The sequence below is a fragment of the Robertmurraya siralis genome, from assembly GCF_005502275.1.
Lineage (GTDB): Bacteria > Bacillota > Bacilli > Bacillales > Cytobacillaceae > Robertmurraya > Robertmurraya siralis.
Map to the genome: position 1 here is coordinate 57,672 of NZ_SWLZ01000004.1, position 57,319 is coordinate 114,990.

The window sequence follows — 57,319 nt, forward strand, 5'->3', positions numbered from 1 at the left end:
CTGCTTTATGACTCCCTCTGTTTCACCACTTCCCAGTACAATGCTTGGATGAACTTTTTGATGTTTATTCGGGGAACTTGATTTTCTACTTGGTAGCCTAGCTTTAATTCATACATTTTGAGCCTTACTTGTGAAAAATCGAAAAACTTCGATGCATATTGCTCGAAAATAGGGTTGGTGTAGTCATCCAATCCGAGAGCTGCTATATGATTTAAAGAATGATGAATGGCTCTTCTTACTCTTTGTTCAGAGGCTTTGACCTCTTTTTGTAAATCTTCGCAGCCATTTCCATTCTTCTGTACGACCTTTTCAAACAATAATTTTAAAGAAGGAATGGTTGAGTACACATCGTCTTCGTTTTCAAATAATATTTCCATTATATCAATAATATCTTTATGTCCCCCGTCGGAAAGAATTCCTAACTCGGCTAGGATGCTTTGACATTCTGTTTGGAAACGAATGGACCTTTCTTTGACAACAGGCCGTTCTTCACCTTTTATCGATTGGAGAGAATCAATTTGACTTAAAGATGCCTGAAATCTGTGAATGGAATTTTCGAGAATAATTCTTTCGCTAACTTTTTTTAAAACATTAATGACTTCAAGCTTGTTAATCGGTTTCAAAATATAATAATCAATCCCGAGAGCGTAGGCTTCGCCGATTAATTCTTTAATTTCAACTTGTGAAAGCATCACAATTTTTCCTGTAAAATCAGGTGTAATAGCCCGGATGGTTTCTAGACCATCACGATGGGGCATTAGCAGGTCTATGAGAAGAATGTCCACTTTTTTTCTTGATAATAGCACTGTATCAATCTCTGAACCGTCTCTTGCTTCGCCGACAATCTCGCCAAAATGTTCATTTTCGATAATGTCAGATAAAATCATCCTTATCGAATCGTCATCATCAACAAGGAAAAATCTCATCGAAAATCACTTCCTTTCATTTTGTTGATTGGCAGAGAAATGACGAAGGTTGTGCCACTGTCTTTCTCTTGATCGACCAATTCTATCGTCCCCTCTATTTCTTCGATTACATTTTTTATATAGGTTAAACCAATTCCGTTTGATGGTTTTCCATTGCCTTCGAATTTTGTAGTAAATCCAGGTTGAAAGATTAATTTTCTATGTTTTTTCGCAATTCCCGGACCATTATCGGATACTGAAATGATTAAAAAGTCTTCATTCAGATTAACAGAAATGACAACTTCTCCTGAACCTTCAATTGCTTCAACAGCATTTGCGACAAGGTTGTTGATGATTGATAAAATCACATAGGTTCGATAGGGTGGATGACTTCCGTTAATAGATAGTCGAAAACGGATCTTTTTTTCTAAGAACAGGCTGTAATTATGATTAGAGGCTACAATGACATTGAGAATTTCTTCAATGTTCATATAATCAAGATTTGGCCCTTTATCTATTAATTTTGCCAGCCCAGAGAAAATCCGTTGATCATCTTTTTTTATTTCGTGCGTTTTTCCCGAAATAGAGAGAAGGTTTGTCGCAAATCGATGATTCTCCTTTTTTAATTCGATATATAACTCATATGATTCTCTTGTAAGATTTTCTGCATTTTGAATCGTTTTTGTCAGTTGGATCATTTCAACGTATAAATTAGAAACAAGAATCAGCATTTGTTCATTTTTTGCTCTTAGCTCAGCTTCTCCTTGCTTTGTCTTGCGCAATATAATGATATTAAAAAAGCCGAGAACAAAAAAGCTGCGAAGGATGGCAATGCTTTTAATCCACATAAAGGTACTGAATGACATTTCTTGTTGAAATATTAAATTTCGAGCCCCGATTTCGAGCATGCTGGCAGAAACCTCTGTAACGACCCCAAGTAATCCCATGATAAACGGAGCATGAAGAAACTTTTTTAGTCTTAATAAATAAAAGAAAAGTCCATATGTAAAGTAATAGAAAAAAACCGGTCCATGGAACCCCCATAGCGAAGCAATTGAACTGTCAACCATAATAGTGGTTCCGAGTTGTACCCGAAAAATAACGACTGACAGCCCCGTAAGAAACCCGGCGACTATTGGGTTAATCCTGTTCGACCATAGCAGAATAAAGAAAAAGACAGGAGTTCCCAAGCTAATCCTAATTTCCGTTTTTAAAGGATAAAAGTTGAATTCCCCTGCTATCGGAACAAGGATAATTAGCAATAAATAAGTTAAGAGTTTTCTATTCACTTCATTGATCCTTCCTTCGAGTAAAAACTCATATCGCTGTTTCTTTTCCTCTTTCATTGTAAAGGATCGTAAAAATGAATGTTCTATTAAAAATGACAAAATTATGTATATCTCGACCGGCGCTGTAACATATTGTAGATTTCTGTAGGTCGTCAATATGATGAAGATGAAGGTTATTAATAGCCTATATGAATAAATGTCATTCGAGACGGATACTTATGTGAAAATATTCACAAAAAGGTGGTGATGAAATATTTAAAGTAAAGCCATTCTTTAAATTGAATCATGATAGGAGGTAATCAATGATGCTTTGGCTCCAGTTAGTTATACTGCTCGCTTGTATTTTTATTGGGGCAAGACTGGGAGGTCTTGGACTTGGAGTTATGGGTGGTGTCGGCTTAGCTATCTTTGTATTTATTTTTGGTCTCCAACCAACTTCTGCTCCAATTGATGTCATGCTGATGATTTTAGCCGTTATAACAGCAGCCGGTACTTTGCAAGCTGCAGGCGGCATGGAGTATCTTGTCTATTTAGCTGAAAAGGCACTGCGGAAAAATCCGAAATATATCACCTATGTAGCACCAATGGTGACATATTTATTTACATTTTGTGCGGGAACTGGACATGTTGCTTACTCAGTATTACCAGTGATTGCTGAGGTTTCACGTGAAGCGGGGATACGACCAGAAAGACCTATGTCCATTGCTGTCATAGCATCCCAGCAAGCGATAACCGCTAGTCCGATTTCCGCGGCAACGGTTGCTTTGTTGGCGTTGTTAGCTGACTTTAATATTACGCTCACGGATATTTTAATGATCTGTATTCCATCAACTTTTATTGCTTGTATGATTGGAGCATTTATTGCTAGTAAAACGGGTAAAGAGCTGTCTGACGATCCGGAATATTTAAAACGATTAGAAGCGGGATTAGCGCCGATTAAAAAGGAAAAGAAAGCGTTTGTGGCAGATAAAAGCTCTAAGCTTTCTGTTGCATTATTCTTACTTGCCGCTGTTTTAGTTGTCTTCTTCGGTTCATTTGAGAATTTGCGTCCAGCTTGGGAGATTGAAGGTGAGCTGGAAAGAATGGGAATGCCTGCAACGATTGAAATCATCATGCTTACTGCAGCAGCTCTCATGATTATTTTTTGCAAAGTCAATGTTGAAAAAATTGTTTCTGGCAGTGTTTTTAAGGCAGGCGCTGCAGCAGTAGTGGCTATTTTTGGGATTGCCTGGATGGGAGATACCTTTTTCAGTGGAAATAGCGAGATGATCACAGGCTCCATTTCCGATTTAGTTACGTCTGCACCATGGTTATTTGCCGTCGCGCTATTTATCTTATCGATTCTTCTTTATAGTCAAGCTGCAACCGTTCGAACACTTATGCCTTTAGGAATTACGTTAGGGATTAATCCGGCACTGTTAATTGCTATGTTCCCAGCAGTCAATGGCTATTTCTTCATCCCGAATTATCCAACAGTTGTTGCAGCAATCAACTTTGATCGCACTGGCACAACTCGAATTGGAAAATATATTTTAAACCATAGCTTTATGATTCCTGGTTTAGTTTCAACAATTGGAGCAGTTACGATCGGTATTTTGCTAAGTTCCATATTGCTCTAGAGTTTCATGATAAGACTTCGCATTACATTGAATAGGAGTGGTATATATGTCTGATAATCTTGAAAAATTTCGCATTGAAAGGGATTTTTTAGGTGAAAAAAAAATTCCTGCTGACGCCTATTACGGTGTTCAAACGCTGCGTGCCGTTGAGAATTTTCCGATTACCGGATATCGCATTGATGAAGCGTTAATAAAAGCGATGGCAATCGTGAAAAAATCAGCAGCATTAGCCAATAATGCGATTGGGCAGTTGGATGAATCGATTACAAATGCAATTTTAACCGCTGTTGATGAAATATTGGAAGGGAAACTTCATGAGCAATTTATCGTTGACCCGATTCAAGGGGGAGCAGGAACTTCTATTAATATGAATACAAATGAGGTTATTGCCAATCGTGCCTTAGAACTGTTAGGCGAGGAAAAAGGAAATTACAGCGTCATCAGTCCGAATACTCATGTTAATATGGCTCAATCAACAAACGATGCGTTTCCTACAGCCGTTCATTTAGCAATTTTAATGACTTTAGAGAATTTGCTTAATGCCATGGATGGTTTGTATAAGGAGTTTTTGCAAAAGGCAGAAGAGTTCGATGGCATGATTAAAATGGGAAGGACTCATTTGCAAGATGCGGTTCCGATTCAACTAGGCCAAGAATTTAATGCTTACGCTCAAGTGTTAAAAAGAGATATTAAGCGCATTAGCAATACTAGAGAAAGTTTATATGAGGTCAATATGGGAGCAACTGCGGTTGGCACTGGTTTAAATGCTGACCCTGAATACATTGCCACTGTAAATAGTTACCTTGCCTTTTTTAGTGGCTATCCAATTAAAGGAACGCAAAATCTTGTTGACGGTACTCAAAATACGGACTGTTATTTGGAAGTCTCATCTGCCATTAAGAACTGTATGCTCAGTATGTCAAAGATTGCGAATGATCTGAGGTTAATGGCATCAGGTCCTAGATGTGGCTTTGGCGAGATAAATCTTCCTCCACGTCAGCCAGGTTCATCAATCATGCCAGGGAAGGTAAACCCTGTTATGGCGGAGGTGCTTAATCAAAGTGCTTTCCAAATAGCCGGAAATGATCTGTCCATCAGCATGGCTTGTGAAGCGGGCCAATTTGAATTAAATGTGATGGAGCCTGTCTTAGTATTTAATTTATTGCAATCCATTAAAATTATGACCAATGTATTTACCGTTTTTCGCAAGTACTGTATTAACGGTATTACAGCCAATACATCGGTTATGGAAGAGTATGTAAATAATAGCGTGGGGATTATTACGGCAATTAATCCTCATGTCGGCTATGAGGTGGCTGCATCGATAGCAAAAGAAGCGATTAATAGTAAACGTTCGGTGCGTGAAATCGTGTTAGAAAGAGGAATATTAACTCCTGATGAATTGGACATCATCCTTGCTCCAAAGGAAATGACTCATCCAGGCATTGCTGGAAAGGAGCTTCTAGTAAAAAACAATAAAAAGAGAGATTTCGCGCATAATTAATAGAATTGCATAAGTAGAATAGGTGCTTAAATTTGGCACCTACTCTATTTCTGTAGATTGATTGAAGGAGGCATTGGAAATGGGACAAGGTCTTACTGAGAATTTTTGGAGAAAACTTCATTCGTTATCTGGAGTCATTCCAGTCGGAGTATTTTTGACCTTTCATTTATTTTTAAATTACTCGGCAACATGGGGAGAAGCATCCTATAATGCAGCTTCTAGTTTTATGATGAATCTTCCTTTCAAAATTGTTTTAGAGCTTTTTGTAATCTTCATTCCTCTGGCATTTCACGCTTTTTATGGCGTTTATCTTGCTTTAAAATCCAAAAATAATGTAAATCGCTATCATTTTTTTCGAAATTGGAGTTTCTTTTTTCAACGCTTAACAGGGTTTATTGCTTTCTTTTTTGTGATTTGGCATGTTTGGGAAACAAGGGTGCAAGTTACTTTTGGATCTGAAGCCGGTTTTAGCATGATGCATGACATCGTCTCAAATCCGATATCGTTAATTTTGTACTTAATCGGTATTGTTTCTGCGGTCTATCATTTCACGAATGGGCTTTGGACGTTCCTGATTACATGGGGAATTACTGTTTCGCCACAATCGCAGAAAACCTTTCAATATATATCTATAGGCGCTTTTATCCTTTTATCATTCATTGGGATTCGAGCCATTTTCGCTTTTGTTTAATTTAAGGCTTTGTTAAACAAGATTGTTGATTGGGCTTATTTCTTGTGAAACCTTGGTTTCACAGACCTTTAAGGATAACTGAAAGGTTCTCTGAGCAAATGAGCCCAAAATCAATAACAACATATAGCAAGGCTTAACTTCAAAGCAGGAGGTTTCTGATATGCAAAATGGAAAAGTAGCGATCGTTGGAGGCGGGTTAGCCGGTTTAATGGCAACAATAAAAATCGTGGAAGCCGGAATGAAAGTAGATTTATTTTCACTTGTTCCTGTGAAGCGTTCCCACTCTGTTTGTGCTCAAGGTGGCATTAATGGTGCTGTCAATACGAAAGGGGAAAATGATTCACCATGGGAACATTTTGATGACACTGTCTATGGTGGAGATTTTCTTGCAAACCAGCCACCTGTTAAGGCGATGTGTGAGGCTGCCCCGAAAATCATTCATATGTTTGATCGAATGGGAGTGATGTTTAATCGCACCCCGGAAGGATTGTTGGATTTTCGCAGATTTGGAGGAACACAGCATCATCGTACGGCCTATGCAGGTGCGACAACTGGTCAACAATTATTATATGCGTTGGATGAGCAAGTAAGGCGTTATGAAGTAAAAGGTCTTGTGACAAAATTTGAAGGCTGGGAATTTGTTTCAGCGATTCTTGATGAGAATGGTGTATGTCGAGGCATAACCTCACAAAATTTAAGAACGATGGAAATAAAAGCATTTTCTGCTGATGCAGTTATTGTGGCGACTGGTGGGCCAGGAATGATTTTTGGAAAATCAACCAATTCAACTATTAATACAGGTTATGCAGCAGCTCGACTCTACCTGCAGGGTGCCACTTATGCAAATGGAGAGTTTATTCAAATTCATCCTACTGCTATTCCAGGCGATGACAAAAATCGTTTAATGAGTGAATCTGCTCGTGGAGAAGGTGGTCGAGTTTGGACGTATAAAGACGGAAAGCCTTGGTACTTTTTAGAGGAAAAGTATCCTGCCTACGGGAATTTGGTTCCTAGGGATATTGCGACAAGGGAAATTTTTGACGTGTGTGTAAATCAAAAACTAGGAATTAATGGCGAAAATAAAGTCTATTTGGATCTTTCTCATATTCCTGCGCAAGAGCTTGATGTAAAACTTGGCGGGATTATGGAAATTTACGAGAAATTTATGGGAGATGATCCACGCAAAATACCGATGAAAATATTCCCTGGCGTGCATTATTCTATGGGGGGATTATGGGTCGACTTTCACCAAAAAACAAGTATTCCCGGATTGTTTGCTGCAGGTGAATGCGATTATTCTCAACATGGAGCCAACCGCCTAGGGGCTAACTCTTTATTATCGGCTGTCTATGGGGGAATGGTAGCTGGGCCTGAAGCGGTCAACTATATTCTTGCTCAAAATCGGTCGGCTCAAGAGATTCCATCATCGATATTTGAACGGCAAGTGAGGGCAGATGAAGAAAACTATCAAGCTATTTTAAAAATGGATGGATCAGAGAATGCCTATACTCTTCATAAAGAACTTGGTGAAATGATGACGGACAATGTGACCGTTGTCCGAGAGAATAAAAAACTAAAAAAAACCTATGAGAAATTACAGGAGTTCTCTGAGCGTTACCACAGAATTAATATTGAAGATACGGCAAAATGGAGCAATACAAGCGCTTCATTTGTTAGACAGCTAGAAGGAATGATTCAGTTGGCAAAAGTGATCACTCTTGGTGCATACGCTCGTAATGAAAGTCGAGGCGCCCATTACAAGCCGGAGTTTCCAGATCGAAATGATGCAGAGTGGCTCAAAACAACAATGGCGAATTATAACGAGAGCAAAAACGAACCAGAGCTGTCTTATGATGAAGTAGATATATCCTTAATTGAGCCAAGAAAAAGAGATTATACAAAAGCGAAGGGAGCGAAGTGAGATGGAAGCTAAAAAAAGCATTCGCCTCCTGATTACAAGACAAATTGATCTTCATTCACCTTCTTATGAAGAAGAATTTATTATTCCGTACCGTCCGAATATGAATATTATTTCTGCATTAATGGAAATTAGAAAAAACCCTGTCAATGCAAAGGGGGAAAAGACAACTGCTGTTGTTTGGGAAAGCGTGTGTTTGGAAGAGGTTTGTGGAAGTTGTTCAATGATCATTAATGGGAAACCGAGACAAGCATGCTCAACTTTGATCGATAAATTAGAACAGCCGATCCGGCTTGAGCCTTTAAAAACCTTTCCTGTCATACGAGATTTAATGGTCGATCGAGAAAGAATGTTTGAGGCACTGAAGAAAGTGCGGGCCTGGATTCCAATAGATGGTACATATGATCTAGGCGCCGGCCCAAGAATGCCAGAGAAAACGCGGCAGTGGGCATATGAATTATCTAAATGTATGACATGCGGCTGTTGCCTTGAAGCATGTCCAAACGTTAATCAAAAATCCTCTTTCATCGGTCCTGCCCCGTTATCCCAAGTTCGTCTTTTTAATACCCATCCTACTGGAGCGATGAACAAAGAAGAAAGATTAGCAGCTATTATGGGGACCGGCGGAATTACAGCTTGTGGAAATTCACAAAACTGTGTGGAGGTTTGTCCAAAAGGGATTCCATTGACCACGTCAATCGCTGCCCTGAATCGAGAAACAACATTGCAATCCTTTCGGAATTTTTTTGGCAGCTGAGTCGATTTTACAATGTACTAAGGCAAATTAAAAAACGAATAATTTTATATTACTTATCGTCAGAATTTAAGTTAGAAGTAACTATTTAGATAACTGAATGTTCGTTTTTAACTTGAAGCAAGCCATTATGAAATTGATTAAGCCGGGTTGACGTCACTATTTTATAAAACTATTTAACAAAAGGAAGACACCGAGTAAGGGCGGTGTCTTTTCGCCTGAAAACGATCGAGTTTGCAGTTTGTCACCTTGAAAAAGTCGGTCATTCTCAATTCAGGCTTGGCAACATACAGTAAAACCTGTAATTATTGCTGAATTCTCCACAATGTCCATCTAAGCAAAACTTTTCAGAAAAATCCGCGGGCCTAGACTGGAGAGGGAGTTTAGCTAATTTCAACTTGTAAAATTTTAGTAAAGGAAAGACTCAAAGTATCATCGTCATTCACTATTTTTAACGAACCTTCTATTGGATCAATTTTTTGAATCCAGCCCCAGAACTGTGCTGGTTCGTATTTTTCTGCATAGGTAATCGTAACTGCCCGCATCTGTTCGATTGATTTCAGAATCTCACGATTGATCTCTTCGAGTTGATCATGATCTAGTAGAGGCGGGATAAACTCTTGCTGTTTTCTCTTTTCTTCTAATAACTGTTCTTTATGCTCAGGCAGCATCATCCGACTTGATTCCCAGCGCAAATTATGTCCTTTGCTTAGTTTATTTATTTTCATATTTGTTCACTCCTATTTGTAATGTCCACCTATTTTTCTGGCACGCTCAAAAGCCTGCCCTGCTTGAGTTAAAGAAGAGGCCCGAAAAATAGCTGTCCGTCCATATTTGTTCCATATGGCATCTAATGCATGATTTAAGCGCTCTCTCTCCAAATAGTTATCGAATAAATCGATTTGATAGCAGTCAGATGCTTGTAGGTTGGTTAATGAAACACCAAGGCTTCTGACTGGTTGCCGATCCCAGTGTCTTAAAAATAATTCATAGGCTGCAGTAAAAATATCCATATCAAAATTAGTAGGAACCGGCAATGTCATCTGTCTATGGAAACCAGTTGGAGCATCAAAATCAGTCCCTCTAACTCCGCATGAAACGGTAGTTCCCATATAGCCTTTATTCCTACATCTTCTAGCTACTTCAGTACAAAGCTCCAATAAAACGGTTTTGATTTCCCCTATTTCAGAATAATCTCTTGGCAATGTCATATGATGTCCGATTGCTTTTTGCTGCTCATGTGTTTTGACCGAAACAGGAGAATGGTCAATGCCATTGGCGGTTTGCCAGAGAACTTCTCCATTAATACCCCAGCGTTTTTTTAGTATTTCGACGGGAAATGTAGCTAATTCCCCAATTGTAAAGATGCCCATCCCCTGCAAATTTTTCTCCATTCTTCTTCCAACCCCAAACATCTTGCCAACCGGTAGTTTCCAAAGCTGTCCCATATTCGTTTCATCTAGCTTAAATATTCCATCTTCATTTTGTTTTGCAAAGTTATCACAAGCCATTTTGGCAAGAGCTTTGTTTTTGCCAATACCGATCCTCGCATATACTCCGACGTTATTGAAAATTTGTTGCTGCAATGCAGCTGCAATTTCGTACTCATTTCCCAATATGTTCAAGCTTCCAGAGACATCCAAAAATTGCTCATCAACTGAAAATGGCTCAATTAAATCGGTAAATTGCTCCATGATCCGGCTAATCGCCACTGAGACATTTATATAGGTTTGCATATGCGGTTTAACGACAACTAGTTGAGGGCATTTTATTTGAGCTTGCCACAAAAGTTCAGCAGTCTTAATTCCAAAGCTCTTGGCAATTGGACATGCTGCGAGAATAATTCCCGACCTTCTTTCAGGATCTCCGGCTACTACTAGAGGTTTATGCTGATAATCTATATTTCTAACCTTTTCCACAGAAGCATAAAACGATTGAATATCTACAAGGAAAATCACTTTATCCTTCATGCTGATATCTTCCTTTCTCCAAAAGGGAACATATATTCGTATTCATTATATGCGAATATATGTTTGTGTAATACTGGTAAATATTTCTGGGTGGTAAAAAGAATTCTTTTGAGTATTAACAAGAAAAGTAAACATTTGTGAAGAGAAAAAGAGTGACAGTTTTAGATTGGTATCATGAAAATGGTTAGGCAATAGGATTCGGGAAGAAATAATGGAGCAGATGCCATATTCTTGAGTCGGCAGTAGATATAGTAAAAACAGTGATAAATCGATATTTGAAATTCATTAATAATGTAAAATGATTTAAAGGTAGTTCAAGGAGGTTTTATACTCATGTTTGTAGAAATTTTTAACTACGAATTAGAAGGGTTGAAAAAGAATGCAGAAGTGAGTGAGATAAAAGAAAAGGGGGATGGGGTTTGAAGCCTATAAAAGTTTATCATTATGATGCATTTAGCAAAGAGCCTAATAAGGGGAATCCTGCAGGAGTTGTTTTGAACGGAGATGAGTTAACTGAAGAGGAAATGCAGGAGATTGCTTTAAAAGTAGGTTTTAATGAGACGGCTTTTCCAGTTGAATCGGAAGTAGCTGATTTGAGAATACGTTTTTTTACTCCTGGTCATGAAATGAATCTTTGCGGTCATGCCACGATGGCAACGGTTTATGCGTTAAAAACGAAAGGATTGTTAGGGGATAAAACGGATCTAACAATTGAAACAAGAGCTGGAATATTGCCTGTAACGATAACCGGAAGTGACCAATTTATAACGATGAAACAAGCTCAACCAAAATTTGAAAGCTTTAATGGTTCAAAAAAAGAACTAGCAGACTCAATCGGATTGGAAGAATCTGATATCGAAGACAATTTACCAATAGTATATGGAAGTACAGGTACGTGGACATTATTAATACCAATAAAAAAATTAGAGGCATTTAAAAAAATGCGCCCTAATAATCATATGTTCCCTTCTATTTTAAAGGAAATACCCACAGCATCTGTGCACCCATTCTGTATGGAAACCTTTGATTCCAATGCCAATATGCATGCTCGACATTTTTCTTCACCGTATTCAGGTACTGTCGAGGATGCAGTAACGGGTACAGCTTCAGGAGTGATGGGAGCTTTTTATGCGACATACATTAATCATCATTTTAAAAAATCTTTGCACCTTATTGTTGAGCAAGGTCATGAAATTGAAAAAGATGGTCGAGTTATGGTCCGCATTTTAAAAAATAATGAATCTTTAGATGTTGAAATTACTGGAAATGCCGTGTATGTAAAGGATTTTGACATTTTGTTAGAAGAAGCAAAGCCCATTTAGTAAAGTGATTCTTTTCAATCGCAAACAGGCGTATCTGATAATGTTACTGTCCAATGAGAAATAGATTGATTAAAAAGCTTATACAATATAGCAAGTGGAGAACCATTTTCTTCACTTGCTTTTTTGAACAAATCCGCAATAAATCGTAAAAACGCGCACATATCTTCAAAATCTGCGCAATAAACGTAAAGCTAATCAGAATATCTTCAGTGGGGCTCAACATGGACATGTACTTCATAGACTCCATAACCATCCATCAAAACGTCTTCAATTGCGGTTGCAATATCATGAGCTTGCTTGATATCTAAGGTTGAATTGACGAGAATGACCACATCGATCACTTCGTTATTACCGTAATTCCTTCCTTTAATTTCTTTTATTCCTTTAACACCAAAAATGCTTGAAATTACCTTTTGATACATGACGAGCTTAGTTTCATCAAATCCATCAGAAAGTTCATGGGCAGCCTGCTTAAAAATATCCCAAGCTGTTTTACAAATTAACAGCCCTACGATCACAGCGGTTAATACGTCCAACCAGGGCATATTTAATTGAGAAGCAAATATCCCGATTGCTGTTCCGATACTTACCCATGCATCAGAGATGTTATCCTTTGCAGCGGCCATCACGGCTTTACTGTTGATTTTTAGCGCTAAATTTTTATTGTAACGATAAACAAAATACATGGCTATTGCACTAACAACACCAGTGTAAGCAGCGATAATGTCGGGCGCTTCCTTGCTGCCCTCAAATAAAGATGATCCGGCATCAATCAGCACTTGTATCCCAACGGCTAACATAATAAAGGAGGCTGTCATCGAGGCGATCGTTTCGCTTTTCCAATGGCCGTAACGATGGTTTTTATCAGGTGGCTTGCGCGCCAGTTTTAGCCCAATAAGGACAGCAAGTGATGCAATAATATCGGTTGTATTATTGAGGCCGTCTGCTTTTAAAGCAGCAGAATCGCTCATATGGCCGACAAGTAATTTTATGATAGACAGAACAATATAAGCAAAAATACTAAGAATTGCTCCCCGTTCGCCTAGTTTGAGGTTGTGATATTTTTCAGTATTCATTCTTCGAACTCTCCTATATTTAACATATTACTAGGATAACAACAACTAAATGGGTGGGTCTATAGCAATCTTATTGTGCCATTCTATATAAATAGGGAAAGCGAAAAAATGTTTCGTTAAGGAAATTTGGGTTCTGCTAAAAGTATATTTCATAGTATTTCCCAATTTAAATGATGCGAGAACGTGAGGTGTGGAAGAAGAGAGTAGTTATGCTACAATATCAGCAGATGGAGGGGATGATAGAATGGAAATTACCATTACAGACATTGCAGCGAAGAAGATTGAGGAAAAGACTGGAGAGCAAAAGGGTTTTCTTAAGCTGAAATATGATACAGAAGGGTGCGGTTGTGTCGTAAGTGGGGTCACAGCCCTCTGGCTAGTTAACGAAATTGATGAAGATGACCGGGCGATTGAAACGACTATTGGTTCGATCTATGTAGAAAAATCAAAAGAGGTATTTTTAAACGAAAATCTTAAAATTGACTTTTCTTCAAGTTCCAATAGCTTTCAGCTAAAAAGTCCGAATGAATTTTTGAACCCGAGAATGAGTTTTGTCAATAAAATAAATTAACGATATAGTAAATGGCTGGCATTGATACATCATCAGTCTATGCCAGCCATTTGTTTATTTCTATTGTCTTTTACAACTACATAATCCGCTAAAAACTCATCTACTACTTTTGCATAGTCCTCTTTATTTTCATTCAATGATTGGGCATGGACTCCGTTTTCAGCAATAAATAACTTTTTTGGTCCTTGTTTCTGTTCATAGAGAGCCTCAGTCATCGTCGGCAGGATAAAATCATCTTCCTTACTATGGATAAAAAGGATGGGTTTCTTAATATGATCAATAACAGAAATAGGGGAAACATCCTTTAAAGAGTATTTTTGGCGCATTTTAATAAAGAGGTCGGCTACGGGTAACAGCATCTTAGCTGGCAGCTTCAATTCTGTTTTTAGGCGATAAGCGAGTTGTTCTTGAAAATCAGAAAAGGGGCAATCAGCAATATAAAAGTCAGCCGCGTCTTCAATCATACCTGCGTAAAGAAGCATGGTGGCAGCCCCCATAGATTCGCCATGAATTCCCAAGAGAAAATCCGGTCCTCGATCTAGCCGCAACCAATCGACAATCGCCTTTAAATCAAATTTCTCGTAATAGCCATAACTCGTTGTTTTGCCGCCAGATTCTCCATGGCGCCTATGATCATAGATCACGGCATTAAAGCCTCTTTCTAAAAAAAGATTCATATACTTAATGGAGTTAAATTTATTTTCTGTTACACCGTGACAAAAGATCATGTATTTATTTGTTTGATGGGGTTCAACAACAATCGCCTTTAAGTGATAGCCAAAGTTGGAAGCGATCAAAATTTCTCGCTTTGGCAATTGCTCAAAAGAAGTGGTATTCAATCTTCCAGCAGATTTTTCACGGTCAATGATAAAATCATCATCCTTCTTTTTCATGTACATAATCCGGTTGGAAAAATACAGGCCAACAGTCAAAAAGGCAAAAAGAAATGACAAAATGAGACGAAGCGCTTTCCTCATGACGATTCCTCCAAAAAAATCATTGAGTTAAATTTATCATTACACATTTTAAGTTAAAAAACGAGTTTTGGCTTGCGGTTTACAGAATTTTAACTTAGGTTGGCAGCAGATTCATGCTAAAAATTAATATAGCCGAAATTAAAGTTAAAATTCTCCGATTAGAATTCGTTTTCTCTTTCGTTCGATTAAGCAAAGTATGGCACCGATTACGGTCTTAAAGACCAGGGAGAAACAGTGCCAATTATTTTTCGTTCAGATGAAGAGGCAAGAAGAGCATTAATCACACCTTCGCAAATTTCCCGATTGGTCAGCCATCTAGAAAAGCTGGCTTCAATCATAAAACCCAAAATAATTTCCTGATAGTGAATGTGTGGGCATTCTTTTATGTATGTATTCCTGTCGTCATCCTTTCTTTCCGGATTGGCAAAGGCACTTCCATACAATTGCACATAGCGGCTGCCTGGTGAGGTATGCGCCTGTAATTGCAATAACGCTGCAGGGGTATGTGGGGCAGTGCTATGTATCCAATTAACTGACACGAAAAATGGTCCAAAATGGGAAATAGATTGGGAAATTCTACGAATGAAATCATCGGTTTGAGTATAATCAATAGCTATGGGATGAACGGTTCCAGGAAGGTTTCTAAATGCAAAGCTTAAGCTTTGCAACTTCTCTTTATTCCTAGCTACGACGGAAACCGTATTGCCTTGCTCGACAAAGTAGCGAACAACACCTTTAAGCATACCCGTTCCACCAGTAACTAAAACATGTTTTTCTTCACTCATGTGCACTCATCCTTCCTTTTGTAATATTCGTAGTATTTTCATTTTAGGATAATGATGAAATCGAATCAAAGGAAAAAGGAATTTAGTCAGAATGAGCGAAGTTGGTTATGAATGCCCATTTGGCATGGGAGCACGTAGGCTAGGGGTTAAAACAACTGAACATGATACAGAGATAATTAGTGGAAAAACAAAGTTAAACGATTGTCCACGAAGGATAGGGATGACTACATGACGGGGAGAGACTGGCAGAAAACCAAGTCTCTCCACTACATTATTGTTTAGAATTCTGCCTTTTTGTTGGATGAATAGCTTGTTCTAACTCTTCGGCAGCTATGTTTTGTTTCACATTCTCAGCATGAGGCTGTCCTTTTTGAATGTTTCCTTTTTCACGCTTTTGGCTCATATTCGTTTCCTCCTTTTCGATAAACCCTCATCCATAGAATGAGTTAAATAAGAGGAGCTTATACGTTCAGTGATAGTGAACAAAAGCTTACAACGGAAATAGAATGGGATAGGTGCTATAATGGATTTTACCACTTCATAAAAGATTAGACCGCAAGAAATAATCTTTTATGAAGTGGCCATCAAATGAAAACATTTTAGGTGTTTTTTTAAAAGTAAAATTAGACACTTTCTTAACAAACACCGAAGGGTTCATGAACCGAAAAAATTCTCCATTTTTTTAATTCACTACTTTATAAATTGTGTTAGATATATATAAAGATACACCGTATGAATCTGCAACATCTCTAAATTTTGTAATATAACCTCCTTGAACGACTCCATTTATTTTATAGTTACCAGAAACATTACCTAAATAGGTTGCTGTTGAACCACTACTATTATAAACACCTGCACCGCTATCACCAGGCAAAGACCAGTCAGTACCTGCTACTTTGGCAATATTAAAAGTGTAAGTCTGCTCTGGATATTTAACAGTCGTATTGGCGTTTGTCACAGCACCACATGTATAATCTGATGTAATTCCAGACTTACACGCATATTGACCAGTGTAAACATTTGACAATGAAGTAATACTTGCGTCATAAGTATTGACAGAATTATAACGTTTTAGTTTATTTGTAGCATATCGCCCACCAGTTAATGTACTATCAGTGGTAATTCGAACTAATCCAATATCTAATCCTCTACCACGACCATCGGCGTGTTGTCTTCCAATATTAGTAGAATATTGTCTTACTAAAGCACCTCTCGTTGCAGATGTTTCAGCAATTCCAAAACAATGCCCAGCTGTCGAGATAAAGTAATTCCCATCTTTATAGAAAATTGCACCAGTTGAGCATGAAGAACCACTGGACATTCTAATGCCAAGCCCTGAAACTTGTTGATTCCAATCTTCTTTTCTTCCTTTATTTGGGCTTGATTAAAAATTTACTTCTTCAACCAGTAAAATATCTTGATATTTTATTTTTAATTGGTTTACTAAATCTTCTGGTAATCCTTCATAATTAAAAGTAAGGACTAGGTTTTGTGTTTTAAATAAAGCATTTATTGTAAAAGTAGATCTTTTAAAATCTTCATATGATAAGAAGGATACTATATCATTTAAGATAGATTCTTTTAAGTTATCAAGTTCTGTAATAGAGTAGTTCACTTCTTCAAGTTTAATGTAACTATCCCCTACAATTTCGATGATATGATTGGTCAATTCAGTACTCTTTAAAGTTCGATTTTTTAAGCCGATGTGTGCTACACCCATCTCATCAAAATATAGTCCGCCAACATCTTCAAATCTTTTGAGTGATCCATAGTTTTTTTCAAGTGTCTTTTCAATACTTTCTATATTTTAAAGCACCTTGATTCGGGTTAAATTTAGTATTCTCATAGGTTGCTGAAGAAGCGCTAGTTACATTAACAATACTAAAAATGAATACGGAAACTAATAACGATTTGAGAATTTTTCCCATTCTGTAGTCCTCCCCAAAATATAATTTAACTTTTCGTAGTCTATTTGATTTCGAAGGTAATTCCCAATAGATACTTGATTTGTTTATTCTCGATTTCCTTTATAATCCTATACTTCCCAACAATTAATTCATCTTCTAAATAAGATTGTAAATTAATAGTTTCAATACTAGAAGAATGCGGTTCTACTGCGAATAATTGAACTGTAAAGCTTTTTTCATCAATTGGGAATACTCTTTTCCATTCTTCATTGACGTATCTTTCGATTGTCCATTCATTACCATACGTCACTTCATAATTATTGGAGTTTTCTATATTAATTTCTAAAACAGGTTTATTTAAATGAGTTTGATTATTATTTAAGGAAAGTGTAATACCATTAATACTTGAAGGTATACTTTGAGTATTTTTGGTTTTTGGGAAATATTTCGTTGTTAATCCCCATAAAGCTAAAATAATTATTAAGATAATGAAAAAAATAAAAATTGACTCTTTCATAGAAGACCTCCATATTATTGAATAATAGTTTAATCTTTAAATACAAACGCTAATAAGTTTTTCAAGATAGAAGTGTATATTTAGTAATGTAATTCTTTAAACCAAATTAGGACCATTTACGAAGGAGATACAGTTTAGCATGTAAAAACGTAAGATTCCTAGAAAAAACACTAACTGCAAACATAATCAAAGTGCTGCAATTGTTAGTTTTTCATTTAACATAGCTCCTTTACATTGGAATACAGTTAAATTATACCAATTTATAATGTTCAATCATTGATTAAAATTAAATTATTTGTGAATTGCCGGTGAATAGTTGGCCGAAACAAATGTTATAATCGATATAAGTTCTTATAGTGAGGGACAAGTCTGAAATAACTATTACGGCCAACCACTAGAAAAGAAGGCATAGTGAAACAAGCCATCACATAATGATTGAACAGGAGATGTTTGGTTAAAAAATGAGTCTCAGGTCGTTACTGGTATGACACGAAACCCTTGTGATTTAACTAATAAAAGAGCTTGTTCTACCGTGATTTCACAGTTTACTGGAATAACATCAGCCTTTTTATACAATAGGGTTCTTTCTTTTTGAGAATATTGTAGATAGCGGTTAAAAGCATTCGTGCAATGGCAATAATTGCCCGTTTATGACCTCTACGCTTTTTTTAGTTTCAAATAGCGGTTCGAATTTCGGGGTGCATGCCACTTTTGACACAGCGGTAGCACACTGTACCAAAAGGTGCTTTATATAACAGCCTTCTCCGGTGTAATCAATCCGTCAATGGCAAGTTCCAGTTCAGGAAGTTTAGTCTTGATGGAGCCGTGGATAAAAGGTTCAATATCAAAAGTAGTGTTTAAAGGATTTTTAAGGAGCTTTTCAATGATGTTCATAGAGCTTTTGCCGAAGGTATCTGAAACAACATGTCCAAGCTGGATGTTAGACACGGTTAAACGGTTTTGAAGATGGTTCTTCTCACTTGACATAATGTTAGTCCGTTCAAAACGATAACGCATAAGATCACGAAGTTGTCTGATCGCATGTGGAGGCATAAAGCTTCCAGCTACGAGGTCATGCTTAAACAAATCAGCAATCCATTTGGCATCCTTTTTGTCTGTCTTTTTTCCGCGAATAGCTTTGACATATTTAGATGTGAATTCCATACAGACATCCTTACAGTTATTCTCACAAAGCCATTCTGGCAGCTCATTCAATCCTTTTGTATAGGTTGAAAAGCGATGGCGTTTGTAAATAGTGACTCCTTTTTCAGATAAAGCAATACAGTCCACAACAAAGGTTTTGTGGACATCGATTCCACAACAGATGGGATACACAATTTTTAAATTTGTAGTGACTGTTATCCCTATGACCTTAGGATATTAAAAAAAACGCTCGAGGCGCAATTGCTTCATTGCGTTTTGTGCCTTGAGTGCAGCGAAAGGAATGGATATAAATATGAAGAAAAAGAAACAGAATATACAAGCAAAAAAGGAAGATAAACCAGTAACACTTGGGGATATGCTGAATGCTGATTTACTGAAGCAGTTAAAGGACCAGAAGCAGCAATTAAAGGAAGCAGAAGAAAAAAAGCAGCTTGAAGAAGAGGAGAGAAAAAGAGAAGAGCGCCGGTTGCGAGAAAAAAATAAGTCGTTTGAAGAATTGCTAAACGAAAGTCCGATGGATTGGAAAAAGTTCAAATAGGATAGAACAGCTCTTGATATATTTAAAGGGAACAAGAGAATCCGACTAAGATAAGCCTGAACAATGATGCGAAATGCTAATGACAATTTCGCAGTCATGTTCGGGTTTTTTATTGCTTGTTTCTTGTAGGAATAAATATGCCGTATACCATTGTTAAATCCACTTTTGTGAGAAGTAGAGGAAAAGGCTGTTCCCCAGCAGGCATGCAAGGAAGGGCAGAATTAGCGCTATGATGAAGATTAAAGCTTTTCACATAAAAACGATAGACAGCTGTAATGTTTCAGCCTCTTTTGGAGACTATGGCCAGCCTTGAGGCAGCTGGTTTTAAAATCCACTTACTTTAACATATAATGAATGATAAAATGATTTGTTGACTTTACAATGCATAGATTTTGATATTGGTGGTGTGGAGAATTGAAGGGAATTAAAGTGTGGGTTATAGCAGCTGTTCTTATCATCGCCTGTTTCCTTCTGTATATATTTATTTCAGGAACAGCTCAAACTGCACCTGAGGGAAAAAATGTGAGTGTTGTATCAAGTATGAATGATGAGGATGTAGAGAATCATTCTGATGATATTGATGGTGAAGAAGAACAAGAAGAGGATACTGGGCAGGAACAATCAGTGACAGTGGTGATTAAAGAGAAAGTTAAGGAAATAATCGAAGGAGCAATTCGTTTCTTTAATGATGATAAAAAAATCGTTGCAATCGGTGATTCTCTCACAGAAGGTGTAGGAGATGAAACGGATAATGGCGGTTATGTCGGAATTCTCAATCATACGTTTGAAGAGCAGAATATTCATATTTCGATTGAGAACTTGGGAAAAAGGGGCAATCGAACGGATCAATTATTACTTAGGCTGGAAAATGACGAGATTGCATCAACAATTAAGAAGGCAGACATTGTACTCGTCACAATTGGTGCAAATGATATTATGAAAGTGGTTCGAAGTAATTACACGAATCTTAACATGGAGCCTTTTGAAAAAGAAAGAGTAAACTATGTTGAGAGATTAAGAGCTATTTTTACGAAAATGAATGAACTAAATCCAGAGTTGGAAATCTATTTGGTTGGCTTTTACAATCCATTTGAGCGTGTCTTCGGAGATATTGAACAATTAGATATCATTCTTGATAATTGGAATCATGCAAGCGAATTGGTGACAGAGGAATTTGAAAATGTAATCTACATTCCGACTAAAGATTTGTTTTCTAACTCAACGATCAACCTCTTATCTGATGATCATTTTCACCCTAATACAAGCGGGTATAAATTGATGGCTGAGCGTGTGCTCGAGTATTTGGATGATTTTAATGAACAGTCGGGATTGCCAAGTGATGAGACCGAATAGAAGGTGGGGAAAAATGAGAATACAGATAAAAAGAAAACCGTCATGGAAGCAATTATTTATAGGATTGGCTGGAGTAAATGCTATTCTATTCATTCTTTTTTTCACGCTATTGCTATGGCCAGTATCTGGAGCAGAAATGCCCGAGAAAACTTATATTGAGGAGGAGCCGGGCGCTGAATTTACGGTCAACTCAAGCAAGCAAAATTTAAGTGAGTTAGTCAATGAATATGTCGATAAATTTATGAAGGATCAAAGCGATAAATACACCGTTGATTTTGGTGAAAATGTTAGATTACTAGGGTCAATTGAAGCCTTTCAAACTGAAATTCCCCTCTCCATTACGTTGGAGCCCTCGGTACAAGAGAATGGCGACCTTGTTTTATATGCTTCAGACATGTCGTTAGGCTTACTGCAATTACCAGAAAAGAAGATTCTTGAATACGTGAAAAAAGAATTAGAAACACCTAATTGGGTCAATATTGCCCCGAGTAGTCAATCCATTTATATTGGTATTACCCAAATGGAAATCAAAAGTAACTTTAAGGTAAAGGTTCAGAGCTTTGATTTGAAGAATGATCAGATCACCTTCAGAATAAAAGTGCCAAATAAAACCTTAGGTCTATAGCGGGGTACGGTTCTTGTGCTACCAATTGGGAATTGGTGGTGAGAGAACCGTACTTTATTTACCTTGGATAATTACATTCGGAATGGTTTCCGATTACCGATGAGCTGGATATGTATGTGCACGCGCAATCTTCTGAATCAATGCTACCTCTTCTTTCGTCAGTGGAGCAGAGTTTACGGCTTTTACGTTTTCTTGCAGTTGCCCAATGGAGCTTGCTCCAACAATGACAGATGCAACGGCAGGATTTGCTAGATTGTAGCGTAAAGCAACTTCCGTTAACGGGCGAGAATCGGCGACCTTTTCCTGTAGTTCTGTGATGATTTGTTGAAGCTCATCATAGCTATGCTCCAAGTATCCGGACGGAGAAGCCTTTTCCAGAGCTTTTTCACTTAAGAGTCCCTTGGCGACAGAGCCACGTGTTACGACACTGATCTGCTGTTCATGAAGGAAGGGAAGTACTTTCTCTTCAGGCTTTCGGTCAAGAATACTATATTGCATCATGACGGAAACAATGTTCGATTTTTTCGCATATTCACGAATCACATTTGGACGGATCGAGGAAATGCCGTAATAACGAATAAACCCTTCTGCTTGTAATTCTTCGAAAGCTTCAATTGTTTCATCAATATTGTCTTCAATCGTTCCTCCGTGAAGTTGATAGAGATCGATATAATCTGTTTCGAGGCGCTTTAAATTTTGTTTGACCGCTTCTTTAATATAATGTTTTGAAGGATCCCAGCGCCATCCGTCTTTCTGTTCATTCCAGCGATTGCCCACTTTAGTGGCAATAATGACTTGGTCGCGAACCTGCTTTAATGATTTACCAACGATTTCTTCGTTCACGCCGAAGTCGTATAAATCAGCAGTATCAAAATAGTTAATTCCTTCATCTAAGGCAGCTTCAATGATTTTTTGGGCATGAGCTTTGTCTGTTCCTAGGGACATGCAACCCAGACCTAATTCTGTCACTTGCAAATCAGATTTTCCTAGCCTGTTTTTTTTCATTTTCTTCACCTCTTCTTTTATTTTATTGTATAAAAAATGAAGAACAAAGAACAAACTAATTGCTAGACTTTATTGTTTTTTATATGTTGAATCCAATCATTGACATAATGATGATATTGATTATATTGTGTTAGTTTCTTTTGTACTTCTTGAGCTTTGCCAATCAGAATTATCTTTCTTTTATGCACATATACCTTCATTCATACTCCTCCAAATTAAGTATGCTACACTATATGTACAGATCATTTAGGAATAGAACTGGAGGACTTATGATGAAAAGTCTTGAGGAAAAGACCATTAAGACAGAACCAATTTTTTCAGGGAGAATAATTCGCCTTCAAGTGGATGAGGTAGAATTACCGAATGGAAATACATCAACACGGGAAATTGTAAAGCACCCTGGAGCGGTTGCGGTCATCCCCATTACAAGCGACAATAAAATCGTTATGGTTGAGCAGTATCGTAAACCGATGGAGAAGGTATTGGTCGAAATACCAGCGGGCAAGCTAGAAAAAGGGGAGGAGCCTGCATATACAGCGGTAAGAGAACTCGAAGAGGAAACGGGCTATGAGAGTCAATCGTTAGAATGGCTTATTTCTTTTTACACATCACCAGGATTTGCAGATGAAATTGTCCATTTATATGTGGCAAAGGGGTTAGTAAAGAAAGAAAATGCAGCAAGCCTTGATGAGGATGAGTTTGTGAACGTGCTGGAGGTTACATTGGAAGAGGCGATTGAGTTCGTGAGGGAACAACGGGTTTATGATGCAAAAACAGCTTATGCGATTCAATATTTACAACTTCAAGAGGCGTTGAAAAAGTGAACGATTATTTTGTAGATTTACATATCCATATTGGCAGAACGGAAACAGGTCGAGCGGTTAAAATTACAGGAGCAAAAACATTGACTTTTTCAAATATCATTGCCCATGCAAGGGATTTGAAAGGGCTACATATGGTTGGGATTATAGATTGTCATTCACCTGAAGTGATCATGGAAATGGAGCGGCTTCTAGAGGAAGGAAAATTGCTTGAGCTTGAGGAAGGTGGTCTTTATTATGAAGGGTTGACAGTCATTCCGGGCTCGGAACTTGAAATCTATGATGAGGGAACGAATGGTCCAATTCATGTCCTCTGTTACTTTGCAAATCTTAAGGCAATGAAAAGTTTTTCCGACTGGCTAACAAATCATCTGAAAAATATTCATTTAAGCTCACAGCGTGTTTATGTAACTGGAAGGGAACTGCAAGAAAAAGTAAAGGAGCTTGCTGGTTTATTTATGCCAGCCCATGTATTTACGCCATTTAAAAGCCTTTATGGAAAAGGGGTAAAGAAATCATTAACAGAAGTTTTTGATCCTTCACTAATCGCTGGCATTGAACTTGGGTTAAGCGCGGATACACAAATGGCGGATCAAATAATAGAGCTTCATTCTTATCCTTTTTTAACTAATTCTGATGCCCATTCGCTTGCAAAAATTGCAAGGGAATATCAAAAAATCCGTATGGAAAAAGCGACCTTTATCCATTTAGAAGAAGCGCTAAGAGAGACAAACGGCCAGCAAATTGTCGAAAACTATGGACTTGATCCACTTTTAGGAAAATACCATCAAACAGTTTGTGCAAAATGTTTCGCGAGAGCAGATCAGTATCAAAAAATATGTCAACAGTGCGGTCATGGAAAAGTGATAAAAGGGGTTGCGGAGCGTATAAGTGAGTTAAAAACGTCTGATCATGGACGGTTGCAGCGACCTCCATATATTGCTCAAGTTCCGCTGCAATTTATTCCTGGGCTTGGTCCGAAATGGTTTGATAAGCTGTTGAATCACTTTGGGACCGAAATGGCAATTTTGCATACAGTGCCGGAGTCTGCTTTATATGAGGTTGTACCAGAAAAAATCGCACAATATATTGTTCAAGCGAGAAGGGGAACCTTGTCTTTAGCTGCTGGTGGCGGCGGTAAATATGGAAAAATTTCTGCTAAATTGGATTAGTTGTTAGATAAGACAAGATTCATTCTCGTTGCTGGTAAAGTACATTTGTTAAAAAATGGACGATTAATAGATTCTTCTTTTTTAATAGATTCTCATGTCATATAAGAGTTCAATAAGGCATACATTTTATTGTAAGTCTATTTAGAACTTTAGGAGGCCATGGCATGAAGAAAAAGAAGTACCAGGATATTGTCATTAATCATTTTCGCGAACATTCGTCCATATATTTGTTTGTGGTCGTCCTCTTTCTTATGGGAGTGATTTTTGGAGCGGTCGTAGTAAATAGCTTGAGCTTAACGCAAAAAGAAGATTTATTTTATTATTTATCTCAGTTTTTTGGACAAGTATCAGATGGAAAAGTCGCCGCTTCTAATGATTTATTCATGCAGAGCTTTTTCCACAATAGTAAATTTGTTGGTTTAATGTGGATATTAGGGATTTCAATTATCGGACTTCCTGTTATACTTGTGCTATTATTTATTAAAGGCATGGTTGTTGGTTTTACAGTCGGCTTTTTAGTTAATCAAATGGGATGGAATGGATTTTTACTTTCTTTTGTGTCGATCTTGCCACAAAATTTAATCATCATTCCTATCTTTATTTTTGGCGCAACTCTATCAGTGGCGTTTTCTATTAAAATGATTAGAAGACAATTTATGAAGAAGTTAGGTCAGCCTATTTTTCCGTTGCTTGGTAGATATGTACTGGCTTATATCGCTGTACTCGCCATATTAATGGCTGCGGCAGGCATTGAAGCTTACGTATCACCGACTTTAATGAAGCTGGTAGTAAGTGCAGTACAGTAAACAGAAGCCTTGAATAGTTAATAAATTAAAATGATTGTTATTTAAAAATCATTTTCTTTCCTTGATTGTAATGATTTTATTTTGAAATTGCTCAGCTCTCTGTTATAATAAAAGCGTGACAGTGGCGAGGAGGACAAATCATAATGGAAACAAGAATTGAAAGAATTAAGAAGCATTTACATTCATCTAGCTATAAGTTAACACCTCAGCGTGAGGCGACCGTGAGAGTTTTGTTAGAGCACGAAGAGGATCATTTAAGCGCTGAAGATGTCTACCTCCTTGTTAAAGAGAAGTCACCTGAAATTGGTTTAGCAACTGTTTATAGAACACTAGAGTTATTAACGGAGTTAAAAATAGTAGACAAAATAAATTTTGGAGATGGCGTTTCCCGCTATGATTTAAGACAAGAGGGGGCTGCGCATTTCCATCATCATTTAGTTTGTATTGAATGTGGCGCTGTTGATGAAATCCAAGAGGATCTATTAGAGGACGTAGAAGCTGTTGTGGAACAAAGATGGAACTTTAAAATTAAAGATCATCGCCTAACCTTTCATGGAATTTGCTATCGTTGTCAAGATAAAGATGAAGAATAAGATAAAAGCCTTTTTCTACCTGGAAAAAGGCTTTTTTGTTGTTTGGGAAAAGGCATACGTTTACGTCTAGCACAAGCGTTTAATGTTAATCCGTTTTCGCTAAGTCAGCCTCTGGCACAAGATCTGGACTTTTACAGTTTGTATAGTCATGAGCGCGAAGGAAGGTTCTTAAGTTCATCTTTGCAGGAACAACTCGATATATTGTTTTTATTCTCGTTTTTCCGATATTATACCGATAAGAGCTTAAAGAGATATGTATGGGAGGTATATTTCTTGTCCTATTTGGCATATCTTTTACTATAAGGATGTTCTTTTAGTTGTTATGTAAGTGGCTAGGCATTTTTTTAAATTGAACAACTATATGAGCTGTTTTGGAGGAACGAATAAAATGAAATCATGGCTTAAGCTTGTATTAAATACATTTAAAGTATTTTTGCTATTCACAGCATGCACAATTCTTTTTTACTATGGTATTATATGGGTAAATGAAGAGTATCAGGATTATCACCGCTATGATGAGCCAAGTGGATCAGCGATTAAAGTATCGGCAAATGTCAATGAGGAAACGCCATCATGGTTCAATCGGTTAATTTTGTTTTACTTAAACGGGGAGTAATGTTCATGGAGCTTCAACTGAAAGATTTTATCCATTTCTTACTAGTCGAAAAAGGACTAGCAGAAAATACGCTTATTTCATATGAACGAGATTTGAAAAGCTATATTAAATTTTTGCAAGAAAACGAAGGAATCTCGCATTTTCAGAATGTTCAACGAGCGCAAATTGTTCATTTTCTAGGGTTCTTAAAAGAACAGGGTAAATCAGCAAAAACAATGGCTCGTCATACTGCTTCTATACGTGCTTTTCATCAATTTATGTTAAGGGAGCGAATTGTTGAACAAGATCCTTCCGTTCACATCGATACACCAAGGCTTGAGAGAAGTCTTCCTAAAGTTTTAAGCATGAATGAAGTAGAGCGGTTGCTAGATTCGCCAAAGGCTGAGAACCATTATGGAAAAAGAGATAAAGCGATGCTTGAGCTTCTTTATGCGACTGGGATTCGAGTTAGTGAACTTATTAGTTTGAATATAGATGATGCCCATTTAACGATGGGATTTGTCCGTTGTATTGGAAAAGGGAATAAAGAAAGAATTATCCCATTAGGAAAGTCTGCAACAAACGCCATTCAGGAATATTTAGATAACGGGCGACCGAATTTTGTCTCGAAAAAACATAGGGATGATGCCTTATTTTTAAATCATCACGGAAAAAGATTAACAAGGCAAGGTTTTTGGAAGATTTTAAAACGGCTTACGAGTGAAGCTGGTATTCAAAAAGATCTTACTCCTCATACGTTACGCCATTCCTTTGCCACTCATTTATTGGAAAATGGTGCAGACTTAAGAGCAGTTCAAGAAATGCTTGGACATGCTGATATTTCAACAACACAAATTTATACCCATGTAACGAAGACACGCTTGAAGGATGTATATAGTAAGTTTCACCCGCGTGCCTAATAGAGTAATAGATTTTTTCGGCTACTTAGGATTTATAGGTAGCTTTTTCTTGCCACTTTTTAGTAAAATATAGATGTCAGACTTCCGACGAATTAAAGTCAATTGTATTCTATGTTTAAAGCAGGGAAAAGTAAGCAATATAAATGATCAACGGTGATTAATAGTCAATAATCAATGATGTTGCCAAGGAGGAGATTGAATGACATTTCAATATAAACGAATCTTTTTAATTGTCATGGATTCTGTAGGAATCGGTGAAGCACCAGATGCAGAACAGTTTGGCGATAAGGGAGCAGATACATTAGGGCATATTGCCGAAAGGATGAATGGTCTTCATATGCCGAATATGGGAAAACTGGGTCTCAGCAATATCCGTGAAATTAAAGGAATCGAAAAAGCAGAGAAACCGTTAGCTGTTCATACAAAAATGCAGGAGGCTTCGAGCGGAAAGGATACGATGACAGGGCACTGGGAAATTATGGGGTTGAATATTGATACTCCCTTCCGCGTATTTCCGAATGGATTTCCTGAAGAATTAATTTCCGAGCTTGAAGCAAGAACAGGAAGAAAGATTATCGGTAATAAGCCTGCAAGTGGAACCGAGATTCTCGTGGAGCTTGGTGAGGAGCATATGAAAACCGGTGATTTAATCGTTTATACGTCGGCTGATTCTGTTCTGCAAATTGCTGCTCACGAAGACATTATCCCTATTGAAGAACAATATAAAATTTGCAAAATAGCTCGCGAACTGACACTTGATGAGAAGTATATGGTCGGACGCGTGATTGCTCGACCATTTGTCGGAGAGCCCGGTGCTTTTAAAAGAACCGCTAACAGACATGATTATGCATTAAAACCATTTGCTCGAACGGTCATGAATGAATTAAAAGATGCAGGCCTCGATGTTATTGCGATTGGAAAAATCTCTGATATTTATGATGGAGAAGGGGTAACGGAATCGTTGCGAACGGTTTCTAATATGGATGGCATGGATAAGCTTGTGCAAACATTGGATATGGATTTTACTGGATTAAGCTTTTTAAACTTAGTCGATTTTGATGCTTTATTCGGACATAGAAGAGATCCGGAAGGATATGGAAAGGCTCTTGAAGAATATGATGCAAGATTGCCAGAGGTATTGGCAAAATTACAGGAAGATGATTTGCTTATTATAACAGCAGACCATGGAAACGACCCTGTACATCATGGAACAGACCATACCCGTGAATATGTTCCGTTGCTTGTTTATGCAAAAAATATAGAAGGGAAGTCATTGCCAATACGGGAGACGTTTGCTGATATTGGGGCAACAGTAGCTGAAAACTTTAAAGTAAAGCTCCCTAATTACGGACAAAGCTTTCTTGGTGATTTAAAGTAGTGGAGGGATCATGAATGAATTATGAAAACATTGTAGCAGCAACTGAGTATTTACAAAAAAAGCTCGATTTGAAACCTGAAATTGGCCTCATCCTCGGTTCTGGGCTAGGAGTACTGGCTGATGAAATTGAAAATGCAGTAAGCATTCCTTATCAGGAAATTCCTGATTTTCCAGTATCGACTGTGGAAGGCCATGCCGGTCAGTTAGTTTTCGGCCAATTAAACGGGGCACCTGTTGTAGCCATGCAAGGAAGATTTCATTATTATGAGGGCTACAGCTTTGAGCAAGTGACTTTCCCGGTTCGAGTAATGAAAGAACTCGGGGTGAAGTCGCTTATTGTGACAAATGCTGCTGGAGGCATCAACGAGTCTTTTTCAGCTGGTGACCTTATGCTAATTACTGATCATATTAATAATATGGGCTCTAATCCTTTAATTGGAAAGAATGATTCGCGATTAGGTGCAAGATTTCCGGATATGTCAGAGGCGTATTCAAAAGAACTTATTCATAAAGCCAAAGCGATTGCTTCACAGTTAAACATTAAGCTTCAAGAAGGTGTATACGTTGGCAATACGGGTCCTACATATGAAACGCCTGCTGAAGTAAGGATGCTACGGGTAATGGGTGGCGATGCAGTGGGAATGTCGACAGTTCCAGAGGTAATCGTAGCTCGCCATAGCGGTCTTGAAGTGTTAGGAATATCTTGTATTTCGAACATGGCTTCCGGCATTCTTGATCAACCGTTAAACCATGAAGAAGTAATTGAAACAACAGAAAAAGTGAAAGAAAATTTTCTTCGTTTTGTCAAAGCAATGATCAAGGAATTAAAGTAAAACCGATAATCATCTATTTCTGAAAAAGTGGTGAATACACGTGAGAATGGTCGATTTAATTGAAAAGAAGCGAGACGGAAAAGAACTAACCACAGAAGAGATTCAGTTCATTATTGAAGGATACACTAAAGGTGAAATCCCAGATTATCAAGTAAGTGCACTGACAATGGCGATTTATTTTCAAGGGATGACTGAAAAAGAACGGGCAGATCTTACGTTGGCGATGGTTCGCTCAGGGGAGCAGATAGATCTTTCAGCGATAGAAGGGATTAAGGTTGATAAGCATTCAACTGGGGGAGTGGGAGACACCACGACCCTTGTACTAGGTCCCTTGGTCGCTTCGGTTGGAGTGCCAGTTGCAAAAATGTCAGGACGCGGTCTTGGCCATACTGGTGGAACCATTGATAAATTGGAATCGATTTCTGGATTTCATGTTGAAATAACAAAGGAAGAATTTATTCGTTTAGTAAATAAGAATAAGCTAGCTGTCATCGGCCAAAGTGGAAATTTAACGCCAGCAGATAAGAAGCTTTATGCCCTGCGAGATGTGACGGCGACAGTGGACAGCATTCCGCTCATTGCTAGCTCGATTATGAGTAAAAAAATTGCTGCTGGCGCCGATGCCATCGTTTTGGATGTAAAAACCGGTGCCGGAGCCTTTATGAAAACGATTGAAGATTCCCGGGCGCTTGCGAAAGCAATGGTTCGAATCGGTAATAATGTGGGCAGAAAGACAATGGCGGTTATATCTGATATGAATCAGCCACTTGGCTTTGCGATTGGCAATGCTTTAGAGGTCAAAGAAGCAATTGATACATTAAAAGGGGAGGGACCGGAAGATTTAACAGAGCTGTGCCTTGCCCTTGGAAGTCAGATGGTGCTTTTGGCCAATAAGGCGAGTAATCTCCAAGAAGCACGAGAGAAGCTACAAGTTGTCATTGAAAATGGAACTGCTTTGGAAGTATTTAAAACCTTTTTACAGTCACAAGGTGGAGACAGTTCAGTTGTGGATGACCCGTCCAAGCTTCCACAAGCAAAATACATTTTTGAATTAGAAGCAAAAGAAGATGGCTATGTAACAGAAATGGTCGCTGATGAAATAGGAACGGCAGCGATGCTTCTTGGAGCAGGTAGAGCGACAAAAGAGTCAAACATCGATTTAGCAGTCGGCTTTATCCTCAATAAAAAAATTGGTGATAAAGTGACAAAAGGTCAATCACTTGTGACGATTTACAGCAATTTTGAAGACGTCAGCGAAGTGAAAGAAAAACTCTATCGAAATATTAAAGTCTCACCATCAAAAGTGGATGCACCAACCCTTATATATGAAATAATTACGGAATAAAACAGCAGTGAACTTCAAACTGGACCATCAACAAATAATATGTTGATGGTCTTTCTTTTTGTTGCGAAATCTCAGTCACAGAGCAAACTGAAAGGCTGGAAGAAAATGAGCCAAAAAATCAACATCGTTATATAACAAAGTCACGCTTAAAAAGATTTTTGCTGCCATTCAAGAGACATTTTGCTATTATTTAGTTGCCCGCTGCATCAAAAAGTTATTGTTGAGAAACCGAACGAATCAAGTATGTCTCTAATTAGTATTTTTTTAGGAGGTATTATGAAATATATGGATATTTTTCAAGCCGCTGCTCATAATGATTTAGTAAAAGTGAAAAATATACTTAATGCAGGTTGGAGCATTAATAGAGGAGATGAAGATGGATATACAGCACTTCATTGGGCCGTACAAGAGGGGAATTTAGAAATCGTAAAATATTTGTTAGAGCATGGAGCAAACATTGACAGTTTGGATCATGAAAATTACACACCTATTGAAATTGCTTGCCTAAAAGGGCATAAAGAAATGGTCGATTTATTAATAGCTTACAACTGTAATTTAGAATTAAACCGCAATGGTTTTACCCCTCTGCATGCTGCTGCAGCAAGAGGCAGAGTTGAAATTATAAAGCGATTGCTCAAAAAAGGGTTGAATGTAAATGAACAAGACCAAAACGGAACAGGGTATTCCCCATTACACTGGGCTACGCAAGAAGGCTCTACAGAGTGTGTAAAGTTATTGGTTCACTCTGGTGCAAATATTAATTTGAAAGACCAATATGGTTTTTCCCCGTTGTATATAGCAGCGAGTGAAGGATATACGGAAATAGTTCGTCTTTTATTACGTAACAATGCAAAAGTAGATATTATTTGTGAGGAATCTGGAAATTCAACGCCTTTAATGATCGCCAGTATATACGATCATCCTGATGTAGTAACACTATTGATTAATCATAATGCCGACATTGAAGCGAAAGATAATGAAGGCAGAACAGCACTTTTTCAAGCTGCTTTAAATAAAAATAAAGAAATGATAAGTATTTTATTAAAAAAAGGAGCTAATAAAAATATCACCGATATACATGGTAAGCGTCTAGTTGATATTTTAAATGAAGATTAAGAGATTTGTTCAATAATAAAGAAACGGAAGGAATCCCTTTCCTTTTATAATCAGGAAAAGCAAGTGGAGCGTACTGAATTCGACTGTCTTCACTTGTTTTAAACCACAGTTTTTAAGAGAAGATCCGCAATTAAATAAAAAAATCCCCGAAAACAACTGAGATTCGGCATTAGCAACTTGCTGTGCCATAACTTTTTCAACTCTATCTTTTTCCTTAAAACCCAATTTTTACTCTGTGCATGATTTTCCTTGTATAATTTTAGATTTATTGGTGAAAAATGGATCTATAAAGAATGGAGGGTTATGTCATGAGAAGGTTTGTATCTATGTTTCTAATATCGTTATTGGTTACATCATTCATTACCCCTGCTGTGTTTGCAGAAGAAAAAACAAGTGTAGAATTAGCGGATAATGCAAAATCCGCCATCCTTATTGAAAGAGATACTGGCACAGTACTTTATGATAAAAATAGCAATGAAAAATTACCTCCTGCAAGCATGACGAAAATTATGACGATGCTTTTAATTATGGAGGCAATTGAAAGTGGAAAATTAAAAATGGAAGAAAAAGTTCGCACAAGTGAGTATGCAGCCTCAATGGGAGGATCACAGGTTTTTCTTGAACCAGGTGAAGAAATGACAACAGAGGAAATGCTAAGAGCAATTGCCATCGGTTCAGCTAACGATGCATCTGTGGCAGTGGCAGAAAGGATAGCTGGCTCGGAGGAAGCATTTGTAGAAGCGATGAATAAAAAAGTAAAAGAGCTGGGGCTTAAAAATACCCAGTTCCAAAATACAACTGGCTTGCCTGCAGATAACCATTATAGTACTGCACATGATATGGCCATTATTGCGAAGGAATTATTGAAGTATGAGGATATTACCAAATTTACTGGGACATATGAATCCTATTTGCGAGAAAAATCGGATAAAAAATTTTGGTTAGTGAACACAAATCGGCTTGTTAAATTCTATCCAGGAGTTGATGGACTGAAGACAGGATATACGAGTGAAGCGCAATATTGTTTAACCGCAACCGCTGAAAAAAACGACATGCGTGTTATTGCCGTTGTATTTGGGGCTCCGACATCAAAAGCGCGAAATGCCCAAGTGACGAAAATGCTCGACTATGCCTTCAGTCAATATGAAACACATCCATTATATGAACGCAATGTCTCCATTGAGAAAGCGAAAGTGAGTAAAGGAGATTTGAAAAAAGTGGATGCTGTAACAAGTGAGCCAATTTCTATCTTAACGAAAAAGGGAGAAAATGTTAAAGATGTTCAACAGGAAATCATGATTAAGGAGAATATTAAAGCTCCTCTTAAAAAAGGTGACGAAGTTGGACAATTAAAGCTTATGAAGGATGGAAAAACGCTTGTTCAGAGTCCATTAGTTGCAAGTAAAGATGTCAAAAAAGCGAGCTGGTGGATTTTATATAAACGCTCCTTTGGCATGTTTACGAAGGCTGGAGATTAAAACACAGTTGTGCAGTTTCCTTTCATGAAAACGCATGATCAAAGCCTTTGTCGAAATGTCTTTTATTCCAACTTTTTTTAGCGAATTGTTACTAGTTTTGTCTGTAAGAAGGAAATTGAGCGCTAAGTAACGAATTGACTCACTATGAAAGACTAAGGAGGTTGGAGTAGTGAGTCTAGACATTGAATTGGAAGTCAAGCAAGATGTTTTATGCATTCGTCTTAGTGGTGAGTTGGATCATCATTTTGCAGATGAATTGCGTGAACGGGCAACAAAGGCAATTGAAGAACATCAAATTCGTCATATTGTCTTGAATTTAGAATCTTTAACCTTTATGGATAGCTCAGGCTTAGGTGTGATTCTTGGTCGATATAAGCAAATTAAGCAAAAACATGGTGAAATGGTCGTCTGCGCAATTTCCCCAAGTGTCCAAAGATTATTTGATATGTCAGGCTTATTTAAAATAATACGTCTAGAGCCGACAGAACAATTTGCTTTGGAAAGATTGGGGGTAGCATAGTCAATGAAAAATGAGATGCATTTGCAATTTAATGCGCTGAGTCAAAACGAATCGTTTGCCCGGGTTACAGTTGCTGCGTTCATTGCACAATTAGATCCGACGATGGACGAATTAACAGAAATTAAAACCGTTGTTTCTGAAGCGGTGACGAACGCGATTATTCATGGATATGAACATAATTCTGAGGGAATCGTCTACATTTCCGTCAAATTAGAAGATGATTTTGTCGAGATAACGATCAAAGATCACGGTTTGGGTATTAACAATATTGATGAAGCCCGCCAACCGCTATTTACTACAAAGCCTGAATTAGAAAGATCCGGTATGGGCTTTACCATTATGGAAAACTTCATGGATGAAATCGAGATTCACTCCAGTTTAGGAGAAGGTACAGAGGTTCGATTAAGAAAGCATTTAACAAAGAGTAAAATGTTATGCAATTAAGGGAGTCTTGCCTATGGATGTGGAGGTAAAATCAGACAAAAATCAAACATATTTAAAGGACCATGAAGTCAAGGAATTGATCAAAAAGAGCCAAGATGGTGATGGCGACGCAAGGGATATGATTGTGCAGAAGAATATGCGCCTTGTGTGGTCGGTCGTTCAACGATTTCTTAATCGAGGGTATGAACCGGATGATCTCTTTCAAATTGGCTGCATTGGTTTATTAAAATCAGTGGACAAATTTGACCTCTCCTATGATGTGAAGTTTTCCACCTATGCGGTTCCGATGATCATTGGTGAAATTCAGCGATTTATTCGCGATGATGGGACGGTCAAAGTCAGTCGCTCCCTAAAAGAATTGAGTAATAAAATTCGTAAAGCAAAGGATGAACTTTCGAAAAACCTCGGGAGAATTCCGACGATTAATGAGCTGTCTGAGTTTTTAAATATTCCTTCTGAGGATATTATTCTCGCTCAAGATGCGAACCGTTCCCCTTCTTCGATTCATGAGACCGTCTATGAAAATGATGGTGATCCGATCACTTTACTTGATCAGATCGATGATGGAAATGAAGGCAAATGGTTTGACAAAATTGCTCTAAAGGAAGCGATTCGTGAGCTTGATGAACGGGAAAGATTAATTGTCTATTTAAGATACTATAAAGATCAAACCCAATCTGAAGTAGCAGAGCGATTGGGAATCTCTCAAGTGCAAGTTTCGCGCTTAGAAAAGAAAATACTGCAGCAAATGAAAGACCATATGGACGTGTAGTCCGTGTGGTCTTTTTTACGTTTGCCCGAGTTCCCACTTTTTGGTGTTCATGAAGGAAATAGCTGTTACTCATACTATTTATACAAGGAAATCAATGTGTGGGATGTGATTGTAATGGAAGAAACCATTTATATTCGAATGCGACATCGGGTTCAAATTCGACCGCACGATACGGTTTACTTAAGAGATGTGGCGCAGATTATTGCCGAGGAAAAATTGATGAAAAAGCTGCAGGATCTTGCGATTTATCGTGTAAATGAACAAGATTACAACATTATTATAATTGATGTGATCAAGGTGATCGAAAAAATTACAGCGGTTGTTGACAAATGTCAAGTTCAGACAGTTGGTCCTTCCCAAGCGATAGTGGAAGTCATTCGGAAGAAAAAAGGTGTCTCGCTCCCTTTTTTTATTTTAATATGGTGCTTGCTTTTTTTTGGGTCCGCTCTTGCCATTATGTATTTTCATGAAGATGTGGCGATGCAGGCAACACAGCAGCGAATTTATACGATTATTACAGGAAAAATAGTCGATAAACCGTTATTGTTTCAAATTCCATATTCGTTCGGTCTTGGTCTTGGAATGGTTCTTTTTTTTAATCATGTATTCCGCAAGCGTTTGAATGAAGAGCCTAGTCCCCTTGAAGTAGAAATGTTTAATTATCAACAAGATTTAGATCGCTATGTAAGCTTAACCGAAAATAAAGAAAGTATGAAGAGAATTGATGACGATTAAACTTGCGTTTATAATCTTCATCGGACTTGCAGGGGGACTCGCTGTTGGCTCTGGTTTTGTTGCCTTTTTAACAGTGCTTGGGATTATCCCGAGACTTACGCAATTATCAAAAACAATGAAGATGATCATCGGCTACCAATGGGCCGTTGTTTTTGGTGCAGTAGTAGGAGGCTTTGTTAGTTTAAGGGATTGGTCGTTTCATTTTTCTCCTTACACCTTAATTCCCTTAGGTGCAGCAGGAGGCATTTTTGTCGGCATGATGGCTGCAGCGCTTACAGAAGTTTTAAATGTCTTTCCCATTTTGGCAAAACGAATTGGGTTAGAGGAAAAGATCGTTCTTTTAATGATGGCCTTTGTATTTGGTAAAATATTTGGCTCATTGTATCAATGGCTTTACTTTGTTGGAGATTGATTTTGCGAGGCCATTAACAAGTGTCATTATTTATCTTCACATGAAAGGATAGGGTTTATGGGTGAACGAAAGCGCATCATAATCATTACAGACGGGGATGAATATGCCAGAAAAGCAGTTGAACATGTGGCAACAGAAATAGGGGGCCGCTGTATTTCAATGTCACATGGGAATCCAACAGCTTTAACCGGTTCTGAAATGGTTGCTTTGATTAAGAAAGCCCCTTATGAACCAGTTCTTGTGATGTTTGATGATAGCGGCTTAGTTGGTGAAGGCTATGGAGAAAGTGCCCTGAAGTTTGTGGCAAAGCATCCAGATATTGAAGTACTGGGTGTGTTGGCAGTAGCAGCAAAAACACGGCAAGCTGAGTGGACCAAGATTGATGTTAGTGTCGATCGTTATGGAGAGTTGACCCCATATGGAGTCGATAAGTATGGAGAAGCAGAATTGGAAATAGGAAGATTAAATGGTGATACGGTTTATAGCCTAGACGCGCTCGATTTGCCCGTTGTTGTGGGGATAGGCGATATAGGGAAAATGGCAGGAAAAGATTCATATGAAATCGGTGCACCGATTACGAAGAAAGCGATTGAAATAATCTTAGAAAGGAGCGGATTTCATGAAAAGTAAAGGTCCTGAAGATGTGAAACCGATCCCTACTAGTCCTGAAGATGTAGAAAACTATATGAAAGAGCGGATTGGCCTAGGTGAGAGCTTTGACTTAGGCCTTAGAAAAGTGAAGGTTCTCGGGAAAGAGGTTCAGTTTTATTATGTAAATGGTTTATGCGATACAGAATTTATCATTTATATTTTAAAAGAGCTTGTCGATTTAAACGACAGAGAAAGGAAAACGGGAGATGTTTTTAACATTATTGAAAACCGTCTTCTTCATCAGTCGGTAGCTCTTGTGAAATCAATGGATGAATTAGTTGATCAGGTGCTTTCCGGTTTAATTGTAATAGTAGTAGAAGAGGAACAGGAAGCTTTTGTGGTGGATGTTCGAAGCTACCCGGGAAGACAACCGGAAGAACCTGCAACAGAGAAAGTTGTCAGAGGTTCGAGGGACGGATTTGTGGAGAATATTATTATGAATACAGGACTTACTCGCTTAAGAATAAGGGATGAGCGATTAAGATTTGAAATTTTTAAAGTGGGAGAGCGTTCAAAAACAGATATCGCGATTGCCTATGTAAAGGATGTCGCAAATAAAGATCTAATTGACATCATCAGAAAAGAATTGAACGCCATTGATGTCGATGGATTAACCATGGCGGATAAAGCGATTGAAGAATATGTGGTGAAACAAGGGTATAATCCGTATCCTGTTGTACGATATACGGAAAGAGCAGACATTGCTGCAACACATCTGTTAGAAGGTCATGTGCTAATTTACGTTGATACATCACCAAGTGTGATTATTACACCAACAACGTTTTTCCAGCACTTACATCATGCTGAGGAATATAGGCAGTCTCCAACAGTTGGAACCTTTATTAGATGGTGTCGTTTTCTTGGGGTATTTGCTTCATTATTCTTAGTACCTCTTTGGTTAATCTTTGTTTTGGAGCCATCCTTATTACCGAAGCGGCTGGAATTTATTGGTCCCAATGAAGAATCGAATATCCCCATTATTCTGCAAATTTTCTTTTCGGAGCTAGGGTTGATGTTTTTGCGCCTAGCAGCTATTCATACACCAACTCCCTTGGCAACAGCCATGGGATTAATTGCGGCAGTATTGATCGGGCAAATTGCAATCGATGTCGGCATGTTTGTGCCCGAAGTAATTTTATATGTGGCAGTATCAGCGATGGGTACCTTTTCTACTCCAAGTTATGAATTGAGTATGGCAAATAATATCGTAAAACTAATTTTATTAATATTGGTTTCAGCATTTAAAATTCCAGGATTTGTGATTGGGATGACAGCTTTCATCGTCGTCTTGGCTAGCATTCGCTCTTTAAGAAGTCCATATTTGTGGCCGTTTATTCCATTTAGTCCGAAAGCTTTCCTGCAAATCCTTATCCGGAGTTCGACTCCGGGATCGAAAATTAGGCCGAGCATTGTTCAGCCTCGGAATCGCCAGAAACAGGCATCAAACCAGTAAAAACAGTATGGGATAATCCCTAGTATAGAGATTGAAATTGATGTTTCTTCTTTTATATGGTAAAGTAATTTTTATTCATATTGAATCGAGTTCACAATATTAAAAAAAGACAAAATTTCTAGCTCTAGAATGAGGGGATACAAATGTTTTTACATGGAACTTCTAAAGTAAACGATAAAGGTCATTTAGAAATAGGCGGGGTTGATACAGTTGAAATGATCAGTGAGTTTGGTACCCCTGTTTATGTATATGATGTAGCTCTTATAAGAGAAAGAGCTCGTGGATTCAGAAAAACCTTTGAAAAATTAGGCGTTAATTCACAGGTCGCTTATGCAAGTAAAGCTTTTTCTACGATTGCCATGATTCAATTAGCTGAGCAAGAGGGACTCTCTCTTGATGTTGTTTCCGGTGGGGAACTCTATACAGCTCTATGTGCAAAATTTCCGGTTAAGAGAATTCACTTTCATGGAAATAATAAGAGCCGTGAAGAATTATTAATGGCACTCGAGTACGAAATTGGATGTATTGTCGTTGACAATTTTTATGAATTGAATTTGTTGGACGAGCTGTGCAAGGAGAAACAGGCAAAGATGGATATACTTCTTCGTGTTACTCCGGGCATTGAGGCTCATACACATGACTATATTTTAACAGGTCAAGAAGACTCAAAGTTTGGTTTTGATTTACAAAATGGGCAAGCAGACACCGCTGTTAAAAAAGCACTTGATTCAGAAAATCTCAATTTATTGGGAATACACTGTCACATTGGGTCGCAAATTTTCGAAACAACTGGTTTTATTTTAGCAGCACGAAAAATCTTTGCAAAATTGCATGAATGGTCCAACACCTATCGTTTTGCATCTGAAGTATTAAATTTGGGCGGAGGTTTTGGCATTCGCTATACGGAGGAAGATGCTCCCATTCCGGCAGCACAGTATGTGGAAGAAATCATTTTAGAAGTGAAGGAGCAAGCTCAGGCTTTTAATATGAAAGTCCCTGAAATTTGGATAGAACCGGGCCGTTCATTAGTTGGGGATGCAGGGACAACCCTTTATCAAATTGGTTCACGAAAAGAAGTACCTAATGTCCGTAATTATTTGGCCGTAGACGGGGGCATGAGTGATAATATTCGCCCAGCATTATATGAAGCAAAGTACGAGGCGATTTTAGCGAATCGTCCGCTAGATCAAGTAGAAGAAACAGTGTCAATTGCTGGAAAATGCTGTGAATCAGGAGATATGTTAATTTGGGATTTACCTTTGCCAAAGGCTGGGCAAAATGATATTTTAGCTGTATTTTGTACAGGAGCTTATGGTTATTCGATGGCGAATAATTATAATCGAATTCCAAGACCGCCAGTTGTATTTGTCGAAGATGGTCAAGCCCAGTTAGTTGTGAGAAGAGAGACTTTTGATGATATTGTCCATTTAGATGTACCGTTAATGGAACAAATAAAAAAATAAACTCTTGAAAAGGCTGTAAGCAAACTTGATTTTATCGAGTTTGCTTACAGTCTTTTCCCTTTTAACTTAAATCCGATTTGAAAAATATGATCAGCTATTCATAATGCAGCTTCGTTTGAGCAAGCAATAAAATTTTATCGCGACCGTGGTCTTCAATAAATTTAAATGTGGATGGGCTAAAGAAGAGATGACATAGGGATATAATAACGGACGAGGCTTAATGGTGAAGCATACGAAGAACGATGCAGGGCAATAAATGAGTAAATTGACGTAGAGAGTAAACGGCCTAGAGCCCTATGGAGCTTAGAGCAAAGGCCGTTTAAAGTTTTTGGATGATTTCTACTTGACTGGGAGGCAGATCATTTTAATTTCCACCGCCAAATAAGCTTTTAATGGCATCAATAATGCCTACAAAAAAGCGCTTTAAACTGTCAAGAAAGCCTTGACCTTCCTCACTTTCCAGAAACTTTGAGATTTTGTCCTTTGCTTGATTAAGCTGCTCTCCAACTTGATTCCAGTCAATGTCTAAGTTTTTGAGTTTATTAAAAAGCGCCATTAAGCTGGAAATTTCCTCTTCTGTTAATGTAATCCCAAGCTCATTGGCAGCTTGTTCAATGATGGCGCGTAAATCTGCATCTGTTTCGGGTGCGTTTTTGGCAATTTCTTCTTTTATTTTCGCGATTAGCGCAGCAGCGTTCTCTTGACCAACAGACTCGCCAAGCTCAGCAGTTTCCACCATTTCTTCATTGGCAGCTTGCTTTACTTCTTCGGGGATTGTCGTATCCGCTGAAATTTCATAAGCTTTTATAATTCCCGTTAAAGCAGCAGTTCCGGAAACAGATGTAGGTGCCGTAATGTAAATGTTGGCATCTTTTACCCCAGCAGTAATAAGTGCGTTAATATACATTTCATCTGTAACCCAGTTAATATTTTTGGTTTTTACTTCAAGGCCAGAGCCTTCTTTTCCAACTGTTATTGCCGATGAAGAGATTGCTTTTGTACCAATTAACGATTTAGCAATGTAATTTCCAAGGTATTGATGTTCTTCAGCGTTGGACACATAAATAATTTGTACATCATCAGGGGCTTCCATCTCGGCCAGTAAAAGATTTTTCTGTTGCTCGGTAAGGTTTTCTCCGAGCGTAACAATCATATCTCCTTCCACCATATCGGCAAAGCCCTGGATTGGTAGAAGCAAGAAAGCGCAGAGAAGGGCTATCGTAATTTTTAGTTTCTTTAACATGAAGTTTCCTCCTATTTAAAAAATCCTTTTATTTTTCACAGATCTTCTTCGAACTGATAGACGAATGAAAGTTCAAGAAAGTTTCAATTTCATCGGTAAACGAAGAAGCTTCTACTACTATCAATATGTGCAAATATAAGCTGTTTGATAAGATGTTGTAAGGTAAAGATTAGATTTACTTGATGTAACAAAAAAATGGTTCTATATGGAATAAATCTATTATAGACTACCTATAAATAGATGCAAACTTTTCTTTCATGATAATTGAAGGATTGAAGAAATTCTATAAATCTTGTATGATAGTAACGATTAATGTAATGCTTCGCGATGTTTCTGTTGTCTTTTCCCATAAGAACCAAAATCTCTAAAACATCATACACTACATAAGGAAAAGAACTGAATGTAGATGAAAAATGAAAAGGGAGTTTAGTGAGCAGACCGTTTAAAATGAGGGGAAAATGGAAAAAATAGGTGTAGATGTTTATTCCATTAATGAGGGATCTAAATGTTAATTCGTTATAAAAAAGGTTTTGAAAAAATTGCCATGGGTTTGTTGTCATTCATGCCAAGTGAAAAAGATTTAAAGAAATTACAAAACACCATGAAGCAATATGAAGCTTCAGATAGGTGGCAGCTTTTTCTCTGGAAAGATGAGGATGTCATTGGCCTGATTGGAGTTTCAATTCCTGATGATACGCACGTTGAAATACAACATATATCTGTAAATCCTTCCCATCGCCACCAAGGAATCGGAAAAAGCATGGTTAGAGCGTTAAGGAATCTTTTTCCTGACAAGGAATTAACAGCGAATGAGGAAACGGCTAAATTTATTGATAAATGTGATGTAGACGAGGAAATGAAAGAAGACAGCGAATAATTATTCGCTGCCTTTTTTTTGTCTTAATTTAATTGCTTGTGCCCTTTCAATCATGACTTCGCTTCGATCCCTAAGTAAATGGCGATGAACAATTTCATCGTTTGAAAGATCGCTTTTTTCACACCAGTTAACCCCTTTTTGCTGACAAGACTTTTTACATGCTTCAATAAGTGAAGAATCTTTTATAGGTAATCTCATACTTAAGTATTCTTTCCGTTCCTGAATATGCGTAAGTCGTGCTTTTAACAATATTAATAATTCTTCTTTGGACAATCCAAGTGCATCAAGATTATGCTGTTCGATAATCATGAGCGACTTTTTCAGGGTCCGGGCTGCACCGCTAAAATTTCCTCTGCGATGGTGATAATTCGAAACGGCAAGAAGAATCAACCCAACTAAAACAGAGTTTTTATTGTTTTTATCAACCTTTTTCCAATATTCTTCTAATATTTCATGACATTCAAAATAATCACGATCACCGTGAAAATGAACTAAGAATTCGATATACTCTTGCGGATACATCCGTTTCCTCCTAATCTGTTTTCCATAAGTTTACCGCAGATTGAAATCTTGGTCGACCAAAAACTATGTAATAAATATACCCAGAATGCCTCTGGGTATATTGCAAAATAACCTGTTAAGTGTATAGTTAATTAGAACCAAGCGGCACCAACAATGATGAGCAGAATGAACAACACCACAATTAAGGCAAAGCCTGAACCAAAACCATGTCCTGCAGACATATGAATCCCCTCCTACTTGTTTATCTTTTTAATACAGTAATAGCGTATGTTAGTGTGTATTGATCTGTTTGGGCGATCTTCCTAATGGAATGGTTTTAAAGGATGGAAGTTAGTGGAAACCCCATGCTGTTACTAAAATTTTATTGGATATCCTTCGTGAATCCTCTATACTAATAATAGTGTTTATACATTCGAGTAAATCATATGATGTATTTAAGGGATAGGCAGTGAGGCTATAGAGAAAAGCTTCTGTTACTTTTTAGTCGGTCTTTTACCATTTTTTAACTTGAGTATACAATGCTGTCATAATATAAAAACTAATAAAAAAAAGCTTTGGTGGAAAAATATGGAGCACTATAATGTGAAGATTGATGCGTTTGAAGGTCCACTTGATTTACTCCTTCATTTAATCAATCGACTTGAAATTGATATTTATGATATACCTGTTTCTGAAATTACAGAGCAGTACCTATTTTATATACATACGATGAAAGAACTTCAGCTTGATGTGGCGAGTGAATATTTAGTGATGGCGGCAACTCTTTTGGCGATTAAAAGTAAAATGCTGCTCCCAAAACATGAAGAATCTTTAGAGGATGAGTTTGAATTTGAATATGAAGAAGATCCGCGGGATGAATTAGTTGAACGCTTGATTGAATATCGCAAATATAAAGAAGCTGCCTCAGATTTAAAGAGTCTTGAATTAGAAAGAGGTTTAATGTTCACAAAGCCTCCAAGTGATTTAGCTGATTTTTCTACTGAAGTAAGTCCAGATAGAAGAGACTTGGATGTCTCTCTTTATGATATGCTCGGAGCACTTCAAAAGCTTTTGAGAAGAAAAAAACTGCAAAGGCCGCTGCCAACGAAAATTTCACGACAAGAAATTCCAATTGAGCAAAGAATGGATGAAATTTTGAAAGATTTGCAGATTAATAAGGGAAGAAGGAGTTTTTTTGACCTGTTTCCTAGACGTGAGAAAGATCATATCGTCATAACCTTTCTGGCGATATTAGAATTAATGAAGCGAAGCGAAATCATTGTTGAACAAGAAGGTAATTTCTCAGAAATTTTTGTGATGGGGAAGGAGTAACGTTTTTGGAAGTTGTAAATTGGAAAGGAATCGTTGAAAGCCTTCTTTTCGCAGCTGGAGATGAAGGCTTGTCGATTAAACAGATTTCACAAGTATTAGAAATAGAAGAAGCTTATGCAGGGGAGATTCTTCTGCAGCTCACAGAGGATTATGAAGCTGATCAAAACCGAGGTATAACAGTAGTACAATTTGCAGGTCATTATCAGTTGGCGACAAAAAAAGAGAATTCTTCCTATTTAAAGAAGCTTGTCGAGTCGCCAACAACGAGTACTTTGTCTCAAGCGGCTCTGGAAACATTGGCAATTATAGCCTACAAGCAGCCGATTACAAGGGCGGAGATTGAGGATATAAGAGGAGTGAAGACGGAGAGACCGATTCATACATTGGCGGGAAAAGCTTTAATTAAGGAAGTGGGCCGAGCTGAAGGAACTGGCCGGGCTATTCTTTATGGGACGACGAAAGAATTCCTTGATTATTTTGGATTGAGAAGCATTGAGGAGCTACCGCCACTCCCAGAGAAAGTAGATGAAGAATATATTCAAGAGGAAGCAGATTTGTTTTTTGAAAAATTTCAGGAGACACTGGATACTTGATTTCTGACACAGACTAAAGAGAATATGGTAGAATAAAAGGAGAATTTGCTTTATTTAAAAACTTTAAAATGATGAATTATAAAAAGAAAATAATGAACACGATCATCAAGCGTTAATAATTTTTAAAGAACAGAGGATGGTTACATGTTTATTACGGAATGTAAAGGGTATGAATTAGAAAAAACAAAATCAAATACTTCAGAGGATTTTTTTAATAAAAGTGAAGTAACATTTAAAGATACAGGGATCGAGAGAACGTTCCAAGTTTTGTATTTACGATATTTTGATGAGTTTATTTCGGAATTTACACCATATCAAGAAGAACCCATTTTTGAAGCTGGAAGCAGATCTGTTCAATTCAAAGATATTGTTGCACTAGCTTTTCTTATTAAAAATCCTGAATTTCGTAGTCGTAAGCGGGTCTATATTAATTCAAAGGCTGAATTTTCATCATTATTTAAAGAGTTGGATTTTGAAAAATTAGCAACCATTTTTACAGAGTTGGAAAATGGGAAAGGTTTTGAAATTCGCTCTCCAGTGGAGTTTATTGTCCAACCTCAGTAACATCTATTATCACTAATAAGCATTTACTTTATTTTTCTTCCGTGAAGACAACGAAAGCTGTCTAATTTATTCATAGGGGTGTATGAATTGGCAAATACAATGGTCAAATCACAACTTGAGGATGTAAGAGATTTTCTAGTAACGACGGTTAATACGCTCGAGGATTTTTTAAATCAAACTACCTTGAATTCTCTAATGGAGGAAGAGCGGGGAAATGAGGCGTACTATAGAACAATTTTGTCTAATGTTCGTAAACTTTTAGTATATTGTGAAGAAGGTTTGGAAGCTTGTGTAGTTATCCTGCAAACTGATACTTTCCCCAAGGGTGCCGCAGAAAAAACACTTTACCGCATTTATCATCAATGCGTGGAGGAGTTTTTTCAGCCGAAAACTGATGCGTGGTTTGAAGACAGTCGTGCAGCATACACTGGCCGCAATTCGATAAAGTTTCAAGAAAAAGTTCCAGAAACGGTTGTTAACTTATTAAAAGGATTAGAGGGAAGCTTCCAAAGTATACGAGAAGAACTCGAATACTATGAAACGGACTACCGGACGAAAATGATTCAATCTAAATGAATAATCTGATTCTCCAAACAAGCTGTATCAAATGTTGATAAAACATGTTGAGTACGGCTTTTTTTTGTTCAAAAATTGAGCGACTTTTGTTGCAGTGGATATCATTCGGGTACTTACATTTAACCCAATCCGTTTAGATCCCCCTCAGCTAAATCAAGTGAGATGTTACCACTAGTTTATCGAGAGAAATGTGCTGGATTGAAAAATTCCATTGATAAACCCTTGTTGGGAACAGTCCGAACGAGCTTAATGGCTTAAAAGAACCGGCTGTTTTGCTTTATCAAGATTTTTAATTTTTTTAGTTGCCGCTTGTTAAATATTTTTTTATGCTTTAGTGACTGTTTGTTCGTATCGGAACCTCCCTTTGTTTTTGGTTTAGGATGAGCTATTTTAATTCACATAAAAAATCGCCTAATCATACGATATGAAAGAATATGGAATAGTTCTGATATGTTTTGATAAAGAAAAGAAATGAGGGTGAACAATGGGGAGATTTGAAGAGTATGTCAAAGAGGTTATGGAATGGAATGAAGAAATGAAAAAATTTATGCAAACTGAGCAAGTTGATCGAGATGATGAAATGTGGACAAAGTTGGATGATTTAGCAGAAGTGATGGAATGTATGCAACAGCCGGGACAGTTAACGAATGAGCAATTGCTAACACTTCAATCAAGGGTCGAGGAGCTCCACGATGATATGGAGGATTATTTTATTAAGCGGCAAGCACTCGGTACAATTTACATGAATGAGCCTTTTGTGGAAGCTGGCAAACATGAATTGCCACCTTTGCCTTATGCGTATGATGCCCTTGAACCAGTTATTTCAGAAGAAATTATGAGGCTTCATCATACAAAACACCATCAAGCCTATGTTGACGGTTTGAATAGGGCTGAGAGGAAATTAAAAGAGGCGAGGAAAAGGGGGGATTTTTCTCTTGTTAAGCATTGGTCAAGGGAGCTAGCTTTTCACGGTTCTGGCCATAACTTACACACGATATTTTGGAATAATATGAGTCCAAATGGTGGAGGAAGACCTTCGGGTAAGTTGCTAAAAGAAATAGAAAGGTATTTTGGGAGTTATGAAGCCTTCAAGAAGCATTTTACTGAGGCTGCGAAAGCGGTTGAAGGAGTTGGTTGGGCCCTTCTCGTATGGTCACCAAGGGCTAGACATCTCGAAATCCTACAATCAGAGCTGCATATGCTGTTAACTCAGTGGGACACGATTCCTTTATTGGTATTAGATGTTTGGGAGCATGCCTACTATTTACAATATAAAAATGAACGTGCCGACTATGTCAATAACTGGTGGGAGATTGTCAATTGGAATGATGTTGAACAGAGATTTTTAAAGGCAAAGCAATTAATGTGGAAACCATCTTAATAATGGCTCACAACCTTAATGTTAATAGATAAACTAAAAGGCCCTACTACAAGGAGGAGCTTTCCACTTCCGCGCCATAAAAACACAAAAATCTGAAATAAGTGTCATTAAATTTTTTTCTCCTGTAGTTTTTAGTCATATCACATCTTGTCCCGCATAAACTTGTACAAACAAATAGTGCGAGGTCATGCATAATGAACATGAAGTGGAAGCTTATCATCTTTACTTTGATTTTTTTTCTCTTACTAACAAATATTCCTCAGACGGCAGAAGCTTCTGTTTCGGTCAGTGCCAGAAATGCGATCTTGATGGAGCAGGAATCCGGAAGAGTCTTATTTGAAAAAAGTGCTCATGAAAAGCGAAGAATCGCTAGTATTACGAAGATTATGACAGCCATTTTAGCGATTGAATCTGGAAAGCTTGAGGACATGGTAACGATCAGTGAAAGGGCAGAAGGAACCGAAGGCTCTTCTTTGTTTTTGAAAAAAAATGAAAAAGTTAAGTTGGAGGATTTAGTATATGGTTTGATGCTTCGATCAGGCAATGATGCGGCTGTTGCTATCGCTGAGCATGTAGGGGGAAGTCTAGAAGGGTTTGTCTTTTTAATGAACGAAAAGGCAAGGGAGATTGGGATGGCAAATTCGCATTTTGCCAATCCTCATGGGCTTGATGATTCGGATAGCCATTATTCAACTGCTTATGATATGGCGATTTTAACAAGATATGCAATGGAAAATGATACATACAAAAAAATATCTGGAACTGAAGTACATCATGCCCCAAATCCTACCGAAAAATGGGACAGAGTTTGGCGCAATAAAAATCGCTTACTAACTGGTCTTTATGATTACTCAACCGGTGGAAAAACGGGCTATACGAAACTGGCAAAGAGAACTTTAGTAAGCACCGCCATGAAGGACAATATGAATTTAATCGCTGTGACATTGAATGGACCGGATGATTGGAATGATCATATTGGCATGTTTGAGATGGCTTTTAAAAAATATGAAATGGTGAAAGTAATTGAAGCAGGAATAATCGCAGAAATTGATGAGGATTTCTACAAACAAAAAGTTTATTTTGAACATGATTATCGTTATCCGGTCACATCAGAAGAAAAGGGAAAATTTCAAGTCGACATGAAGTTGCAAACACCAAAGCAGGAATGGGAGGAAGCGAGGAATATTCCAACCGTCGTAGGTAAGGCAACCATCACTTTTGACAACAAATTGATCAAAGAGCTTCCCATATATTATGAGATTGATGATAGTGAGCAGCTATCATTATTTGAACGATTCAAAAATTTATTTACTGCCATGATCGGTGTGAACAACAATGGTTAATTTGATTTGGGTTTTTATGACGGTATTCGGTGTGGTCTTCGCTATCTTCAATGGCACTATGAATGAGGTCAATGAAGCGGTGTTTTCAGGGGCAAAAGAAGCGGTGACCTTGTGTATTGGATTAATAAGCATTTTAGTATTTTGGTTAGGAATGATGAGGATTGCTGAAGATGCAGGGATGCTAAAAATATTGGCAAAGCTCTTTCGCCCTCTTGTCAAAAGGCTTTTTCCAGAAATTCCAAATGATCACCCTGCTATGGGCTATATTCTTTCCAATATGATGGCTAATATGTTTGGATTAGGGAATGCTGCCACTCCGCTGGGGATTAAAGCAATGGAGGAAATGCGCAAATTAAATGGTGGATCAAATGAAGCAAGCCGCTCCATGATTACTTTTTTAGCGATTAACACATCGAGTCTTACATTAATTCCGACTACGGTAATTGCAATCCGAATGAATTATAATTCAGCAAATCCAACAGATATTGTAGGGACAACCCTTGTTGCTACCATTTGTTCAACAATAGGGGCAATATTGATTGATCGGTTCTTTTACTATCGAAGAAGTCGTAAAGGATGAATGATAAATGGGTATTGTATCTGTAATTTCCTTATGGTTTATTCCAGTTTTAATCGCATTTATATTAATGTATGGAACTTTCAAACGGGTTCCAACATATGAGAGCTTTGTCGAAGGTGGAAAGGAAGGGGTCAAAATTGCTGTCTCTATTATTCCTTTTCTCGTGGGAATGTTAGTGGCAATCTCTGTGTTTCGCGCATCCGGCGCTTTAGATTTCCTAATGGGCTATATACGTCCAGGACTTGAGGCGTTCGGTATTCCAGCAGATATTGTACCTTTAGCAATCATTCGCCCGATTTCAGGGACGGCTGCTCTTGGTATGACAAGCGATATTATGGCAACACATGGTCCAGACTCATTTATCGGGCGGCTTGCAGCAACCATTCAAGGAAGTACAGATACGACATTTTATGTGTTAACTGTTTACTTTGGAGCAGTGGGGATTAAAAAAATGGGTGATTCCCTTAAAGTAGGGTTATTGGCTGACTTAGTTGGAATTATTGCAGCTATCGTTGTCGTCACACTAGTATTTGGAGGATAAAAGAACAGCGATTTCTAAAAACAGCTTTCCATGAAAATGAGTAGGAAGCAACAAGTGAAGCGCTTTTAGCAAAACATACCTGAATTACGATAATAGAAACTGAATATGCTCCAATCCAAAAAAGCAAGTGAGGAAAAAAAGTTCATTTTTCCTCACTTGCTTTTTTACTTTATAGTTATTCTAAAAGAAACCCCGTTAATCTTCTGCAATTGATGCCGATTCAAAAGGGCTATTGAAAACTCGGTTCTGCTTATTTGGACACCATTTTTTCGAGAAAATCTCACCCTTATCTCAATAAGGTTTACTTTGAAAATAACGTGACTTATGTCATAATTCAGAAGGAAGATGAAAAGACAACAACAAATTGAGGTGGCGGAAATGGAAAGATTACAGAAGGTAATAGCCCACGCTGGTTTTGCTTCAAGGAGAAAAGCGGAACAGCTCATAATAGATGGACAAGTTAAAGTAAATGGAAAAGTAGTGAAAGAATTAGGGATTAAAGTATCTTCGACAGATAAGGTTGAAGTAAACGGAATCCCGGTGGAAAGAGAGGAGCCAATATACTTCTTGTTTTATAAACCAAGAGGTGTCATCTCAAGTGTTAAAGATGATAAAGGTCGAAAGGTTGTCACAGATTTCTTGCCGGACATAAAACAAAGAGTGTACCCGATTGGACGATTAGATTATGATACGACGGGTCTTCTTTTATTAACGAATGATGGAGAGTTTGCAAACTTACTTATGCATCCTAAAAATGAAATTGAAAAAGTATATGTGGCAAAAATAAAGGGCATTCCTTCACGGGAAAAAGTCAGAGGTCTTGAAAGAGGAGTGCGGCTTGAGGACGGGAAAACAGCTCCAGCTAAGGCAAAGGTTATTAGTATCGATAAGAAAAAACAAACATCGATTATTGAGTTAACCATACATGAAGGAAGAAACCGTCAAGTGAGGAGGATGTTCGAAGCGATTGGGCATCCGGTCATGAAATTGAAACGGGAAAAATATGGCTTTTTAACGTTACAGGGATTAAGTGTAGGAGACATGAGAGAACTGACTCCACATGAGGTGAAACAACTGCGGTCCATATCAACAGCAACGGAAAAGTAGGTTTTCCATAACATATTTTTAAGATAAATGGTGTGAATTATTTCACTTATGACAAGGAAAAATTCATAGAAGTGTCACACATATTGGCAAAGATACCACGGTCAATATGTTGAAAAATGTTATAATTATTTCAACTTGTGTTCATTTAGCTTGTTACTCGGAGGGGAGAATACATATGAAAAAGCAGCGTTTATTCATTCGAACCATGATATTGCTAGTTTTAGGGGCTGCTGTTGTCTATACTCTGTACGCTAATTTTACGAAAGATGATGTTAAGAAAGTAGCTGTAGGTAAAAAAGCACCGAATTTCGTTCTGACTGATATGAATGGGGAACAACATCGCTTATCTGATTATGAAGGAAAAGGAGTTCTCTTAAATTTTTGGGCTACATGGTGTAAGCCTTGTGAAAGAGAAATGCCTTATATGGATAAACAGTACCAGGAAAACAAAGAAGAGGATGTACAAATTTTAGCTGTCAATATCGGTGAATCGGACGTAGTCGTTAATGAATTTATAAAAAAGCATGATTTAACATTTCCAATATTAAATGACAAAAAGCAAGAGGTACAAACCGTTTATGGAATTGGTAATTTGCCCATTACCTTCCTTATTGCTCCGGATGGAAACGTCGTCAATGTCCATGAAGGTGAGATTATTAACGAACAAGTAGTTATAGATATGATCAAAGAGATTAAACCATAGGGTACGAGGAGTTTTTATAATGAAGGAAGTTAAATGTGAGTGTGGCCATGTTAATCCACACGGTACGGTGCTTTGTGAGTCATGTGGGTTAACATTAATTGAAGAAAAAGCACAGGGAAAGCTTCACGATATGCGATATGAGGGAAGTGCACGTCGTTCTCAAACTTACAATAAAACCATCGTCGATAAAATTTGGAATTTCTTCTCTTCTGTTAAGGTAGGAGTATGGTTGATTGTTATTACGCTAATTGCATCGGCATTGGGTACGATATTTCCTCAAGAGATGTATATTCCTACTATCATGACAGCGGCTGAATATTATGAAGACCAGTATGGCTGGCTTGGAAAGCTATATTATGACCTTGGCTTTCATAATTTATACAGTTCATGGTGGTATTTAGTTTTAATCGCTTCTATCGGTGTTTCCCTCGTTATTTGCAGCATCGATCGAGTAGTTCCGCTTTATCGGGCATTAAAGAAGCAACGAGTGACTCGACATGAAAGCTTTTTAAAACGTCAGCGCTTGTTTACGACCTCTGCTTCTGAGAACATAGACGCTTCTTTCGAAAAAGCAAAAGAAAATCTAGCGATGAAGCGCTACAAAATACGTGAGGAAGACGGGAATATTTTAGCGGAAAAAGGACGTTTCTCCCGTTGGGGTCCGTATGTCAACCATTGTGGATTAATTATTTTTCTTTTAGGTGGAATACTGCGCTTCGTTCCTGGCATGTACATTGATGATATGCTCTGGATTAGGGAAGGAGAAACGAAGGTAATCCCTGAAACAAACGGGGAGTATTATCTGGAGAATAAGGAATTTACACTTGAAGTGTACGATAAGGAAAAAGACAATGAAGCATTCAGTGATGCAATTGAAAATGCGGGGATGGTTCCGAAAAATTTCCAATCAGATGTCATTCTTTATAAAAAGGCAGACGATTCTCTTCCAGGTGAAGAAGCTAAATTAGAACAGATTAAAGAATACAATATTCGTGTGAATGAGCCTTTGAAATTTGATGGCTATGCTCTTTATCAAACAGAATATAGATTAGGTGAGTTATCGACAATGACCTTTACGATGATAAACAAAAAAAGCAAGGAGGAATTTGGAGAGCTTACCATTGAATTAAATGATCCACAAACGAAGTATGACCTTGGCGATGGTTACTCGGTGGAAGTGATGAGCTATTTCCCAGACTTTGAATTTAACGAAAGTGGAGAACCGACTACGAAATCACGTATTCCGAATAATCCGGCCTTTGTGTTTAAAATGTTCTCACCAGAAAAGCCAGAAGGCGAAATCAGTTTTGTAGCCATCCAACAAAACCTTGAGCCTTTCGGCGATAACGAATACCAACTTCGCTTCTCAGGAATTGAAACAAATGATGTTACTGGTTTAACGGTCCGCAAGGATTTAACACTCTGGCTATTTGCTCTCGGCGGTTTTATCTTTATGATCGGGGTTGCCCAAGGCTCATATTGGAATCATCGAAGAATTTGGTTAAGAAGAAATAACGACGAAATTTGGGTAGCTGCCCATACCAATAAAAATTGGCATGGACTTAAGCGAGAAATTAGTACAATATTAGAGGGTACAGGGATAGATGAACCGTTGGATCAGCTTCAAGAAAAAGAAAACCAAGATTCCGAAATAAAAAATAGGAATCATGAGTAGCGAAATATGCAAAAAAGTAAGGAGGAAGTAGGTTGGCTAATTTAAGTTCAAACCTTCTATTAATAGCATTTATTTTATACTTAGTAGCCATTCCTTTTTTTGGAGGAGCTATTAGGCAAAAAAAAGGATTGGCTGAAGAAAAGAAGTCATTTGATAAGTGGGCCAAAATAGGAATTGTTATTACCATTATTGGCTTCATAGCGCAATTAGGCTTCTTCATCACGAGATGGATTGTAGCAGGACATGCTCCATTAAGCAATCTATTCGAATATACGACGTTCTTTGGAATGTGTTTAGTTGCTTCATTTATTTTAATATACTTTATTTATAAAACATCGATTCTAGGAATGTTTGTTTTACCGATTGCGCTTTTAATCATTGCATATGCAAGCATGTTCCCAAGAGAGATTTCACCTTTAATACCAGCATTGCAGAGTCATTGGCTCCAAATCCACGTTTCAACTGTTGCACTAGGAGAAGCCATACTCGCAGTAAGCTTTGGTGCTGCACTTATTTATTTAGTTAAAGCAATTGATCATACAAAACGTAGCAAAAGTACTTTTTGGCTAGAAGTGATTATGTACTCAATTGTATCAGTCGTTGGATTTATTGCCGTTACGTCTACTTTTGCTATTACAGACTACAAAGCTTCCTACAGCTATATCGATAAAAATGGTTCTGAAAACCAAATAGAATATAGCATGCCGGCAGTAATTGGACCTAACGAATGGAAGGTAATTGAAGATGGAACTTTCGAGCCATGGGTTCAAGTGCCTGGTATTATAAATGCCAAAAAATTAAATACCGTAGTTTGGTCATTGGTGGTAGGACTGGGCTTGTATGTTTTAATTAGACTGATTCTGAGAAAAAGAATTGGAGCTGCCCTCCAGCCGTTAACGAAGAACATTAAACTTGATTTAGTCGATGAAATTAGCTATCGTTCAGTTTTGATTGGCTTCCCGGTGTTTACTTTAGGTGGCTTAGTATTTGCGATGATTTGGGCGCAAATCGCTTGGACCCGTTTCTGGGGCTGGGATCCGAAAGAAGTCTGGGCGTTGATCACATGGCTATTTTACGCGGCTTTCTTACATCTTCGTTTAGCCAAAGGTTGGCATGGTGAAAAATCTGCATGGTTAGCTGTTATTGGTTTTGCGATCATCATGTTTAATTTAATTGCCGTTAACTTAGTCATTGCTGGGCTACACTCCTATGCTGGTTAAGAAATAAGGTTATTAGAAATTTATATATTGCCTTCACTTTTTGTGGAGGCATTTTTCAAAACAAGATGTGAGCGCTTTTAATCAAGGCTGGGCTTGTGTTTTAACATATATACATTAGTGTCTAACTTTTAGTCAATCGTTTATAATGAAGGATAAGTCCGTAACACTTTTTTAGAATTTGTAATGGAAGTATTAAAAATTGATATGTTAGGGGGAGCGATTATGGATAAAGAAGTAAGAATTTTAGTTGTCGATGATGAAGAAAGAATTAGACGTCTTTTAAAAATGTATTTAGAAAGAGAAGATTATTTAATTGATGAAGCTGAAGACGGCAATGAGGCATTAGCAAAAGCGATTGCCAATGATTATGATGTGATTTTGCTCGATTTAATGATGCCGGGAAAAGATGGAATTGAGGTATGCCGAGAGTTAAGAGAAAAGAAAGCTACTCCAGTTATTATGCTCACTGCCAAAGGAGAAGAAGTGAATCGTGTCCAAGGGTTTGAAGTGGGTACAGATGATTATATTGTAAAGCCATTCAGCCCTCGTGAGGTAGTACTCCGCGTGAAAGCTTTGCTAAGGAGGTCATCAAGTACGTCGTATTTACAAACGGAAACAACAACAAAAGATGTCATTGTTTTTCCTAGTCTGACAATTGATAATGATGCTCATCGAGTATTGGCAGAAGGCAAAGAAGTTAGTCTAACACCCAAGGAATATGAACTTCTTTATTTCTTGGCAAAGTCTCCAGATAAAGTATTTGATCGGGAACAGCTCTTAAAGGAAGTATGGCATTATGAATTCTTCGGAGATTTGCGAACGGTTGATACGCATGTTAAACGATTACGTGAAAAGCTGAATAAAGTTTCAGAGGACGCTGCCAGTATGATTGTGACAGTTTGGGGTGTAGGTTATAAGTTTGAGGTTGTCAATGAATGATGTTTTGGCGCAGTGTTGTTGGTAAGCTCTGGTTTACCATTCTTTTTCTTGTTATATTTGTCCTGTTTATTTTAACAGTGATGCTGCTAGAATTCTTTGAAAACTATCATATTAATGAGACGGAGAGCAACCTTCAAAAAACAGCTACACGTATTTCGCATTTTTTGGAAGAACAGGATGAAAGTATCGGACTTCAATTGGCTTGGGAGCTTCTCGATGATAAGACAGAGGCGATGATTATTTTTGATGAACAAGAGTCGTTTTCTTCGCCTACGATGGATGAAAACTTCGGATTACCAGTGACTTACTTTTTAACAGATCCTGAGTTAATGAATGTTTTTACTGAAAGCAAGACAGTTAAAAAAATGGCCAATTATCCAGTGGCAAATTATGATGAGGATTCACGCTTATTAATCATCGGTACACCGATCAACATGATAGGAAAAGATCAGGGTGCGGTTTTTATCATGCAATCTTTAACGGTGATGGAAGAGACATCCAATTCAACAAAAAAATTTATTTTACTTGCTGCTGGAGTGGCTATTATTTTGACAACCATTTTTGCATTTTTCTTAGCAACAAGAATTAATGCTCCTCTGCGAAAAATGAAGGAGGCAGCTTTCGAAATTGCAAGAGGAAAGTTTGACACAAAGGTACCGATTTTAACAAATGATGAAATCGGGGAGTTAGCGACTGCTTTTAATCAAATGGGAAGGCAGTTAAAATTTAATCTTAATGCTCTCAGTCAAGAGAAGGAGCAGCTTTCCAGCATCCTTAGCAGTATGGTCGATGGAGTTATTACATTTAATCGTGACGGTACAATTTTGATTACGAACCCTCCTGCTGAAAGGTTTTTGCAGGACTGGTACTTTGAGCAGGATGGAAAATCAAGAAGTGCGGAAGAAGTTCCTTATGAAGTGATGGAACTTTTCAAGCTTGCGGTTAATACTGAACAAGAACAAGTCGGTGAAATCTCTGTTCAAGGAAGGTTTTGGGTCATTATTGTAAGTCCTTTATATAATAATACTTTCATTCGTGGTGCTGTCGCAGTCGTTCGCGATATGACCGAGGAACGTCAACTCGATAAACTGCGTCAAGATTTTATTGCCAACGTTTCTCATGAATTGCGGACGCCGATTTCGATGATGCAAGGCTACAGTGAAGCGATTGTTGATGGAATTGCGGAATCTGAAGAGGAAAAGATGGAAATGGCAAGAGTAATTTATGATGAATCATTAAGAATGGGCCGTCTTGTAAATGAATTACTGGATCTTGCTCGAATGGAGGCAGGACACATACAGCTTGATATTAGTTTAATAGAAGTGAAACCCTATATGGAACGAATTATTCGAAAGTTCCATGGGTTGGCGAAGGAAAAGGGAATTCATTTAAAAGGCGATTTCCATAATTTAGAGACCACTTATTATTTTGATGGAGATCGAATTGAACAGGTTTTGACTAATTTAATTGATAATGCGATCAGACATACAGAAGATAATGGCATCATTGTTGTTTCGGGAAAAATGGAAGATAAGGGGCTTCATATTGAAGTATTTAATTCTGGCAAAGGCATTCTCGAAGAGGACCTTCCCTTTGTTTTTGAGCGCTTTTATAAAGGGGACAAAGCAAGGACAAGAGGCCGTTCTGGAACAGGGTTAGGACTTGCTATCGCCAAAAATATTGTTGAGAGTCATAAAGGACATATTTCCGTTCATAGTAAAGATGGACATGGAACGACATTTTCCTTTTTCATCCCTCGAAATTTATAAGAACAACAAGAAAACTGCCGACTCATCTTGATACACAAGGAACATCGAAAAGCGGAAGCGGCTTGCTCATCTCCGTACAAACTGGAAGGACAGCGACTGAGATAAAGGAAAACCGATGAGCGAAAGCGAATCGAGTTTGACTTATCGTAGGGAGGTGGGCTGAAGTTTGCTAGGAGATAGCCGCTGAAGCTGGACAAAGAAAAGCGGAAGCGGCTTGCTCATCTCCGTACAAATTGGAAGGACAGCGACTGAGATAAAGGAAAACCGATGAGCGAAAGCGAATCGAGTTTGACTTATCGTAGGGAGGTGGGCTGAAGTTTGCTAGGAGATAGCCGCTGAAGCTGGACAAAGAAAAGCGGAAGCGGCTTGCTCATCTCC

The 57,319-nt window shown here is 37.8% G+C and carries 62 protein-coding genes; 44 read left to right on the top strand and 18 right to left on the bottom strand.

The genetic code is table 11. The annotated features are described in order from the left end of the window. Positions 1-5: 5 nt before the first annotated feature. Positions 6-926, bottom strand: coding sequence for a response regulator (locus FCJ93_RS06975; protein ID WP_095306661.1), 921 nt, complete (start codon positions 924-926; stop codon positions 6-8). Further along, on the bottom strand, positions 923-2,194 hold the full coding sequence (locus tag FCJ93_RS06980) for a sensor histidine kinase (RefSeq protein ID WP_095306720.1): 1,272 nt from the start codon (positions 2,192-2,194) through the stop codon (positions 923-925). The genes FCJ93_RS06975 and FCJ93_RS06980 overlap by 4 nt, the downstream gene beginning before the upstream one ends. Before the next feature lie 305 nt (positions 2,195-2,499). On the opposite strand from FCJ93_RS06980, the gene FCJ93_RS06985 reads away from it, so the two are divergent. The 5 genes from FCJ93_RS06985 to sdhB all read left to right on the top strand — a co-directional run bounded on the left by FCJ93_RS06985 (position 2,500) and on the right by sdhB (position 8,683). Beyond that, positions 2,500-3,813 carry an anaerobic C4-dicarboxylate transporter family protein gene (locus tag FCJ93_RS06985; RefSeq protein ID WP_095306719.1) on the top strand — a complete coding sequence of 438 codons (1,314 nt, stop codon included), beginning with the start codon at positions 2,500-2,502 and terminating at the stop codon, positions 3,811-3,813. A gap of 46 nt (positions 3,814-3,859) precedes the next feature. Beyond that, entirely contained in the window at positions 3,860-5,317 is a 1,458-nt protein-coding gene (gene aspA, locus FCJ93_RS06990; protein WP_137743208.1) for an aspartate ammonia-lyase, read from the top strand. A 79-nt stretch (positions 5,318-5,396) separates the two neighbouring features. Then, positions 5,397-6,008, top strand: a complete 612-nt coding sequence (locus FCJ93_RS06995) for a succinate dehydrogenase cytochrome b558 subunit (RefSeq protein ID WP_137743209.1) — start codon at positions 5,397-5,399, stop codon at positions 6,006-6,008. A gap of 160 nt (positions 6,009-6,168) precedes the next feature. Next, positions 6,169-7,929, top strand: coding sequence for a succinate dehydrogenase flavoprotein subunit (sdhA, locus tag FCJ93_RS07000; protein ID WP_095306658.1), 1,761 nt, complete (start codon positions 6,169-6,171; stop codon positions 7,927-7,929). 1 nt (position 7,930) lies between these two features. Beyond that, positions 7,931-8,683, top strand: a complete 753-nt coding sequence (sdhB, locus tag FCJ93_RS07005; protein WP_095306657.1) for a succinate dehydrogenase iron-sulfur subunit — start codon at positions 7,931-7,933, stop codon at positions 8,681-8,683. A gap of 380 nt (positions 8,684-9,063) precedes the next feature. Here the strand turns inward: sdhB and FCJ93_RS07010 are convergent, their stop codons facing one another. Both FCJ93_RS07010 and FCJ93_RS07015 read right to left on the bottom strand, forming a co-directional pair. Further along, positions 9,064-9,408: a YolD-like family protein gene (locus tag FCJ93_RS07010; protein ID WP_095306656.1), complete on the bottom strand. Its 345-nt coding sequence runs from the start codon at positions 9,406-9,408 to the stop codon at positions 9,064-9,066. A gap of 12 nt (positions 9,409-9,420) precedes the next feature. Then, positions 9,421-10,650 carry a DNA polymerase IV gene (locus FCJ93_RS07015; protein ID WP_095306655.1) on the bottom strand — a complete coding sequence of 410 codons (1,230 nt, stop codon included), beginning with the start codon at positions 10,648-10,650 and terminating at the stop codon, positions 9,421-9,423. A gap of 419 nt (positions 10,651-11,069) precedes the next feature. On the opposite strand from FCJ93_RS07015, the gene FCJ93_RS07020 reads away from it, so the two are divergent. Beyond that, a complete protein-coding gene (locus FCJ93_RS07020) occupies positions 11,070-11,972 on the top strand; it encodes a PhzF family phenazine biosynthesis protein (RefSeq protein ID WP_095306654.1) in 903 nt (300 codons plus the stop codon). 206 nt (positions 11,973-12,178) lie between these two features. Here the strand turns inward: FCJ93_RS07020 and FCJ93_RS07025 are convergent, their stop codons facing one another. Beyond that, positions 12,179-13,048 (bottom strand): cation diffusion facilitator family transporter, encoded by an 870-nt coding sequence (locus FCJ93_RS07025; RefSeq protein ID WP_095306653.1) that lies wholly within the window; start codon positions 13,046-13,048, stop codon positions 12,179-12,181. 244 nt (positions 13,049-13,292) lie between these two features. Here FCJ93_RS07025 and FCJ93_RS07030 point away from each other — a divergent pair, with 244 nt between their 5' ends. Beyond that, positions 13,293-13,619, top strand: coding sequence for an iron-sulfur cluster biosynthesis family protein (locus tag FCJ93_RS07030; RefSeq protein ID WP_095306652.1), 327 nt, complete (start codon positions 13,293-13,295; stop codon positions 13,617-13,619). Between the two features lie 32 nt (positions 13,620-13,651). Here FCJ93_RS07030 and FCJ93_RS07035 read toward each other — a convergent pair whose 3' ends face one another. From FCJ93_RS07035 to FCJ93_RS25395, 8 genes are all read right to left on the bottom strand, one after another. Continuing rightward, positions 13,652-14,596: an alpha/beta hydrolase gene (locus tag FCJ93_RS07035; protein ID WP_095306651.1), complete on the bottom strand. Its 945-nt coding sequence runs from the start codon at positions 14,594-14,596 to the stop codon at positions 13,652-13,654. Between the two features lie 206 nt (positions 14,597-14,802). Further along, positions 14,803-15,381, bottom strand: coding sequence for an SDR family NAD(P)-dependent oxidoreductase (locus FCJ93_RS07040; RefSeq protein ID WP_095306650.1), 579 nt, complete (start codon positions 15,379-15,381; stop codon positions 14,803-14,805). 271 nt (positions 15,382-15,652) lie between these two features. Next, on the bottom strand, positions 15,653-15,784 hold the full coding sequence (locus FCJ93_RS25620) for a hypothetical protein (RefSeq protein ID WP_268951569.1): 132 nt from the start codon (positions 15,782-15,784) through the stop codon (positions 15,653-15,655). A gap of 279 nt (positions 15,785-16,063) precedes the next feature. After that, complete coding sequence (locus FCJ93_RS07045; RefSeq protein WP_137743210.1) at positions 16,064-16,702, bottom strand: chymotrypsin family serine protease; 639 nt, start codon at positions 16,700-16,702, stop codon at positions 16,064-16,066. A gap of 63 nt (positions 16,703-16,765) precedes the next feature. Then, entirely contained in the window at positions 16,766-17,050 is a 285-nt protein-coding gene (locus FCJ93_RS07050) for a hypothetical protein (protein ID WP_137743211.1), read from the bottom strand. 121 nt (positions 17,051-17,171) lie between these two features. Continuing rightward, entirely contained in the window at positions 17,172-17,309 is a 138-nt protein-coding gene (locus tag FCJ93_RS24810; RefSeq protein ID WP_170211227.1) for a hypothetical protein, read from the bottom strand. 40 nt (positions 17,310-17,349) lie between these two features. Then, positions 17,350-17,805: an immunoglobulin-like domain-containing protein gene (locus FCJ93_RS07055; protein ID WP_095306647.1), complete on the bottom strand. Its 456-nt coding sequence runs from the start codon at positions 17,803-17,805 to the stop codon at positions 17,350-17,352. A 747-nt stretch (positions 17,806-18,552) separates the two neighbouring features. Further along, entirely contained in the window at positions 18,553-18,969 is a 417-nt protein-coding gene (locus FCJ93_RS25395; protein WP_235879433.1) for an IS110 family transposase, read from the bottom strand. A 292-nt stretch (positions 18,970-19,261) separates the two neighbouring features. On the opposite strand from FCJ93_RS25395, the gene FCJ93_RS07065 reads away from it, so the two are divergent. The 3 genes from FCJ93_RS07065 to FCJ93_RS07075 all read left to right on the top strand — a co-directional run bounded on the left by FCJ93_RS07065 (position 19,262) and on the right by FCJ93_RS07075 (position 21,485). Beyond that, positions 19,262-19,507, top strand: a complete 246-nt coding sequence (locus FCJ93_RS07065) for a YqkE family protein (protein ID WP_095306646.1) — start codon at positions 19,262-19,264, stop codon at positions 19,505-19,507. Positions 19,508-19,921: 414 nt separating this feature from the next. Further along, positions 19,922-20,860: an SGNH/GDSL hydrolase family protein gene (locus FCJ93_RS07070; protein ID WP_095306645.1), complete on the top strand. Its 939-nt coding sequence runs from the start codon at positions 19,922-19,924 to the stop codon at positions 20,858-20,860. Positions 20,861-20,873: 13 nt separating this feature from the next. Further along, a complete protein-coding gene (locus FCJ93_RS07075; RefSeq protein ID WP_137743212.1) occupies positions 20,874-21,485 on the top strand; it encodes a YpmS family protein in 612 nt (203 codons plus the stop codon). 93 nt (positions 21,486-21,578) lie between these two features. Here the strand turns inward: FCJ93_RS07075 and FCJ93_RS07080 are convergent, their stop codons facing one another. Together FCJ93_RS07080 and mciZ are read right to left on the bottom strand one after the other, a co-directional pair. Next, positions 21,579-22,490, bottom strand: coding sequence for an aldo/keto reductase (locus FCJ93_RS07080; RefSeq protein ID WP_095306643.1), 912 nt, complete (start codon positions 22,488-22,490; stop codon positions 21,579-21,581). Between the two features lie 62 nt (positions 22,491-22,552). Beyond that, positions 22,553-22,690, bottom strand: a complete 138-nt coding sequence (mciZ, locus tag FCJ93_RS07085; RefSeq protein WP_095306642.1) for a Z-ring formation inhibitor MciZ — start codon at positions 22,688-22,690, stop codon at positions 22,553-22,555. Between the two features lie 72 nt (positions 22,691-22,762). Here mciZ and FCJ93_RS07090 point away from each other — a divergent pair, with 72 nt between their 5' ends. The 19 genes from FCJ93_RS07090 to lysA all read left to right on the top strand — a co-directional run bounded on the left by FCJ93_RS07090 (position 22,763) and on the right by lysA (position 39,997). Continuing rightward, a complete protein-coding gene (locus FCJ93_RS07090; RefSeq protein WP_095306641.1) occupies positions 22,763-23,314 on the top strand; it encodes an NUDIX domain-containing protein in 552 nt (183 codons plus the stop codon). After that, entirely contained in the window at positions 23,311-24,483 is a 1,173-nt protein-coding gene (locus FCJ93_RS07095; protein ID WP_095306640.1) for an endonuclease Q family protein, read from the top strand. The genes FCJ93_RS07090 and FCJ93_RS07095 overlap by 4 nt, the downstream gene beginning before the upstream one ends. 164 nt (positions 24,484-24,647) lie before the next feature. Next, positions 24,648-25,289: a stage II sporulation protein M gene (gene spoIIM / locus FCJ93_RS07100; RefSeq protein ID WP_095306639.1), complete on the top strand. Its 642-nt coding sequence runs from the start codon at positions 24,648-24,650 to the stop codon at positions 25,287-25,289. Between the two features lie 143 nt (positions 25,290-25,432). Then, a complete protein-coding gene (gene fur / locus FCJ93_RS07105) occupies positions 25,433-25,882 on the top strand; it encodes a ferric iron uptake transcriptional regulator (protein ID WP_095306638.1) in 450 nt (149 codons plus the stop codon). Between the two features lie 388 nt (positions 25,883-26,270). Continuing rightward, positions 26,271-26,498: a YqzK family protein gene (locus tag FCJ93_RS07110; protein WP_095306637.1), complete on the top strand. Its 228-nt coding sequence runs from the start codon at positions 26,271-26,273 to the stop codon at positions 26,496-26,498. A gap of 5 nt (positions 26,499-26,503) precedes the next feature. Next, positions 26,504-27,397, top strand: a complete 894-nt coding sequence (gene xerD / locus FCJ93_RS07115; protein ID WP_095306636.1) for a site-specific tyrosine recombinase XerD — start codon at positions 26,504-26,506, stop codon at positions 27,395-27,397. A 199-nt stretch (positions 27,398-27,596) separates the two neighbouring features. Beyond that, a complete protein-coding gene (deoB, locus tag FCJ93_RS07120) occupies positions 27,597-28,775 on the top strand; it encodes a phosphopentomutase (RefSeq protein ID WP_095306635.1) in 1,179 nt (392 codons plus the stop codon). A 14-nt stretch (positions 28,776-28,789) separates the two neighbouring features. Then, entirely contained in the window at positions 28,790-29,608 is an 819-nt protein-coding gene (locus FCJ93_RS07125; protein WP_095306634.1) for a purine-nucleoside phosphorylase, read from the top strand. A gap of 40 nt (positions 29,609-29,648) precedes the next feature. Continuing rightward, positions 29,649-30,953 (top strand): pyrimidine-nucleoside phosphorylase, encoded by a 1,305-nt coding sequence (locus tag FCJ93_RS07130; RefSeq protein WP_095306633.1) that lies wholly within the window; start codon positions 29,649-29,651, stop codon positions 30,951-30,953. A 276-nt stretch (positions 30,954-31,229) separates the two neighbouring features. Next, positions 31,230-32,069 (top strand): ankyrin repeat domain-containing protein, encoded by an 840-nt coding sequence (locus tag FCJ93_RS07135; protein ID WP_170211228.1) that lies wholly within the window; start codon positions 31,230-31,232, stop codon positions 32,067-32,069. A 308-nt stretch (positions 32,070-32,377) separates the two neighbouring features. After that, the gene (locus tag FCJ93_RS07140) at positions 32,378-33,547 is read left to right on the top strand and encodes a D-alanyl-D-alanine carboxypeptidase family protein (RefSeq protein WP_170943515.1); all 1,170 of its coding nucleotides are present in this window, start codon (positions 32,378-32,380) and stop codon (positions 33,545-33,547) included. A gap of 169 nt (positions 33,548-33,716) precedes the next feature. Further along, entirely contained in the window at positions 33,717-34,067 is a 351-nt protein-coding gene (gene spoIIAA / locus FCJ93_RS07145) for an anti-sigma F factor antagonist (protein WP_095306629.1), read from the top strand. Positions 34,068-34,070: 3 nt separating this feature from the next. Beyond that, on the top strand, positions 34,071-34,511 hold the full coding sequence (gene spoIIAB, locus FCJ93_RS07150; protein WP_095306628.1) for an anti-sigma F factor: 441 nt from the start codon (positions 34,071-34,073) through the stop codon (positions 34,509-34,511). Between the two features lie 13 nt (positions 34,512-34,524). Continuing rightward, positions 34,525-35,283 (top strand): RNA polymerase sporulation sigma factor SigF, encoded by a 759-nt coding sequence (sigF, locus tag FCJ93_RS07155; RefSeq protein ID WP_095306627.1) that lies wholly within the window; start codon positions 34,525-34,527, stop codon positions 35,281-35,283. 114 nt (positions 35,284-35,397) lie between these two features. Further along, complete coding sequence (locus FCJ93_RS07160; protein ID WP_095306626.1) at positions 35,398-36,018, top strand: stage V sporulation protein AA; 621 nt, start codon at positions 35,398-35,400, stop codon at positions 36,016-36,018. Further along, positions 36,008-36,430 (top strand): stage V sporulation protein AB, encoded by a 423-nt coding sequence (locus tag FCJ93_RS07165; protein WP_095306625.1) that lies wholly within the window; start codon positions 36,008-36,010, stop codon positions 36,428-36,430. Before FCJ93_RS07160 ends, FCJ93_RS07165 begins: the two co-directional genes overlap by 11 nt. A 57-nt stretch (positions 36,431-36,487) precedes the next feature. Further along, positions 36,488-37,060, top strand: a complete 573-nt coding sequence (locus tag FCJ93_RS07170; RefSeq protein WP_095306624.1) for a stage V sporulation protein AE — start codon at positions 36,488-36,490, stop codon at positions 37,058-37,060. Continuing rightward, positions 37,050-38,534, top strand: coding sequence for a spore germination protein (locus FCJ93_RS07175; RefSeq protein WP_095306623.1), 1,485 nt, complete (start codon positions 37,050-37,052; stop codon positions 38,532-38,534). The genes FCJ93_RS07170 and FCJ93_RS07175 overlap by 11 nt, the downstream gene beginning before the upstream one ends. Positions 38,535-38,677: 143 nt before the next feature. Beyond that, on the top strand, positions 38,678-39,997 hold the full coding sequence (gene lysA / locus FCJ93_RS07180; protein ID WP_095306622.1) for a diaminopimelate decarboxylase: 1,320 nt from the start codon (positions 38,678-38,680) through the stop codon (positions 39,995-39,997). A 364-nt stretch (positions 39,998-40,361) separates the two neighbouring features. Here lysA and FCJ93_RS07185 read toward each other — a convergent pair whose 3' ends face one another. Next, complete coding sequence (locus tag FCJ93_RS07185) at positions 40,362-41,240, bottom strand: DUF1002 domain-containing protein (RefSeq protein ID WP_095306621.1); 879 nt, start codon at positions 41,238-41,240, stop codon at positions 40,362-40,364. 505 nt (positions 41,241-41,745) lie between these two features. On the opposite strand from FCJ93_RS07185, the gene FCJ93_RS07190 reads away from it, so the two are divergent. After that, a complete protein-coding gene (locus tag FCJ93_RS07190) occupies positions 41,746-42,117 on the top strand; it encodes a GNAT family N-acetyltransferase (protein WP_095306620.1) in 372 nt (123 codons plus the stop codon). Here the strand turns inward: FCJ93_RS07190 and FCJ93_RS07195 are convergent, their stop codons facing one another. After that, on the bottom strand, positions 42,118-42,639 hold the full coding sequence (locus FCJ93_RS07195) for a DUF309 domain-containing protein (RefSeq protein WP_095306619.1): 522 nt from the start codon (positions 42,637-42,639) through the stop codon (positions 42,118-42,120). Positions 42,640-42,770: 131 nt separating this feature from the next. Then, positions 42,771-42,860, bottom strand: a complete 90-nt coding sequence (locus tag FCJ93_RS07200) for a YjcZ family sporulation protein (protein WP_095306618.1) — start codon at positions 42,858-42,860, stop codon at positions 42,771-42,773. Between the two features lie 346 nt (positions 42,861-43,206). On the opposite strand from FCJ93_RS07200, the gene FCJ93_RS07205 reads away from it, so the two are divergent. From FCJ93_RS07205 to FCJ93_RS07270, 14 genes are all read left to right on the top strand, one after another. After that, entirely contained in the window at positions 43,207-43,950 is a 744-nt protein-coding gene (locus FCJ93_RS07205; protein WP_095306617.1) for a segregation/condensation protein A, read from the top strand. Positions 43,951-43,955: 5 nt separating this feature from the next. Beyond that, entirely contained in the window at positions 43,956-44,543 is a 588-nt protein-coding gene (scpB, locus tag FCJ93_RS07210) for an SMC-Scp complex subunit ScpB (protein ID WP_095306616.1), read from the top strand. A gap of 144 nt (positions 44,544-44,687) precedes the next feature. Then, positions 44,688-45,107, top strand: a complete 420-nt coding sequence (locus tag FCJ93_RS07215) for a hypothetical protein (protein WP_095306615.1) — start codon at positions 44,688-44,690, stop codon at positions 45,105-45,107. An 87-nt stretch (positions 45,108-45,194) separates the two neighbouring features. Further along, the gene (locus FCJ93_RS07220) at positions 45,195-45,683 is read left to right on the top strand and encodes a YpuI family protein (RefSeq protein WP_095306614.1); all 489 of its coding nucleotides are present in this window, start codon (positions 45,195-45,197) and stop codon (positions 45,681-45,683) included. Between the two features lie 484 nt (positions 45,684-46,167). Then, positions 46,168-47,064 carry a superoxide dismutase gene (locus FCJ93_RS07225; RefSeq protein ID WP_137743214.1) on the top strand — a complete coding sequence of 299 codons (897 nt, stop codon included), beginning with the start codon at positions 46,168-46,170 and terminating at the stop codon, positions 47,062-47,064. Positions 47,065-47,264: 200 nt separating this feature from the next. Then, positions 47,265-48,407, top strand: coding sequence for a D-alanyl-D-alanine carboxypeptidase family protein (locus FCJ93_RS07230; RefSeq protein ID WP_408014794.1), 1,143 nt, complete (start codon positions 47,265-47,267; stop codon positions 48,405-48,407). Further along, complete coding sequence (locus FCJ93_RS07235; RefSeq protein ID WP_095306611.1) at positions 48,400-48,987, top strand: nucleoside recognition domain-containing protein; 588 nt, start codon at positions 48,400-48,402, stop codon at positions 48,985-48,987. The genes FCJ93_RS07230 and FCJ93_RS07235 overlap by 8 nt, the downstream gene beginning before the upstream one ends. 7 nt (positions 48,988-48,994) lie before the next feature. Beyond that, positions 48,995-49,528, top strand: coding sequence for a spore maturation protein (locus FCJ93_RS07240; protein ID WP_095306610.1), 534 nt, complete (start codon positions 48,995-48,997; stop codon positions 49,526-49,528). Positions 49,529-49,906: 378 nt separating this feature from the next. Further along, positions 49,907-50,635, top strand: coding sequence for a 23S rRNA pseudouridine(2605) synthase RluB (gene rluB / locus FCJ93_RS07245; protein ID WP_095306718.1), 729 nt, complete (start codon positions 49,907-49,909; stop codon positions 50,633-50,635). Positions 50,636-50,810: 175 nt separating this feature from the next. After that, positions 50,811-51,338 carry a thiol-disulfide oxidoreductase ResA gene (resA, locus tag FCJ93_RS07250; RefSeq protein WP_095306609.1) on the top strand — a complete coding sequence of 176 codons (528 nt, stop codon included), beginning with the start codon at positions 50,811-50,813 and terminating at the stop codon, positions 51,336-51,338. 19 nt (positions 51,339-51,357) lie between these two features. Then, positions 51,358-53,013, top strand: coding sequence for a cytochrome c biogenesis protein ResB (resB, locus tag FCJ93_RS07255; protein WP_137743216.1), 1,656 nt, complete (start codon positions 51,358-51,360; stop codon positions 53,011-53,013). A gap of 32 nt (positions 53,014-53,045) precedes the next feature. After that, positions 53,046-54,233, top strand: a complete 1,188-nt coding sequence (gene ccsB, locus FCJ93_RS07260) for a c-type cytochrome biogenesis protein CcsB (RefSeq protein ID WP_137743217.1) — start codon at positions 53,046-53,048, stop codon at positions 54,231-54,233. Positions 54,234-54,455: 222 nt separating this feature from the next. Beyond that, positions 54,456-55,172 carry a response regulator transcription factor gene (locus FCJ93_RS07265; RefSeq protein ID WP_095306606.1) on the top strand — a complete coding sequence of 239 codons (717 nt, stop codon included), beginning with the start codon at positions 54,456-54,458 and terminating at the stop codon, positions 55,170-55,172. Next, positions 55,169-56,941: an ATP-binding protein gene (locus FCJ93_RS07270; RefSeq protein ID WP_137743218.1), complete on the top strand. Its 1,773-nt coding sequence runs from the start codon at positions 55,169-55,171 to the stop codon at positions 56,939-56,941. Before FCJ93_RS07265 ends, FCJ93_RS07270 begins: the two co-directional genes overlap by 4 nt. Positions 56,942-57,319: the final 378 nt, after the last annotated feature.

What these genes read in the sequence shown, in the direction of transcription:
- FCJ93_RS06975 (WP_095306661.1), bottom strand. Translation starts at nt 926, where the DNA reads ATGAGATTTTTCCTTGTTGATGATGACGATTCGATAAGGATGATTTTA.
- FCJ93_RS06985 (WP_095306719.1), top strand. Translation starts at nt 2,500, where the DNA reads ATGCTTTGGCTCCAGTTAGTTATACTGCTCGCTTGTATTTTTATTGGG.
- aspA (WP_137743208.1), top strand. Translation starts at nt 3,860, where the DNA reads ATGTCTGATAATCTTGAAAAATTTCGCATTGAAAGGGATTTTTTAGGT.
- FCJ93_RS06995 (WP_137743209.1), top strand. Translation starts at nt 5,397, where the DNA reads ATGGGACAAGGTCTTACTGAGAATTTTTGGAGAAAACTTCATTCGTTA.
- sdhA (WP_095306658.1), top strand. Translation starts at nt 6,169, where the DNA reads ATGCAAAATGGAAAAGTAGCGATCGTTGGAGGCGGGTTAGCCGGTTTA.
- sdhB (WP_095306657.1), top strand. Translation starts at nt 7,931, where the DNA reads ATGGAAGCTAAAAAAAGCATTCGCCTCCTGATTACAAGACAAATTGAT.
- FCJ93_RS07010 (WP_095306656.1), bottom strand. Translation starts at nt 9,408, where the DNA reads ATGAAAATAAATAAACTAAGCAAAGGACATAATTTGCGCTGGGAATCA.
- FCJ93_RS07015 (WP_095306655.1), bottom strand. Translation starts at nt 10,650, where the DNA reads ATGAAGGATAAAGTGATTTTCCTTGTAGATATTCAATCGTTTTATGCT.
- FCJ93_RS07025 (WP_095306653.1), bottom strand. Translation starts at nt 13,048, where the DNA reads ATGAATACTGAAAAATATCACAACCTCAAACTAGGCGAACGGGGAGCA.
- FCJ93_RS07030 (WP_095306652.1), top strand. Translation starts at nt 13,293, where the DNA reads ATGGAAATTACCATTACAGACATTGCAGCGAAGAAGATTGAGGAAAAG.
- FCJ93_RS07035 (WP_095306651.1), bottom strand. Translation starts at nt 14,596, where the DNA reads ATGAGGAAAGCGCTTCGTCTCATTTTGTCATTTCTTTTTGCCTTTTTG.
- FCJ93_RS07040 (WP_095306650.1), bottom strand. Translation starts at nt 15,381, where the DNA reads ATGAGTGAAGAAAAACATGTTTTAGTTACTGGTGGAACGGGTATGCTT.
- FCJ93_RS25620 (WP_268951569.1), bottom strand. Translation starts at nt 15,784, where the DNA reads ATGAGCCAAAAGCGTGAAAAAGGAAACATTCAAAAAGGACAGCCTCAT.
- FCJ93_RS07045 (WP_137743210.1), bottom strand. Translation starts at nt 16,702, where the DNA reads ATGTCCAGTGGTTCTTCATGCTCAACTGGTGCAATTTTCTATAAAGAT.
- FCJ93_RS24810 (WP_170211227.1), bottom strand. Translation starts at nt 17,309, where the DNA reads ATGGGAAAAATTCTCAAATCGTTATTAGTTTCCGTATTCATTTTTAGT.
- FCJ93_RS07055 (WP_095306647.1), bottom strand. Translation starts at nt 17,805, where the DNA reads ATGAAAGAGTCAATTTTTATTTTTTTCATTATCTTAATAATTATTTTA.
- FCJ93_RS25395 (WP_235879433.1), bottom strand. Translation starts at nt 18,969, where the DNA reads ATGGAATTCACATCTAAATATGTCAAAGCTATTCGCGGAAAAAAGACA.
- FCJ93_RS07065 (WP_095306646.1), top strand. Translation starts at nt 19,262, where the DNA reads ATGAAGAAAAAGAAACAGAATATACAAGCAAAAAAGGAAGATAAACCA.
- FCJ93_RS07075 (WP_137743212.1), top strand. Translation starts at nt 20,874, where the DNA reads ATGAGAATACAGATAAAAAGAAAACCGTCATGGAAGCAATTATTTATA.
- FCJ93_RS07080 (WP_095306643.1), bottom strand. Translation starts at nt 22,490, where the DNA reads ATGAAAAAAAACAGGCTAGGAAAATCTGATTTGCAAGTGACAGAATTA.
- mciZ (WP_095306642.1), bottom strand. Translation starts at nt 22,690, where the DNA reads ATGAAGGTATATGTGCATAAAAGAAAGATAATTCTGATTGGCAAAGCT.
- FCJ93_RS07090 (WP_095306641.1), top strand. Translation starts at nt 22,763, where the DNA reads ATGAAAAGTCTTGAGGAAAAGACCATTAAGACAGAACCAATTTTTTCA.
- spoIIM (WP_095306639.1), top strand. Translation starts at nt 24,648, where the DNA reads ATGAAGAAAAAGAAGTACCAGGATATTGTCATTAATCATTTTCGCGAA.
- fur (WP_095306638.1), top strand. Translation starts at nt 25,433, where the DNA reads ATGGAAACAAGAATTGAAAGAATTAAGAAGCATTTACATTCATCTAGC.
- FCJ93_RS07110 (WP_095306637.1), top strand. Translation starts at nt 26,271, where the DNA reads ATGAAATCATGGCTTAAGCTTGTATTAAATACATTTAAAGTATTTTTG.
- xerD (WP_095306636.1), top strand. Translation starts at nt 26,504, where the DNA reads ATGGAGCTTCAACTGAAAGATTTTATCCATTTCTTACTAGTCGAAAAA.
- deoB (WP_095306635.1), top strand. Translation starts at nt 27,597, where the DNA reads ATGACATTTCAATATAAACGAATCTTTTTAATTGTCATGGATTCTGTA.
- FCJ93_RS07125 (WP_095306634.1), top strand. Translation starts at nt 28,790, where the DNA reads ATGAATTATGAAAACATTGTAGCAGCAACTGAGTATTTACAAAAAAAG.
- FCJ93_RS07135 (WP_170211228.1), top strand. Translation starts at nt 31,230, where the DNA reads ATGAAATATATGGATATTTTTCAAGCCGCTGCTCATAATGATTTAGTA.
- FCJ93_RS07140 (WP_170943515.1), top strand. Translation starts at nt 32,378, where the DNA reads ATGAGAAGGTTTGTATCTATGTTTCTAATATCGTTATTGGTTACATCA.
- spoIIAB (WP_095306628.1), top strand. Translation starts at nt 34,071, where the DNA reads ATGAAAAATGAGATGCATTTGCAATTTAATGCGCTGAGTCAAAACGAA.
- sigF (WP_095306627.1), top strand. Translation starts at nt 34,525, where the DNA reads ATGGATGTGGAGGTAAAATCAGACAAAAATCAAACATATTTAAAGGAC.
- FCJ93_RS07160 (WP_095306626.1), top strand. Translation starts at nt 35,398, where the DNA reads ATGGAAGAAACCATTTATATTCGAATGCGACATCGGGTTCAAATTCGA.
- FCJ93_RS07165 (WP_095306625.1), top strand. Translation starts at nt 36,008, where the DNA reads ATGACGATTAAACTTGCGTTTATAATCTTCATCGGACTTGCAGGGGGA.
- FCJ93_RS07170 (WP_095306624.1), top strand. Translation starts at nt 36,488, where the DNA reads ATGGGTGAACGAAAGCGCATCATAATCATTACAGACGGGGATGAATAT.
- FCJ93_RS07175 (WP_095306623.1), top strand. Translation starts at nt 37,050, where the DNA reads ATGAAAAGTAAAGGTCCTGAAGATGTGAAACCGATCCCTACTAGTCCT.
- lysA (WP_095306622.1), top strand. Translation starts at nt 38,678, where the DNA reads ATGTTTTTACATGGAACTTCTAAAGTAAACGATAAAGGTCATTTAGAA.
- FCJ93_RS07185 (WP_095306621.1), bottom strand. Translation starts at nt 41,240, where the DNA reads ATGTTAAAGAAACTAAAAATTACGATAGCCCTTCTCTGCGCTTTCTTG.
- FCJ93_RS07190 (WP_095306620.1), top strand. Translation starts at nt 41,746, where the DNA reads ATGTTAATTCGTTATAAAAAAGGTTTTGAAAAAATTGCCATGGGTTTG.
- FCJ93_RS07195 (WP_095306619.1), bottom strand. Translation starts at nt 42,639, where the DNA reads ATGTATCCGCAAGAGTATATCGAATTCTTAGTTCATTTTCACGGTGAT.
- FCJ93_RS07200 (WP_095306618.1), bottom strand. Translation starts at nt 42,860, where the DNA reads ATGTCTGCAGGACATGGTTTTGGTTCAGGCTTTGCCTTAATTGTGGTG.
- FCJ93_RS07205 (WP_095306617.1), top strand. Translation starts at nt 43,207, where the DNA reads ATGGAGCACTATAATGTGAAGATTGATGCGTTTGAAGGTCCACTTGAT.
- FCJ93_RS07215 (WP_095306615.1), top strand. Translation starts at nt 44,688, where the DNA reads ATGTTTATTACGGAATGTAAAGGGTATGAATTAGAAAAAACAAAATCA.
- FCJ93_RS07225 (WP_137743214.1), top strand. Translation starts at nt 46,168, where the DNA reads ATGGGGAGATTTGAAGAGTATGTCAAAGAGGTTATGGAATGGAATGAA.
- FCJ93_RS07230 (WP_408014794.1), top strand. Translation starts at nt 47,265, where the DNA reads ATGAAGTGGAAGCTTATCATCTTTACTTTGATTTTTTTTCTCTTACTA.
- FCJ93_RS07235 (WP_095306611.1), top strand. Translation starts at nt 48,400, where the DNA reads ATGGTTAATTTGATTTGGGTTTTTATGACGGTATTCGGTGTGGTCTTC.
- FCJ93_RS07240 (WP_095306610.1), top strand. Translation starts at nt 48,995, where the DNA reads ATGGGTATTGTATCTGTAATTTCCTTATGGTTTATTCCAGTTTTAATC.
- rluB (WP_095306718.1), top strand. Translation starts at nt 49,907, where the DNA reads ATGGAAAGATTACAGAAGGTAATAGCCCACGCTGGTTTTGCTTCAAGG.
- resA (WP_095306609.1), top strand. Translation starts at nt 50,811, where the DNA reads ATGAAAAAGCAGCGTTTATTCATTCGAACCATGATATTGCTAGTTTTA.
- resB (WP_137743216.1), top strand. Translation starts at nt 51,358, where the DNA reads ATGAAGGAAGTTAAATGTGAGTGTGGCCATGTTAATCCACACGGTACG.
- FCJ93_RS07265 (WP_095306606.1), top strand. Translation starts at nt 54,456, where the DNA reads ATGGATAAAGAAGTAAGAATTTTAGTTGTCGATGATGAAGAAAGAATT.
- FCJ93_RS07270 (WP_137743218.1), top strand. Translation starts at nt 55,169, where the DNA reads ATGATGTTTTGGCGCAGTGTTGTTGGTAAGCTCTGGTTTACCATTCTT.